The following is a 57,671-nucleotide window of genomic DNA, read 5'->3' on the forward strand; positions in this document are numbered from 1 at the left end:
ATCATGAGTATGAAAATATTATACGCAGTTCAGGCCACCGGAAACGGGCATATCAGCCGCGCCATGGAGCTCATGCCTTTTTTAGAGCAATATGGTGAAGTTGATGTATTTCTGAGTGGCAGTAATAGCAACTTACATCCAAAGCTTCCGGTAAAATATCGGAGTAACGGATTGAGTTTATTCTATGGCAATACCGGAGGACTTGATTACTGGCGCATGTGGAAGGAGCTGAATTTGCAAAGAATATGGAAAGAAGCGAAATCGCTCCCTGTTGAAAAATATGATATTGTACTTAATGATTTCGATAGCATAACTGCAATGGCTTGCACGCTGAAGAAAGTGCCGTCTATTGGCTTTGGGCATCAGGCAAGTTTTCAAAGCAACCTTACACCCAGAGCCGGTAAAAAGGATTTTACAGGTGAAATGGTATTACAACGATACGCCAGAGCATCTGCCTATATTGGTTTACATTTTCAGCAGTATGATCATTTTATTTATTCACCAGTGATTAAGGAAGACATACTGAAAGCCTATCCAAAAAATAATGGACATATTACTGTCTATCTTTCACATTACAGTGATGAGGTTGTACTCAATGTTTTACACAAAGTAAAAGATATTCGTTTTGAAGTGTTTTCAAAAAAAGCAAAGCAGCTGGAAAAAAAAGAAAACGTTACACTGATTCCAATCAGCAACGAAGCTTTTACCCATAGCATGATACATGCAAATGGCATTATTACCGGCGCTGGTTTTGAAACACCCGCAGAAGCCTTGTATATGGGCAAACAATTACTTTGTTTACCTATCCGTGGGCAATACGAGCAGTTGTGCAATGCTGCGGCCCTGAAACAGTTTAATGTAACCGTGGTCGATAAAATAACAGACTCCTTTTCTTCAGAAGTTCAGAACTGGTTGCATAATAGTGCTGTTAAACCATTAACACTATCGCATAGTACTTACGAAATTGTTCAGAAAGCCGTTGAAGCGGGTCGGAGTTTACAGAAGAAAACAGAACAGGAAGTTTTTACGGATATTTTTACTCGCCAGAAAGAAATCAATCAACCTGCGTAACCTTTGTTTTATCATCGTTTATAAACAAAGTAATACCTGCCACGCTTTTTCTATCTTATTATCATTCAGTAGTTCTGCTGCATATTTATGCAGCTCTGCTTCCATCTCTGTTGGACTTACTGAATAATACTGAAAAATATTTTTTACCCTATCATCTTCAAAAGATGCATCAATATCCGGTATGGCATGTACGTTACCAAGCATCCCTAAATGATTACCGGTAAGTATAGTACTATTTCTTACACTATCAGGCAGTTGGTCTACACCGATACCGAGCTGTGTATTTGGCTTAGGCACTTTAAATAAGTTATCAGGGCTCACTTTACAATACCAGTCGCCACCTAATCTTGCCACCAGATGTAATTTTTGCTGATCGATCTTACCATCTTCACCGAGAATACTTTCATCCACATGCATACATAACACTTCAGCAATAACAAGCTGACCTGCACCACCATTTTCTCCCAGGCTTTTCACTTCATTTACTTTACACTCCAGTTTTATTTTGGCTTCTTTTACCATGGGTGGACGTACAATAGTAGCTACTTCACTTGTAAAACCAGCTTTTATAAACTCGTTTACACCTTTCGGAAATTCACAACTTGATAAGCTTACCTGTTGTACCATATCATAGTCAACAATATTAATAACACATTCCGGCACTTCCAGTACATTATCAAGTGTATGCTTGGTAGTATTATCCCTGCCTCTTCTGGAAGGTGAAAAAATAACGATGGGCGGGTTCGACGAAAACAGATTAAAGAAACTAAAAGGACTCAGATTTACATTACCCGCCTTATCAACAGTACTGGCAAAACATACAGGACGTGGTGCAATGGCATGTTGTAACCATTGCTGTTTTTCCATAACAGGTAAGGAGCTGATATCGATTGTTTTCATTTGAATTTTCGGGAAGGAAATGTTTATAGAATTATTCCCAGCTTGCCAATACGGTAACACCACCTTGCACAACCTGGTTCATACTTACCTCTACTTTAGTGCCTATGGGCAATAAAATATCAACCCGGCTCCCGAATTTGATAAAACCATATTCATCACATTGTTTTACCTCCTGACCAATCTCTGTATAATTGCAGATGCGTTTTGCCAGTGCTCCGGCTATTTGTTTATAAAGAATGGTGCCATAATTATTTTTTACAGCTACGCTCCATCTTTCATTTTCAGTAGAAGATTTAGGGTGCCAGGCTACCAGGTATTTACCTTTATGATACTGGTTATAAACTACCTCACCACTCATGGGATTCCTGTTTACATGTACGTTGGCCGGACTCATAAAAATACTCACCTGTATTCTTTTGTCTTTGAAATACTCCTCATCAACTATCTCTTCGATAACAACCACTTTTCCATCAGCCGGGCAAATCAGTTTCTTATCATCCAGTGTATGTACCCGGTTAGGGATTCGAAAAAAAGAAATCAGAAATAGCAGAACTCCCAATGTAACTATAAAAATGCTGATCGCCAGCCAGGGCATTGATGCGCTAAAGAAAGTAAAAGAAGCAACATTTAGTATACCAAAAATCAGGGCGCTGATGCCAATCGTCTGGTAACCTTCGCGATGAATGGTCATGAATTAGAAATTAGGCAACAAAGGTAAACGAATGGGACAGATTTTCACAGCTTTTTAGCGAATCAGGAACAAAGCCAGCCATACATAAGGTGTTGCCAGTAATAAAGAATCGAAACGATCTAAAAAACCACCATGTCCGGGCATAAAATTCCCACTGTCTTTTACACCTGCCATCCGCTTTAGTTTACTTTCGAAGAGATCGCCCAAGGTTCCCATAACAGTAGCTGTAACAGTAATTACAATCATTTGAACGGTATCAACCTCAAGCCAATAAACTGCGGTCAGTGTAACAGCCAATATAGCCAGTATACCTCCGCCAATGGTTCCTTCCCAGGTTTTTTTGGGGGAGATGGAAGAGAAAGGGGTTTTGCCGATAAAAGACCCCACTATATAGGCCATTGTATCATTAATCCAGATAGTAGCAATGATTAACATAGGTAAGAGCCAGCCTCCGGAAAGAACTAGGGATGAAATTTTACCATACAGATCAAGTAAAAGTCCCCATGATAATGAGATATAAAGTAACCCACCAACTGTATAACCAATAATCTTCCAGTCGGGCATTTTCCATTTAATCAGTTTTATAAGTAATAAGCCGGCTAAAGAAATCAATAATACCCACCCTCCTAATATATTCAGTTGGGTATTGCCTATCACAAAAGTTTCATCTGTCATCCAGCATATAAATCCTGTACCCGCTAAAATGGCACCTCCCAGATGCGCAGATGAAATATCTGTATACCTTGGATCGATTTTAGCGATCAGGGTTTTGTATTCAAGCCAGCAACCCATATGTATTATAGAAAACAATACGAGAAAACTCCATTGATTCCACAATAATCCACCCATCATTACCACCACAAATACAATGGCGGTCAACGCCCGTGTTCTAAATGTTTGATAATTAAATGCCATACTGTGAAGGTAAGGGAGATAGTTTATAGCATATATTCAATAGTTGATGATTAATAGCAGGAGCTTATGTTTACCGAAAGCATAAAATATGGGCTATCAGCCATAAGCTACGCGCTAATTTAAAAGTGCTTTATTGATAAGTTCTTTCGCAGTTACTTCTAAATGAGCGGGAACAAAAATCTGTATATCACCAAACATAGGATAGCTACTATCCTGTTTATTCAGTATTTGTACGGGTATCTGGTTTTCTTCCAGCATACCTTTAATAATGGCGGCTTCCGGATACACGCGGGTAGAAAATATTTTTTGCCAGTTACTCATGCACTGTTATTTCATCTGTTACTGATTCAACCTTACCCGTGGTTTCGCTTTGTTTGTATAGTTGCCTGAACAACAGTACCAACAGCACTATGCCAATAAGCCCCCACCACATGGGCATTGTTTCATCCATCGCTTTTTCTATTGATTTACCCTGCAATTGTACAATATAAAGCTGCACAACAATAAATGCGTTATTTAGAAAATGCTGGAGAATACTAAGCCAGAGGTTATTGGTATAATAAAAAATAAGCCCCAGTATCATACCCAATGCAATACGAGGGAGGAAACCAAAAAAAGAAAAATGGATGGCACTAAACAACACACTGGTAGCAAGAATACCTAACCAGGGGTTTTTAGTCCATTGTATAAATACTCGCTGAAAAGCCCCTCTAAATAATACTTCCTCAAAAATTGCCGGGGCCAATCCCATTACCAGAACAGCCAGTATGAGATCTGAAGTATTTTTCATATAGGCCATGTTAAGCATGGCATTTTTGTAGGTTTCTTCCAGTTCTTTGGCTTTTCTGAGCCATTCCTCAGAAAGCGGAATATGCTGATTGAGCATGCCCAGGGCACCACTGAGGATCATACCCGCAAAAGTGATCAAAACTACCAACCCCAGTTGTTGGCCTTTCATTTTCAGATTAAAGCCCAGATAAGCAAAGGGTTTATGGTTTACAATTTTTGCAAATATGAGAGCAGGTGTAAAAAAGGCGAAGAAAGTAGCCAGGGTATTGAGTAGCCTCGAAACATTGGCATTTTCTACTTTATTCATGGCTTCCGGTACTTTTAAAAGAGGAACATCCAACAGGCTCGATCCCAGTGCTGCCATCAATAGAGACCCAAAAACCATCCCGATACCTACCAATCCGAGCAAGAGTAAAAACTGAACAGGAATGCTAATCTGTGCTTTCTGATTCATGTGGTTGAAGAATAAGCTTGTAAATTTGCCTTTTTATAAGGCTGGCGTCTAAGATACAGTGATCGGACCATATACAAACCCCGGTTACACAGGTAAATAACCATCCTTACAGCCGTACAACTGTCGGTAAAACAATTTATACAGACAAACAGAGAAAAGAACAGAAAGTTGCATCATGGTAAAGATTGATCAGATAAGCTTACCCGATTTCCCCTTATTACTTGCGCCTATGGAAGATGTGAGTGACCCACCTTTTCGTATGGTTTGTAAAGAAAATGGTGCTGATCTCATGTACACGGAATTTATCAGCAGTGAAGGGTTGATCCGTGATGCAATCAAAAGCAGAAGAAAGCTCGACATCTTCGACTATGAGCGCCCCATCGGTATACAGATTTTCGGGGGAGATGAAGAGAGTCTGGCACTGGCAGCCAAAATTGTAGATGTAACCAATCCTGATTTACTGGATATTAATTTCGGCTGTCCCGTAAAAAAAGTAGCCGGTAAGGGTGCAGGTGCAGGTGTTTTGAAAGACCTGGATCTGATGGTAAGACTTACGGATGCTGTGGTAAAATCTACCCGTTTACCCGTAACCGTTAAAACAAGACTTGGCTGGGATGACCAGAGTAAGAATATAGAAGAAGTAGCAGAACGTTTACAGGATGTAGGCATTAAAGCACTAAGCATACATGGTAGAACCCGCGCACAGATGTATAAGGGCGAAGCAGACTGGACACTGATTGCCAAGGTAAAGAACAATCCAAGAATCAAAATTCCCATTTTTGGTAACGGTGATATTGACAGCCCTCAAAAGGCATTGGCTTACAAAAATAAATATGGCGTGGATGGCATTATGATTGGTCGTGCCGCGATTGGTTATCCCTGGATATTTCGTGAAATCAAACATTTTGTGCAAACCGGCGAACTAATGGCTGCACCCACGGTAGAAGAAAGAGTAAATGTATGCCGGCAGCATTTACGTAAATCCATTGAGTGGAAAGGCCCCATCGTGGGCATCAATGAAATGCGCCGGCATTATGCCAATTACTTGAAAGGCTTACCCGGCATTAAAGATTACCGCAACAGGCTTGTTACTTTAAAGACTATGGAAGAAGTGGAAGCGGTGCTGGATGAAGTAGCGGTGAATTATAAAGATTTTGTAATGGAGAGACAGGCAATTGAGCTGGTGAATTACCATGAAAACTGCCCTCTTTAACTCACTCCTGGCCCCTCTTTGCTTCGCAAGAGGGGTTAGTGGTGAGTTGATAGGATTTTAAGGAGGTTATCATCCATCGGCGAAATTCCTTGTGGAAAAAACGCTTCCAGTACACCATCTTCACCCACAATATATTTACAGAAATTCCAGGTAGGTTCCTGATCATTCCACCCATTCAGTTTGGCATTACTTAGCCATTGAAAGACCGGATTTTGCTCAGCGCTTTTAATAACACTGCTCTTTTTAGCGAGCAAAAAAGTAACGCCATAATTCACCTTACAGAATTCAGCTATCGCAGCATCATCTCGCTGTTCCTGCTGTTTAAAATCATTCGCGGGAAATCCAATGATCACGAGACCTTTATCCTTGTATTGTTTATATAAAGCTTCCAGTTCTGCATACTGACCAGTATAACCACAATCACTGGCTGTATTCACAAGCAATACTTTCTTGCCCTTAAAACTGTCCATGGGTACTACTGTACCATTATTCATTGTCACGTGGAGCTGATAGAAGGATGAGATTGGTTGCATATGATTTTTATTTTGCAGTGCCCCGGAGGCTTTGCCAAATAATTTACCCGGCAGCATAATAATAGGGTAAAATGTTTTTAGTAATGAATGTCTCCAGGTCATGTCTTTTCTTTTAAGTAATACAAGCACCAATACTATAACAATAACCGTCACAGAAAGTTTTTGTATCAGCCGGTATTTATGCATACAGTATTTTGTTACAGAAATTTCTTGAATAGTTTGAGTTTTCCTTTAAACGGTGGGTACTTCATAGCAGGATCAAACCAGGTAGGTGATTTCAATACTGCTTTTTCATGACTGAATGTATCAAAAGAGTATTTCCCGTGATAACGGCCTGTTCCACTGAAACCCCTTCCTCCAAACGGCAGGTGATGATTGGTTACATGCCAGCTTGCATTGTTGATGCAGGCTGCACCCGATGGTACATTGTCAATCCAGTTTTTGGCTGATAAATTACTGGAAGAAAAAACATAAAAAGCCAATGGATTAGGATTTCGGCGAATAATAGCCAAAGCTTCTTCTTCGTTGCTATAACTGAGTATCGGTAGTATCGGACCAAAAATTTCTTCCTGCATAATCGTACTGTCAACAGCAACATCCGTAAGTAAAGTGGGGGCAAAATACAAACGGTTGATATCATGTTCACCTCCGTGTATAATCTTACCATTGCTCAGATAAGATAATAATCGCTGGAACTGTTTTTCATTGATAATCTTCCCATACTCATCGCTATCTTGGGGCTGCTCCGAAAAAAACTGAAGTATTTTTTTCTTCATGGCAGCTATCAGTTTCTCCTTTACAGATGCATGAACCAATATATAATCCGGTGCCACACACATCTGACCCGCATTTGAAAACTTGGTTATCACAATCCTGTTGGCTGCCACACCGATATTAGCATCTTCTGTAACTACACAAGGACTTTTTCCTCCCAGCTCAAGTGTAACAGGCACCAGTTGCTCTGCTGCCATTTTATAAATCAGCTTACCAACTGCGGTGCTACCGGTATAAAAAACATGATCGAAAACAAAATGGTTCATCATATCAGGAATTACCTTTGCGCCATCGCCTGGTACATATAGTATATATTCTTTCGGAAAAGCAGCTTCCACTATTTTTTGCATAACAGCGGCTGTTGCCGGTGCAAATTCACTTGGCTTGAGCACCACACAATTACCTGCTGCAATAGCACCCACCAATGGCATTAACAGCAGCTGTAAGGGATAGTTCCATGGACCAATAATCAACACCACTCCCAAAGGCTCTCTGATTACATAACTGCTGCCGGGTAAATTTAGCAGGTTGGTACCTTTTTTTTCCGGCTCCATCCAGGCATTCAGCCATTTGAGGGCATGATTGATTTCATTGAGGAGAAAGCCATTCTCTGTGATCCATGCTTCTTCGGGCCCCTTCTTTAAGTCTTTGTAAAGTGCCTCATAAATTTCCTGCTCATTTGCTATAATGGCTTTTTTTAGTGCCAATAACTGTTCCTTCCGAAAAGCATAACTACGTGTAGCACCAGAAGAAAAAAAATGGCGCATATGATTTAGTGAATCAAGCAGATCATTTGACATGTTTACAAGTTAAGTAAATCAATAAAAGCAGCAAGATTCTTTTTTGGTAAATTGCAGTCCGGTATTGTTGTATCGAATACAGACCGTACACTTCACAAACAAAAAATACAGCATATGGAATATAGAAGAATGGGCCGTACAGGTTTGCAATTGAGTGTTTTGAGCTATGGCAGCTGGGTTACTTTCCACAAACAGATTGATGACAGTATAGCAGATGAACTAATGGGTATAGCATACGACAATGGTATTAATTTCTTTGATAATGCCGAAGCTTATGCCCTGGGTGAAAGTGAAAAAATGATGGGCCGTATCCTGAAAAAGAAAAACTGGGACCGTACCTCCTACACCATTTCATCCAAAGCTTATTTTGGATGGAGGGGAAAAGAAAACAAACCCAACCAAACCGGACTCAGCCGCAAACACCTGATGGAAGCCTGCCATGAAGCCCTTCAGCGTTTACAGCTCGATTATCTGGATCTTTATTTCTGTCACCGGCCCGATATTCATGTTCCGATCGAAGAAGTGGTATGGACCATGCATAACCTTATCCAGCAAGGTAAAATCCTGTACTGGGGTACCAGTCAGTGGAGTGGTGCTGAAATTATGGAAGCACACCGGGTAGCCCATCAATATGGATTGATTGGCCCTACCGTTGAACAACCCCAGTATAATATGTTTGAGCGTTTTAAAATGGAACAGGATTATTTACCTGTTTTTAAAAACGTAGGATTAGGTACTACTATCTGGAGCCCATTGGCAGCCGGTTTTTTAACCGGTAAATACAATAATGGCATTCCGCCCGACTCAAGACTGGCCATTGAAGGTTTCGATTGGCTCAAAGAACGTTGGGTACAGGAAGCCAAGATTGAAAAAACCAAAAAACTGGCCATACTCGCACAGGAGATGAATGTAAGTCTGGCAGAACTGGCCATTGCCTGGACCATTAAAAATCCGAATGTAACCACAGCCATCCTGGGTGCTACCAAAAAGCATCAACTGGAAGAAAACCTGAAAGCTTTACAGGTATTGCCATTGCTCACAAATGAAATCATGGAGAAGATTGAAACCATTCTTCAAAATAAGCCTGTGATGGATCTAGCATAAATCATTGATATTCATAATTTTAAAAGCGGAAAGCTGGTATAGTTTTCCGCTTTTTTTATGGGCATCCGCTTGTCGCAGAAAAAAAATCATACCTTCTTTCCAACCTTTTTTACATAAACCACTCTTATTACCGGAACGATTCATTGGAAAAGGAAATCACCATACAAACGGCTGTTGTGAGAAAAGCCTCCCTGGGAGATCAAGCATCGCAGGAGTGGCTGTACAGGCAATATAGTAAGGCGATGTTCAATATCTGCACCCGGATGACGGGTAACCAGAATGATGCAGAAGACCTCTTACAGGAATCGTTTATGATTGCTTTTCGAAACCTGCATCAACTAAAAGAACCCGCTCAGTTTGGCGGGTGGTTAAAACGGATTGTAGTAAATGAATGTATCCGTTTCTGCAAGAAGAACACCTACTGGACAAGCTGGGATGAACAATGGGATGAAACCCTGAGCAATGAAGAGCCTGAATGGTGGCAAACAGTAGACATCAAAATGGTACACCAGGAAATCAAGGCTTTACCGGACGGTTGCAGACAGGTTTTTAACCTGTATGTACTGGAAGATTATAGTCATAAAGACATTGCCGGTGAGCTGGGTATTTCCGAATCAACAAGCAAGAGTCAGTACCATCGGGCCAGACAATTATTAAAAGAAAGGATCACTAAAAAAATACAGGTACATGGATGAGTTAAAAAAATACCTGCAACAAAATCGCGAAGCACTCGATGCCGACGAGCCCTCACCTATGGTTTGGGAACGCATACAGGTGCAAAAGCCGGTAAAGAAAAAAGCAGTGGTAATAACCATTACCCGTTGGGCAGTAGCGGCATGTGTATTGGTACTGGCGGGTATTGGTACATGGAGCTTATGGAAAGACAGTAATACAAATGAATTACAGGAAAATCCAATAGCTGAGGTAAGAACCAAAGAACCCAAAACAAAGAGCGTTACTGAACCCATCATAACAAATCCTGAGAGCAAAACAGAAAATACGATTGTACCCAACACTACTGCGCGTACTAAAAAAATAATGGCGGTACCCAAACCTGTGACAGAAAGAGCCGATCTGGCGATACTGCGCAATGTAGAAAGTAGTTTTAAACAGGTCATCAACCTGCAGAGAAACAAAGTGAGTACGATACCTATGTATGCAGAATCAGCTGAATATTTTGCTGATTTTAAAACACAGATCAGACAGCTGGAGAAAGATGAAAAAACTGTGAAAAATGAAATTGTAAAAAAAGGACTTACAGATGATCTACTAAACCAGTTGATTAATCTGTACCAGATAAAACTCAGTACACTCAAACAATTACAAACAGAAATGAATAAAATCAACAACCGGGTAAAACAGATTACCCGTCCGGTTGATAGCGTTAAAACTTATTTCATACACATCTAAATACCCTTTATATGCGATTTACAAAGATTAGAATCACCGGTTCAATCATGAGCTTACTGTTGGCTACGACCGCGTCTGCTCAAACAGCAGCTTCAGCACCGGCACTTAATAATTTACGTGTTATCAATACCACTTCTCCCGCTCAGGTGGTGTACGCAGAAAATATGTATGCCTATTCTACCAGCGATACCGTTAAACAACAGGACCTGAAATCTAAAGAAATCAGTCAGGAAATCAATATGCCCAAGGGTGGAGAAATATATATTGAGAATAGTTCTTTGGCTATTCAGGTTAAAACATGGGATCAACCCAAAGTGAAACTGGTAACCACTGCTTATTTTGAAAAGGAAAGTACTCTTACCGATACTGAATGGTTCGAAAAAATGGGCATTAGCCTTAAAGCATTAGGTACTTCTGTGAAAATAAAATCAAATAACAGCGGGTTTGGATCTACCTATCGCTATTCCACATCAAGTACCGGAAATTACTCACTGGAGCCTATGACAGTGGTAGGATACCCAACAAGAATATCTTTAAATTCAACCAATTCAAAAGCACAGAAAAGAATACTTACCATTTATGTACCTGCTGGAAGTAAAATGGATATTGAAACAAAATATTCAGATGTACAATTGCCTGCAGGAATAGGTGATGTGTTGCTGGATATATCTAATGGGAACCTTGAAGCTGAAAACCTCAACAAACTGCGTCTACGCTCAAAATATTCGAATGCGAATGTACGCGATATAAAGGACGCTGAAATTGAATTTTCGAATGGTCGATTCAGTGCGAATAATATTGATGATCTCGACATTGAAAGTAAATATGCTACCATTGAAATGGCATCCGCCAAAAAAATCAAAATGGTCAGCACCAACGATGAATTTGAAGTAGAAGATGTAGCAGATATACTGGGCCGTAAAAATTATGGCAATCTGCGTATCACACGCCTGTCAGGTTCACTGGAACTGGATGGCAGTAATGCTGATATCAAAATCAGAAATGTAGGCAGTAATGTAAAACTTATTAAAGTAGACAACCGTTATGCCGACATCCGTATCCCTTTACGTGACACAAAAAACTATGCGGTAAACTTTTTGGGCAATTATAGTACCGTATATGCCGATTTTGAAAAAACACCCGCTGAAGTAACAGAAGCTGATATGGCTTCACTTTCAAAAATCGTGTCCGTTAGTAATATTTCTGCTACAACTATTCCTGCAAAACCTGTACAGTTAGTGAGTGGCATTCAGGGCGGAACTATTTCCGGAACACTGGCGCCGGCACAAAGCAGTACAATGACTGCAACCGGGAAAGTAGCCTTGGGAACACTGGCAACCCGCAGCGGCTCCAACACCCCTGTTAAATTTTCAGCAACAGTAGGCGATGGCAAAGGCCTTAAGATTGACCTCAAATGCCAGAACTGCACTGTTGATTTTAAATAAACAATCACGCCCTATATACCCTGGGTGAGCGGCCCCTTGCCGGCTGCTCATCCACCTTTTAACGATAGCTTGTTTCTTCATGTGCATTATACATCTCACACAGCCGATTTTCTCATGTTGTTAACGATCGGTTCGTGCCCCGTTTCCACGGGGCACTTTTATTTAGAAACAACTTCTATATGCCATTCCCCATAGGCTATCAACCACACCATATTTAGCCTATCTTAGCAGAAGAATTATTATACCATGACAGAGCTCTATACCATTGTATGGATCATTGTTTCGCTGATACTGATCGGATTTTTTGCCGGTTACGAAATCGCTTTTGTAAGCGCTAACCGTCTTAGTATTGAACTAAAGAAAAAACAGGGCAAACAAAGTGGTATCATCTTATCTGATTTTGTAGAAAACCCTGCTAAATTTATTGGCACTTGTTTAATCGGACTCAATACCGTACTGGTGATTTATGGATTGCTGTTTGATGAATTCCTGCGAGGCGTAGCCTGGAACCCACTCAATGTGCAGAACGAATACCTTAAACTCATTATTGATACCGTTATTTCGGCTGTTGTTGTGCTCATATTTGGCGAGTTCATTCCCAAAGCCATATTCCGTGCACGTAACGATAGTTTACTGAGTTTTTTTGCGCCAATGGCCAAATTCTTTCATACCCTGTTCGAGCCGCTTACCAATCTGTTTGTAAACCTCTCTCAGTGGATATTGAAATATATATTTAATGTAAGGGTTAACGATAAAAACGAAGCGTTCACGAAAGTAGATCTCGAACATTTTTTTCAGCAAACCAAAGAACAGGATGAAGACAGTCAGGAGCTGAATACGGAATTATTTGAAAATGCGCTGAGTCTGCCTACCATCAAAATCAGACAATGCCTGGTACCCCGTACTGAAATTGAGGGTGTAGATAAAGATATATCGATTGAAGACCTTCGCCAACGTTTTGTACAAACAAAACTCAGTAAGCTGCTCATCTTCGATGATAATATCGATAACATCCTTGGTTATGTGCACCAGACCGATCTTTTTAAAAGACCCTCTTCTATTCAACAAATACTTCACCCCATACTGGCGGTTCCTGAAAGTATGAGTGCTGCTGATCTCATCAATAAATTCACCAAAGAGAGAAAAAGCATTGCCTGGGTGGTAGATGAATTTGGTGGAACAGCCGGTATTGTAACCATGGAAGACCTGCTGGAAGAAATATTTGGTGAAATTCATGACGAGTATGACGTGGAAGAGTTTGTAGAAAAACAACTGGCTGAAGATGAATTTATTTTCAGTGGTCGTCTTGAACTGGATTACCTCAAAGAAAAATACAATCTCGAATTCCCCGAAGATGATTCTGAAACACTAAGTGGATACATTATTCAGAAACACGAATCGATCCCCAAACAAAAAGAAACCATCATCATTGATGATTATCGTTTCGATATCCTGAGTGTAAGCGAAACCAGAATCGATACGGTAAAGATGAAAATATTACGCTGATGCAACGTGCCTATCTTGCCATCAGCTTTTCTCACAGACCTGTTCTTGAGCCGGTTGTAAGTGTCATAAGAGAATTAATGAACGGGTTTGGTATTGAATTATTTGTTTTTACAGATCATTATTTTTTTGCCGCTGAGCAGGAAAAAGATATGATGAAACAGGCATTCAAAGAAATAGATGGATGTGAACTACTCATTGCTGAATGTTCGGAGAAAGCCATAGGCGTAGGTATTGAAGCTGGCTATGCCCTGGGTAGGGGAAAACAGGTATGGTATATAAGACAGGAGAACAGCCCACACTCTACCACCGTCTCCGGAGCAGCCCATAAAAGCTTTATTTACTGCGATATAGATGATCTTACCAGCCAAATGAGAAAAGAATTACATATAACTGGCTGAAAAGACTCATTTTTGTGTTGCTCTTACCACTAACTTTGCCCACTCCTAAAGCAGTCGACGGGCATGGCCTTATTTAAAAGAAACCAGGGAACAGAACAGGCAGAGATGAGTTTTATAGACCATCTGGAAGAATTGAGGAAACATATTATTCGCTCTATTCTTGCGATCCTGATTTTTGCCATTGTGATTTTCATTTATATCGACTGGGTTTTCGAAACCATTATTAAAGGCCCTATTAATCCTGATTTTGTTAGTTACAAAGCCTTATGCGATTTTAGTCACTGGGCACATATGGGTGATGCGCTTTGTATGCCCCCTGTAACAGTGAACCTGCAGAGTACCACATTCGGGGGTCAGTTTATGGGTAGCATCAGCATAGCCATTGTAGGTGGTATTATCGCAGCCTTTCCCTATATATTCTGGGAATTCTGGCGTTTTGTAAAGCCGGCTCTAAAAGAGAAAGAATTAAAAAATACCAGGTTTATCATTTTCTGGGTATCGTTTTTTTTCTTCATGGGTGCGGCATTTGGTTATTTTTTACTGGGCCCTTTCACTTTTAATTTTCTGGCTGGTTTTCAGTTGGGTACCAAAGGCACTATTATCACCATCCCAACTTTTTCTGATTATTTAGACAACCTCGTCAATATTATCCTGGGTTGCGGTATTGCTTTTGAATTACCCGTACTTGCTTATTTACTTACCAAGATTGGTTTGATTACACCTTCCTATCTTAGAAGAATCAGGAAGTATGCAGTAGTTATTATTCTCATTGCAGCTGCCATCATTACTCCCAGTCCAGACTGGATGAGTCAGTTACTGGTGTTCCTTCCTTTATTCTTTCTGTATGAATTGAGTATTATTATTTCAGCACGTGTTTCAAAAGAGCAGGAAAGAAGGGATCAGGAAGAGTGGAGTTAAGAGGATTTGCCCGTTTAAATATTTTTTATCCGGCTCTTGTGCTAATCCGTTAATTTCATCCCTCAATTCACACACATGAATTATGTTTTTGATGCGTCTAAACCCATTGCTATTGGCTCAGACCATGCAGGTTTTGAGTACAAGGAAGCCATAAAAAACTGGCTCATTGGTAAAGGGTATAACGTAAAAGATTTCGGTGCCCCTTCTCTTGATTCTGTTGACTATCCTGATTTTGCTCATCCTACTGCCAGCAGTGTGGAGAGTGGTGAAGCCGCTTTTGGTATTCTTTTTTGTGGGAGTGCCAACGGCGTTGCCATAACTGCTAATAAACACCAGCAGGTACGAGCAGGATTGGCATGGCAGAATGATGTGGCTTCCTTAATTCGTTTGCATAATGATGCCAATATCATTTGTATTCCTGCCCGGTTTGTAGCTTTACCACTGGCGCAGCAGATGATTGAAATTTTTATGAGTACCGCTTTTGAAGGCGGCCGTCATGCCACACGTGTAGGAAAAATTGCTTGTTCATAATTTAAACACCACTATAACTATGCGAATTATTGTTCTATCCGCATTCCTGTTGTCTACCACAATGGGCATCGCACAAAAAGGTGATCCTGCTACTTATGCAAAAACCATCACCATGGGCGATCTGAAAAAACACCTTACCATCGTAGCCGGACCCGAAATGGAAGGTCGTGAAACAGCTATGGAAGGCCAGCGTAAAGCAGCTGCTTATCTCGAAGCTGAATACAAAAGAATGGGTTTAAAACCCGGTAACGGTAGCAGCTATCAGGCTAACTTCCCTTTGTATCAGCTGGAACTGTTAAGCAGTAAAATTTCTGTAAACGGACAGCCCTTTACAGCAGATAAAGATTATGCAGCTTCTGTATCCATGATTGCCAATGGCACAAATACTTATAACGAAGTGGTATTTGTAGGTTATGGTATCAGCGATTCCAGCCGTAATGATTATGCCAACCTGGATGTAAAAGGTAAAATCGTATTGGTATTGGAAGGTACTCCCGGCGGAAACAGTGGTCCTGCTAATCCAAGAGGTGCCGGATCTGTATTTGGTAAAATGAATACTGCCAGAACAAAAGGTGCTGCAGGTGTATTAGTGGTATCTAAAAACTTCCCGAAAACAACACCCAGCCAGACCAAAGGCGGCATGTCATTAACAAAACCCACCACAGAACCTGCTGCAGGTATTTCAGTGAATGAAGAAATTGCATCTGCATTATTGGGTCGTACTGCTAAACTCAGCATCGATCAGATGGCTCAGTTGAACAAAGGTATTTACCGTTCAGAACTGAAGATCATAGCCGATAAAAAAGTTAATGATCTGGAAAGCAGTAACGTAATTGCCGTATTACCAGGTACAGATAAAGCAGACGAGTATGTATTCGTTACCAGTCACTACGACCATGAAGGTATCATCAATGGTGAAATCTATTATGGTGCCGATGATGATGGTTCAGGAACAGTAAGCGTTCTCGAAATTGCAGAAGCTTTTGTGGCTGCCAAGAAAAAAGGCGACGGTCCACGCAGAACCATGGTTTTCATGAATGTATCTGGTGAAGAAAAAGGATTATTGGGTTCCCGTTACTATTCAGAACATCCTATTTTCCCGTTAGATAAAACCACTGTTGACCTCAATATTGACATGGTGGGAAGAATTGACCCTACATATAAAGGTGATTCTATGAACTATGTATATGTAATTGGTGATGACAAACTGAGCAGCGATCTGGCTCCCATTACCAATGAGGTAAACAAGAAATACAGCAATATGGAGTTGGACAGAAGGTTCAATGATCCTAAAGATCCTAACCGTTTCTATTACAGAAGCGACCATTACAATTTTGCTGCTAAAGGTGTTCCGGTTATTTTCTATTTCAATGGAACGCATCGTGATTACCATCGCCCAACCGATACCGTTGAAAAAATCAACTTCGATGTAATGGAAAAAAGAGCACGGCTTATTTACCATACAGCCTGGGTAATTGCCAATAAGGATACCATGTTAAAGCGTGATATTCCTTTGAATATGCCTCCGAGATAAGATTAGAATATAAAAAGACAACAATAAAAAAATGCGGGATGATCCCGCATTTTTTTATTGTTCTTCATTCGAATCCGTCTGCTCCTCATTATTATCATTTGACTGGTCATTTGTTTCCTCCGCTGCAATCGTATCGTTTTCCAGCGGATCATATAAATAAGGAAATAAGAATGTTTGCTTTACATTTTCTGAACGATAAATAAATGATATCCATACAGCTCCATATACTACACTACGAATAAGACCTTTTGTATAAACATCAATTATACTTGAAAAAGAAGTTCCTAAATCAACCATACCAAAGCTGAATAAAATCAAGGCCTGTCCAGCTATTAAAAAGAGTACGTATGCTATAAACATACGGGGGAATATATCTCTTCGTTTCAGGTACCAGTAAATAATAGCACTACTAAAAACAGGTATCCCAAATGAAAAAATGAGTTGAAATATCACAATAAACTGCAGCTTGATACCACCGGCTATTTTCAAACTACTCCATTCATATTCTGTTAGAAAAGTATCCGAAAAAACAGATACTGTATTAAGAATCCAACCAAGAAACAATGTTACCCCAAGCACTACCACCCAGCCACTAAGCGATTTGGCTATTCGCGGATGGTACAGTGTAGGTGCCGATTTTCGATTAAATTGTCGAAATAAAAGCAATCCACCGGCTACGCAGCACAAAAGCACCAAGAATGGTACCCAGCTAAGTTGGCTTCCCCCTTCATTCACGCCGCTATTGCCATTTTTTACACCCTGATAGAATTGATATTCCATAACTTCTATCATTTTCTTGTAGTCTTCTTTATACTTTTCCATTTCTTCCACGGGTATATGGTCCTTAAAAGAAATGAAACGATAGTCAAGAAAAACGGTATCGGCCTCATTGTAAATCTCAAAATCAAACTGAAAGGAATTATTTTTTATATGTATTGGACTATTGTCAACTGGCCATTCCGATGGCATGCCCAGTTTCACTTTATAAAAAATCTGCTCAGGATACTTAATTGCCAAAGGGCCTTTTTTATAACTTTCTTCCGGATTGGGTAACAGGTCATAAATAGGTTTCGCAAAAACCGAAAATACATCTCGGCCATCACTCCCTTTCTTCCATAATGAAGGAATATTATATTGCTCACGAACGGTTATTGTATTATTTATTGAATCATCCTGAATTTCAATCTCCTTTTCCATTACCACACTATCATAGTACTTTGAATAGTATTTAGTGTAATTCTCTCCTAATTCTCTATTACTATAACTATCCAGATCGTATCGCAGATTATCCGCACTTCCGCCTTCGTAAGAAGATTGAACAAGCAATTTTGAGGTTTCACCTTTCGGTGAAACATTGATCTGCTCTTCAATTGAAATAAATTTTCTTGGTCCAGCTTCTATCGTAGTAAGTTTATCAACGCCTTCTTTTACAAGCAATGCAAAACCATAGTCTGGTGTAAAAATTTCATAAGCCCTCCCTCTTTGGTAACTGGTCGTTGCATCTATAAATTTATATACGCCGGGTGAAATTTCTATCGCAACAATGGCATGATTAAATTCAAGCTGTGAAGGTATTCGTTGATCAAGCACTTTTCCAGATACAGTATTCACCAAACCTACATATGCTTTGATATCATGTAAACGAAGTAAAATAGCTAGTAATAAAGCCTTGTCTTTACAATCGCCATAGCGCTGGTTAAACACTTTTGAAGGGCTATAGGGAATATGTGTATTTGAGCCAATTTCAAATCCCAGGTACCTGATTTCATCCTGTACGAAACGAACAGCCTTGGCAACATAAACCTGTTTATCAGTATTGGCTTCCCTTTTCCAGGCATTTACCATCTCTTTTATTTCTGCCGATACGTCTTTTTCAGCTTCTTGAAATAAACCCACAGCCCACTTACCAACTTCGGCCCAGCTATTAAATGCAGTCAGCGTTGCATATGGGGTTATCGTAAACCAGGATGGGGTACCGGAGGTTGATTCATACTTCTTAAGCAGCGGATTGCTCCAATGGTAAGTCTGTGATCCATTGTATGATAATATTCGAGGCGATTCAGCATCATTGTATGTTTTTACCTTTAATTTCTGACCGGGAGAAGCAATAATCGTTGCAAAAAAATTAACGATCTCAATCCCTTTACTAAAATACACTTCATCACTAAAAGTGTTATAGTAGGCAGGATTAAAGCCAGTGAGAGAATAGGCAAAATCAATTCGATCACCTTTTCGTACATCTCTCAATACAATATAGGCCCGCTTGGTTCCATTGTAAAGAAAATTTTCTGCTTCCGTTTCCTCCTCAACTACTCTTATCTGGTTAAACTGTAAGGAGCTTACAATTTTACCCTTTCGAACAATATTTACATGGTGAAATACCACTTGCTGATACTGAGGCGCAAAGGATACCGAAACCTCAGAAGCATTCTGTACACCATTATCATTTTCAATAATCCTGATGATATGGGTATAGCTGGTTTGCGCAGCTACAGAAGTCTGTTTATCATACAACTGCAGATAATAGCCATCACTAACCTCTTTTTGATCCGGCTTTCGCGAAGGGTCCTCACTAACTTTAAATAACCAGGATGGAACCGGCTTGATGGAAACTTCTTGCCCGACAAGTACGCCGAAACAAAAAAATGTATACAGAAGGAAAAGGGCCTTTTTAATCATTGGCTGGGCTTGTCATTCAAACATATAAAAAAACATTATAAATTCAAACGCCAATGATTTATTTGTTTGAATAGAAGGGCATACCTGCGAATGCCCTTCTACAAACAGGTATTACCAACCCAACAAGTAAGCAAAGATCAACGGCACTACAATCGTGGCATCGCTCTCTACTATATATTTCGGTGTATTGATATCTAATTTACCCCAGGTAATTTTTTCATTTGGTACAGCTCCTGAATAAGACCCGTAAGAAGTGGTAGAATCACTGATCTGGCAGAAATAACTCCAGAACGGCACATCATGCCATTCCAGATCCTGATACATCATCGGCACTACGCAGATCGGAAAATCACCGGCAATACCGCCACCAATCTGGAAGAAACCAACGCCTTTACCTGCACTGTTCTGGCGGTACCAGTCTGCCAGCCAAACCATATACTCAATACCATTTTTTACAGTGCTTGCCTTCAATTCATTTTTAATAACATAACTGGCAAAAATATTACCGGTAGTACTGTCTTCCCATCCCGGAACTACAATGGGCAGGTTTTTTTCTGCAGCAGCTACGATCCAACTGTTTTTCGGATCGATCTCATAATACTGTTCCAGTTCCCCGCTTAAAACAGTTTTGTACAGGAATTCATGCGGAAAATATCTTTCGCCTTTCGCTTCAGCTTCTTTCCACTGCTTTACCAGGTGTTTCTGTAAACGACGGAAGGCTTCTTCCTCAGGAATACAGGTATCTGTAACACGGTTATAATGGTTCTCTAACAGATCCCACTCATCTTGTGGCGTAAGATCCCGATAATTGGGTACCCTTTTATAATGGCTATGTGCCACAAGATTCATCACATCTTCCTCAAGGTTAGCACCTGTACAGCTAATGATAGCAACTTTATCCTGACGAATCATTTCAGCCAGACTAATGCCCAATTCAGCTGTACTCATGGCACCGGCCAGACTCACCAGCATTTTACCTCCTTCCAGTAAATGGGTTTCATATCCTTTTGCAGCATCTATTAAAGCAGCCGCATTAAAATGACGGTAATGGTGTTGAATAAATTGTGAAACAGGACCTTTGTTCATAATAGTTCTTTAAAGGCTGCAAAGGTAATTTTTTTATGTCATTTTAACCTATTCAGAATAACTATCATATTCTTTCAGCAAAGCATATTACAACTCACACATAGTGTTTTTTCATATACTTATATGTTGATTTAAGTGCTTTCTAATTTTCCAATTACCAGATTTACCCTAAAATTGTGATCCCTGCATGAAAATTCTCTACTCCGAAAAAACCATCGGTAGGCACGCGATTGGCCTACCTGTTGCCATATGGTTTGGCGCAACATTGCTTGCTACCCTGCTGGAAATTAGCAGAGGGGCCGGAGAAATTAATAATTTCCTCATCTATCGCGGGGTATACGAGCATACCATTCAACAGGTTAACCTATATCTTACCTATCCATCTGAATATTCAGACAGTAATCATTATGGCCCCTTATTCAGTATCCTGATAGCACCTTTCACCTGGTTACCGCTCTTTTTAGGATGCACCCTTTGGTGTATGGCAAACGGCTGGGTTTTATATTATGCTATAAAAAAACTAAACCTCAGCAAAACACAGTTCTATACGGTATTGCTGATCAGCTGTATTGAACAGATGACAGCTACCCATAGCGTTCAGTTCAATGCTATGCTTACCGGATTTATGTTACTGTCGTACGCCTATATAAAAGAAAATAAGATTTCAGCTGCTACTCTTTTAATTGCAGCAGGTTTTCTCATTAAACTCTATAGTATTGTAGGGTTGGTTCTTTTTCTTTTTACTGATAAGAAAATTTCATTTGTAGTTTCTTTTATGCTTTGGGTAATTGTTCTGTTCGCATTACCTATGCTCATCTCTTCACCTGAATTTATTATTCAGTCTTATGTAGACTGGTTTCACTCTTTGGTAGAAAAGAACGGCACCAATATCGACATTTCGATTGCTTCGGGTATGCAGGATATTTCAGTGGGAGGTATGATAAGAAGAGTATTTAATCTTCACAACCTACCCAATTATTATATCACAATCCCCGCCGGCTTACTGGTGTTGTTACCATTACTCAGGTTCAAACAATTCAGATCAGAAAAATTTACACTCACCTATTATTGTATGCTATTGATCAGTGTTGTGATTTTCAGTTCATCAGCCGAGTCGCCCACTTATATCATTGCAGTAACAGGTATTGCACTATGGTTTGCCATACAGGAGGAATTAAACAAAAAACAGATTATCTTACTAATCTTTCTTTTTTTGTTTACCATATTATCACCAACCGATCTTTTTCCCAAAGTAATAAGAGATGGCTTTTTTGTAAAATATTCGATGAAAGCTCTTCCATGTTTTATTATTTGGCTTACCATTATAGCAACCCTGATAACAAAATCTTATTCTTTAAATCAACCTGTCCATGTACATGAAAAAAAGAATTAGTATTCTGATTCCGGTTTGTAATGAGGAAAAAAATATCCCGATAGTCATAGATGCTTTAAAAAGTGTTTTTGAAGAATCGCCCTATGAGCATACGGTTACGTTTATAGATGATGGCAGTAACGACCACACACTCGAAATTTTAAAAAAAATATCGGCAGTTGATCCACAGATTTTTTTCATTCGCCTCTCCAGAAATTTTGGTCATCAAAATGCTTTAAAGGCAGGTATCGACTCGATAACTGAAAAATCAGATGCCGTGATTATGATGGATGGTGACCTTCAGCATCCACCCGAACTCATTCCTGTGATGTTACAAAAATGGGAGGAAGGATTTGATGTAGTATACACCATACGGAAAGACGACACAAAAGTGCCCCTGTTAAAAAAGAAAACATCTTCGCTGTTTTACGATCTGTTAAATAAAGTATCAGATATTGAACTCGATACAGGTGCTGCCGATTTTCGGATACTGGATAAGAAAGTGATTCCTGTTTTTAAAAATTTTAATGAAAGTGATCTTTTTTTACGCGGACTTTCCAAGTGGGTTGGGTTTAGGCAGGTAGCCATTGAATACACCCCGGGCGTAAGGTTTAATGGTCAGTCGAAGTACACCATCAAAAAAATGATCCGCTTTGCTTTACAGGGCATTACATCTTTTAGTACCAAACCATTATACATTGCAGCTTATCTGGGATTTGCTTTTTCTATGTTATCGCTTTTATATATCCCCTATATCATCTACAGCTATTTTTTTGAAAAAACCATTTCGGGCTGGACCTCTTTGATTGCTACCATTGCTTTCTTTGGTGGACTGCAGTTAATGATTCTTGGTATTATCGGGTTATACCTTGGAAAATTATTTATGCAGAGCAAAAACAGACCACACTATATAATACGGGAGTCTAATTTATGAGCAATAAAGACCGGTTTATATTATTGAGTTTTGATGTAGAGGAGTTCGATATGCCTTTGGAATACAATTACCAGATTTCAAAGCAGGAGCAACTGACCGTAGGTAAAAAAGGTATGGATCGCATAATGCCGGTATTAAACCATACAAATATTCAGGCTACTTTATTTACCACTGCAAATTTTGCTGATCACTTTCCGGAACTGATTCGTGGCTTGTCTGAACAACATGAAATTGCTTCACATACGTATTATCATTCCCATTTTGAAAATGAACACCTGCTCTCATCCAAACAAAAACTGGAAACCATTACCGGTAAGCCTGTTTACGGTTTAAGAATGCCCAGAATGCGTAGTGTGGACATGGATGAAGTAAAAAAAGCCGGATACCAATACGACTCTTCGATTAACCCCACCTGGTTACCCGGCAGATACAATAATCTGCACTTACCCAGAACATTATATAGAGATACCGGTATGCTTAGGCTACCTGCTTCTGTTTCTCCTAATCTCAGGATACCACTCTTCTGGCTTAGTTTTAAAAATATGCCCTTACAGCTATTTAAATTCCTGGCCCTGCAAACCCTTAAAAAAGATGGTTACCTCTGCCTTTATTTTCATCCCTGGGAATTTGTAGATATTCATGAATATCAGCTTCCTTTATTTACCAGACGCTGGTGCAAAGACCAGTTACTGGAGCGGCTGGAAAATATCATACAGTATTTACAAAAAGAAGGTGAATTTATTTCCACCAGGTCCTTTATCAACAAAAAGCCCCGGTAGTTGCGTACCAGGGGCCTTTCGGATTAACCAAACACCAACTTATTTGTTCTTATCGAATACGCTTACATCTCCATATAAAGAAACTTCCAGAATTTTTCTGTCAGATTCATTTTCTACAGATACATAATATTTTCTTTCGCCGCTTAATTCAAACTCAATTGTTTCAGTTACCTGATACTTTGCATACGATTTTTTAATTTTCTGGATAGCAGACAATGGCAAACGCTTAAATTCTGTTTTTCTGGATGTACCGATTACATCTCCGTTACTGTTGAAGAAAGCTTCAATCTTTTCTCCTTCCATTGTAAACCTTACTTTGGTGTAATCTGCTGTTACAGTCCATTCTGCATCTGTAGCATCAGCAAATTTTGCCTGAAAAGCATTCAGGACACGGAAACTTACTTTGCTGATATCAGCAGCTAAAACACTGCTACCAATGGTAACAGTGATAAGGGTAGCGAGGATAAACTTTTTCATAATTTTTGTTTTTTGAATGATAGTATGTTGCATTTTTTATTTCTTAATGACAGACCAAAGCTATACACAATAAAATCGGCCATGAGCCAATTGTGATTAATTGAAAGCTACTGACCCCACAACTGTATGAGTGGTGCCAATTGCCATGTTAAGCATTGTTAATATTGAGCTGAAACACAATACAGTATTGCATTAGAAAGGAATTCATAAAAAAAACATAAAAGCAGTTATGGTGCGGTTAATTTTTAGCAGTGGTAAGCATCATCTACCAGATAAAAACAGATTCGTATCTTTAAGATAGTATCGAATATGAGACGAATTTTTACATCCCCTGTTTTAGCGCTTTTACTGCTGGTAGCTCCGGCAATACTGGCAGCCATATTATACCCGGGATTACCCGAAACCATTCCGATTCATTTTAATGCTAAAGGGCAGGCGGATGGCTTTGGCCCAAAGTCGTCCATATGGATACATATCAGTATCTTATCCGTTGTGGGATTGGGTGTTTATTTACTAATCTCAAACATCCATAAAATAGACCCGAAGAAAACAGCCAATGTTTCTGTTGACACCTACAAAACACTTGCATTGGCGATCACCTTATTCCTTTCTATCATCAATGCAAGTATTGTACTGTATATGTCGGATGCACTGAAAAATTTGGGTATCCAAAACATTGTATTGCCATCAGTGGGCTTGCTATTGGCTGTAATCGGCTACTTTATGCGTAATATAAAACCAAACTATTTTATAGGTCTTCGCTTACCATGGACATTGGAAGATGATGAAAACTGGGCAGCTACTCACCAATTGGCTGCTAAACTCTGGATACCCGGTGGAATCATTATAGCCGTGGTATCTTTTGCACTACCGTTCATGACAGCTTTTATAATTACCGTATTGTTTACAGCGATTATGATTATTGTGCCGGCTGTTTATTCATACCGTTTTTTTAAGCACAAAAAAGTATGAACTACCTGGCACATGCTTATCTATCTTTTCATGATCCCCAGGTACTGGTAGGGAATATGATAAGCGATTTTGTGAAAGGGAAAAAGCAATATGACTATCCAGAGGGTATTCAGAAAGGCATAAAGTTGCACCGGATGATTGATTTATTTACCGACCAGCATGGTGCTACCAAGAGGGCCAAAGAACTATTAAAACCTGCCGTAGGCCCCTATGCCGGCGCTTTTATTGACGTAGTATATGATCATTTCCTGGCAACAGACCCCGACATACATGACGCAGATACCTGGATGGAATTTTCAGCCACTACCTACCGTCTGCTCGAGCCTCAGATGCATCATTTTCCGGAAAAGTTTGCACGCATGTTTCCTTATATGAAAACACAGAACTGGTTATATAATTACCGGTTTAACTGGGGTATCGAACGAAGTTTTGAAGGTGTGGCCAGAAGAGCCAGCTATCTTTCACCTGAAAATGATGCTTTTCAGCTGTTTGAGTTACATTACGATCAATTAAAAGCATCTTATAGTCAGTTTTTTCCGGAAGTAAAAAAACTGGCCCTTGATTTGCTGCATGACCAATGAAAACCAAGTGCCTTTATCTTTGTAAAAATTATTACTACATGAAGTGTTTAGTGTTGAGCCTATCCTTACTCTTTTCTACCTGCCTGCTGGCACAGCAAAAACCAACAGATCTTGATAAATCACCCATGGACATGAGCTACTGGCCAGCCAATTATCCGATTCTGAAAATGAGTGGTAAGGCTAAAGATGTACCGGTTGCCCGTGTTATTTATGGCCGACCTTTAAAAAGTGGACGCGATATTTTTGGGGGGATCATTAAATATAATGAACTGTGGCGCCTGGGAGCTAATGAAGCTTCTGAAATTGAATTTTTCAAAAATGTAAAAATCGATGGTAAGGCCGTTCCAAAGGGACGATACACGCTTTATTGCATACCAACAGAAAAAAAATGGACGCTGATTCTCAATAAGGATAATTTCTGCTGGGGCAATTTTAGTTATGATGCCAAAAAAGATTTGCTGAGAACAGATGTAGATATCAATAGAAATACTGAAACAACGGAAGCTTTTACCATTTACTTCGATGAAATAAAAACAGGCGCACAGATGGTTATTCTCTGGGACGATATGAAAGTAGGCCTGCCCATCACCGTTATTGAAGATGCACCTGCACCTGTAAAAACCAAAAAGAACTAATCAACTTATCTTCTTCTGTTTGCACTAACGGGAATGATCTTTTAAAATGATACGCTGCTTTTAATAAGCCGGCTTTTCAAAGGGAGAATAAGAAAAAGGAAGTTTGATTTGCTTAAATTCCATATTATGAAACTTGCCACGAAATACATCCACGCAGGCACTGAGCCTGATCCATCTACAGGTGCTATTATGACACCTATTTACCAGACTTCTACCTATGTACAGGAAGCACCTGGTGTAAATAAAGGTTATGAATACGCACGTAGTCAGAACCCTACCCGTAAAGCACTGGAAGAAGCATATGCACAGATTGAAAATGGCAAGTTTGGTCTTGCCTTCAGTAGTGGTGTAGCAGCAACAGATGCGGTGATTAAATTACTGGAACCTGGCGATGAAGTAATTGCAGCCAATGATATGTATGGTGGCACTTACCGTCTTTTTACCAAAATATTTGAAAAGTTTGGCATCAGTTTCAGGTATGTAGATACTACCAATACGGATAATATTGCTACAGTCATTTCTGCAAAAACAAAACTGGTATGGATTGAAACCCCTACCAACCCATTGATGAATATTACAGATATCAAAGCGGTAGCAGCAATTACCAAACAAGCCGGCGCCTTGCTTTGTGTTGACAATACTTTCGCCTCTCCTTATTTACAAAACCCGCTTGATCTTGGTGCAGACATCGTAATGCATTCTGCTACCAAATATTTAGGGGGCCATAGCGATGTAATTCAGGGCTGCCTCGTTATGAATGATGCAACACTGAGAGAGAAATTATATTTTATCCAAAAAAGCTGTGGCGCTGTTCCCGGACCAATGGATTGCTTTTTGGTATTAAGAGGTATTAAAACCCTGCATATTCGAATGCAGCGCCATTGTGAGAACGGTGAAAAGATGGCGAACTTCTTACGTAATCACCCTAAGGTAGAAAAAGTATACTGGTGCGGTTTTACAGATCACCCAGGCTATGCAGTAGCCAGCCAGCAAATGCGTGGATTTGGTGGCATGATGAGCTTTACGCTGAAAGATGATAGTGTAGAAAATGCAAGAAGGGTATTATCCTCCACACATGTATTCGCTCTGGCAGAAAGTCTGGGCGGTGTAGAATCACTCATCAACCATCCTGCGTCTATGACACATGCTTCTATACCACGTGAAGAGCGCATTAAAAACGGTTTGAGCGATAGCCTGATCCGTTTGAGTGTCGGTATTGAAGATATTGATGACCTCATTGCAGATATCAACGCAGCCATCGGATAACCAACTCCCCTGCGAAACCTATGCATCCTTCGCTGGGTGAACTTCCTTCATTAGGGTCACATTTGGAACCAGATGCGGGAAGTTCACCTCAGAGAAAATGATTTTTTAACGGAGGTTTCGCAGGTTATTACAATAGCTTTAATTTTTCAATGGCCATATCAAGTGTTGTTTCTTTTTTGGCAAAACAGAAACGTACCACTTTATCATCTTTTCGATCCTGATAAAAAGCCGATACAGGAATTGTTGCCACACCATAATCTATGGTAAGTCTTTGTGCAAATACGGTATCAGGCTCATCACTGATATCTGCATAACTATAACATTCGAAATAACTCCCGTGTGAAGGAATACATTTGAAAGGTGTGTCTGCCATTTTACTTCTGAAATAATCTCTTTTGGCTTGTATGTTGGCACCTAGAGTAGTATAGGCTGCTACATCTTTCAGGTATTCAGCCAATGCTACCTGTTTGGGTGTATCGCAGCTGAAACAATTGAACTGGTGTACTTTTCTGAACTCGTGCATCAATTCAGCGGAACTGATACAGTAACCTAGTTTCCAGCCGGTACAATGATAGGTTTTACCAAAAGAGAAACACACAAAGCTCCGCTTAAGTAATTCGGGATAGCGGAGAATACTTTCATGCTGAAGACCATCGAAAATCAGGTGCTCATATACTTCATCACTCAGGATGATAATATTGGTTCCTTCTACAATGGCAGATAATTCCTGCATATCAGCAGCCGAAAGAACGGCACCGGTGGGGTTATGCGGCGAATTGATCATGATCATCCGCGTATGCATATTTATTTTTTTACGTACTTCATCCCATGGAATGCTATAAGAAGGATAGGTTAACTGGATACGGATGGCTTTAGCCCCATTGATTTCAATATTGGGAATATAACTATCGTAGGCAGGTTCAAACACAATCACTTCATCACCAGGTTGTAATACCGTAGTGAGCGATGTGTAAATGGCATAGGTACCGCCAGGTGTAATAGTAATATCAGTATCAGGATTAATGGAAGTTCCGTATAAACGAGCTGTTTTCAAAGCAAGCTGCTCCCTTAAAAGCGGGTAACCATTCATGTGCGTGTACTGGTTATATCCATCCTGCATGGCCTTATTTACCAGACCCGTTAAAGTTTCATGCATCGGAAAATCAGGAAAGCCCTGACCAAGATTTACAGCATTATGCTGAGCAGCTAGCTGACTCATTACCGTAAAAATAGTAGTACCTACTGTTGGTAGTTTCGAAATAATGGTTGTTTGCACACTGTGGTTTTATTCCAGCAATTTACGAACAGAAATGAATTGACCATAGTTGTTTACACCCTCAAGTATAACCCTGATTTTTTTACTGATATCATTGTTATAAAACGAGATCCTTATTTTCTGCATAGTTCCATCTGTAATAATGTTGGGCCTCCAGTATAAGGTTCTTCTTGTATCTGTTTTATTATGTGCTGTTTGTGGCACAGCATAATCCGGTTCGTAGAACTCTTTTACAGCTGTATAGCCGGTTATCTGTAAATGATCAATACCCTTCACGTTGGCTGTAGCGTCTAACCCTTTCTTAGTATACACAGAAATAGCACCACCACCACCATTTACAGCCGACCCGATAAAAGGCGGTCTGAATACTTTTATATAAGCAATGTCACTCATGGGTATCGTAGACAAAAACTGTGCATCGATGGGCATTTCATTCAGAAAAAAACCCACAGATGAACCTCTCCAAACTGCAGAAGGTGATTGAGTAAGCCCGCCTGTAATCTGTAACCCTGCAACACGGCTCTGCAAATAATTAAACACATTAAAACTGGATAATGCCTGCGGATCATTGATCATGTCAAAAGAAATGGCATCACTTCCACGAAAAAGACCATTTGTATAATTTTCATCCATCTCTTCTATCCGTGTTTTAATCCTTGTTTTTACCACTACCTCCTCTAAGGTTGTTTGGGTCTGTAATACACGCAAACGTTCCTGTGCGAAAGCGGCTTCCCGTAATATCCTGGCCTTAGCAGTATCCGTATAAAATATAGGGGGAGGAAAAATAAATTTCTCAAATGCGGTATCTGCCAGGCTCGATCTGAAACTCACTTTACCTCTTCCCGGTAACACAGATAATTTATTCAGTTGATAAAAAAGGGTAGCCGTATCATAAAAAACAACATTGGGTTCATGAAAAGAACCGTTGGCAGCAACAGGAGTGAAGAGCAGCTGTGTAGAAGAATCTTTACCTTTTAATATCAGATTTATGGTTCCCGATTTAGCCAGGCGATTAGGATTTACACCATCAATCTTACCCGAAATACTCAGGTAAGCAGTATCAGGTGGGTATAGCATTTTCCAGCTGTCTGCATCAGCCACTTTTTTCCAGCTTATTCTACGCCACCCATTAGTGAGCATGACCAGATCGAGGTAATATTTTGCCGAATCGTTTGCTGTATAAAAATAGTAACTGGGGTTATGTACATAGCCTTTGATGTCGGACGATAACAATAACACACTCATAATATTTTCTGCTGAATCATCTGCCACATCATCATTGGTAATTGCTAAAGACATATTTGCAGGTACTGAGTCGGGCAATTGAATCTCATAGCTGTTTTTTGCTCTTTTATCCAAGCCGATAGTATCGAAACGTATATCAACAGCAGATCGATATTCTTCATTATCAATAAAAAATAAACGTTCACTCACAGGTATATTGTCTGGTGCAAGAATGGTAAGCGTAGCTGTACCGCTTGGCAGATTATATACCGGAATACGGGTGGTTAGCTTATCCTGTTTCTCCAGATTAATAATACCCTTCATAACCGTTTGCTGGTTTATGGTAAGCAGCATGGTTAGTTTACGATATGAAACAGGAAAATTGGGTGAACGTTCCACTTCAAGAGAACGGTTCATGCCTGTGCCCGTAAGTTGCAAGGAAATACCCTCTAACTGTGTCTGGGGTAATATTGTTTTTTGCGAGCTGCCATCAGGTGCTGTCCAGGATGCAGTTAAGGTTTCACCGAACTTCGGCGTGATAGAAAATTTCCCCATCCCATCATGTAGTGTCTGGAATGTGGTAATTTTTTCTCCTTTATCATTGGTAATAAGGCCACTTACAGTAAAGGGCATTCCATTTTTATCGGTTGCTTTAAAGGCAACGGCTCCTTGCAGGTTGGCAACGAGATTGCCCCCTTCCGGTAAAAACTGAATTGAAAAAGTATTCACTGCTTTAGTGGCACCGGCCAACTGCAGATCAGATTGTAGAACTGTAATTTTTTTCCGGAAAAGAAAACTGCTGTCGAAGTTTAACATCCACTGTGTATAACCCGTAACATATAAAAACTGACCTTTATAATTTTTAGGTATCTCAAAACTTCCAAAAGCCGATGATAAAGCAATGGGTGAAACCTGATGCGATAACAGTTTCCCATTTTCATCATACCAGTCTGTATAAAAATTACGGTTGAGTTTTGAAGGCTCCGGCCCATTCATTAAATATGCTTTATACCCAATAAGTGAACCGGGCTGATAGGCATTGTTATCAAAATGTATGTATACTTTTTCCTGTGGAAAGACTGTGTTGTATTTTTCCAGTTGCTGGTCTATAGACTGTGCCTCTACAGAGATAACAGTTACAAAAAAAAACAGGAAAAGAAGGGGTATAGTTTTTTTCATGGTATGCCGATTACTGCTGTAATACTTATAGACAATAATCGAACATAAATTATGCCGAAAAAACTCAATATGAGCAACCTGTTACAGAATTTATCAGGGTACTAACATATTGGCCAGACGCTTCAACTCTATTTCGGCGAGTTTGGCGGTATAATTCAGGTTTACCATCCTGAAGCTGGTGGCTTCAAAACTCTGTTGTGCCTGGCGAACATCGATGATCGTTGCCTGATTCAGTTCAAAGCGTTTCAGTACCAGATCAACCAGTTGAGTTGAGAGTTTATAATTTTCTACTTCTGTTTCGAGCTGTTGCAAAGCATTTTTATAAGCCTGGAAGGTTCTTACGGCACCAGCTTCCAGGGTTTGTTGCAGATTATCTTTCTGCAGTACTGCATTGCGTGAATTGATCTCCGCTACCTGTAACTGCCGCTTAAAAACAGTACCATTATAAATAGGAATACTTAGGTTCACACTCAAAAACGGACCATAGCTCTGGTTCAACAGTGCAAAACCGGCACCGCTCTTTGTATTGCTGAAATTATAACCCGTATTGGCTCGTAGTGTGGGCTTACCCAGTGCTGCAGTTTCTTTTTCAATCAGTTCATTGATTTTTATCTGCTGCTCGGCACTCAGCATTTGCGGATTATTTTTCAGTGCAGATTGAACGGTTGACAACAATAGATTCTTCTCTACCAGAATGGTGTCAACAATAGAAATGGTGGAATCCGGATTTAAAAAAAGCAGGTTTAATAAATCTGTCTTTCCTTGCTGAATCACCAACTCCTGTTGCAGTTTTTGCTGCACCTGCGCATTTAAATCGAGACGGGCCTGAAAAATATCCGCATTGTTGGAAAGACCGGCTTCTTTTCTGGCAAGTAAAATGTCTAATCGCTTCTGGAACACATCAATCGACTGATCAATGGTTTTAATAAAACCCTGGTTCCTCACAATATCGTAGTAGCGGGTGGCTACAGCGGCCATGGTATTCTGTACCTGTACATTGAGTAACTGCTCATTTTGCTGTATCAATTCTGCCAGTCTTTTTTTTGTAGCCACTACCCGGTAACCATTCGATAATAAAATAGAGCCGGTAACACCTACAGACAGGTTATTGGAACCCACATTGTTACGGGTGGTATTTCTGGAAGCATCAGAAAATTTCTGGTTAATAGAAATAATCTGTTCGTTATCGTTGGCGGTTGCGGTTACAGACGGTAAAGCACCGGCTATACCCGGGTGGTTATTGATATTGCTGATTTCCAGGTTATTCTTTGCCACCTGAATATCGAGGCTGTTTTTCAAAGCTATCTGAATAGCATCAGTGAGACTAAGACGCGACTGGGCAAAACCCAGACTGGTATTTACTAAGCAAAAAAGAAAAAGGATTTTTTTCATTGCAATGAAGTTAACAATGACCCGGGTGCAGGTTGTATATTTTACACCAATGGGCCATTAGCTCACAAAAGTCCCTACATTCATCCCTTCCACCACTTTCAGGAGGTTACCTGGTTTGTTCATATCGAAAACAATAATGGGGAGTTTGTTTTCCATACAAAGGGTAAAAGCGGTCATATCCATTACTTTCAGGTTATTGGTAATGCACTCCTGAAAGCTTATTTTATCGTATTTGGTAGCTGTGGGGTCCTTTTCAGGATCTGCCGTATAAACGCCATCCACACGTGTACCCTTTAAAATTACGTCGGCCTTCATTTCAATGGCCCTGAGCGAACCTGCAGTATCTGTGGTAAAATAAGGGTTACCGGTACCTGCACCAAAAATTACCACCCTACCTTTTTCGAGGTGACGCAACGCTTTACGGCGTATATAGGGCTCTGCTACCTGTTCCATATTAATGGCACTCTGCAATCGGGTGTATACACCTATTTTTTCCAACATAGCCTGCATAGCCATGGCATTAATTACCGTAGCCAGCATTCCCATATAATCACCATGTGCCCGTTCAATACCGCTATCGGCCTCATTCATACCCCGGTAAATATTACCACCACCAATTACAATGGCTACCTGAACCCCCAGATTCGTTACCAATTTAATATCATGGGCATACTGCTCAATGATTTTAGGGTTGAATGGATCGCCATTTCTTTGATCGCCTAAAAGGGCCTCACCGGATAATTTGAGAAGGATTCGCTTAAACTTAGGAAGCATGTGGTTGATTTGTTTGCAAATAACCGGATTTTTTACAGATACACCAAATGAGGGGAAATGTATGATGGCGAATGTCTGATCGCAGATTTGAGGTTTTAAAGGCTAGAACATAGCTACCCCATTTTACGAAAGGAAGAAATTCAGCACCCTGATTAGAAGTTCGATGCTCATGATTCATCTTAAGCCTGTTATAAATGTTTATGTTCTTATGTATAGCATATCTGTATACTAAAAAATGTATTTCGTGTGCGGTTAGATGAAAAATAACCATGGTTAAGAAAATCAACCTGTTGGTTTATTAATTTTGAACATGCAACTTAAAAATCTTCATTACCTGTCTGGGTTGCTGCTTAGTGTCTTTATCGGATTTCACCTTTTTAATCATCTTATGGCTTTAGGGGGTGCCGAAATGCACATCAGTACCATGCAAAGCTTTCGCAGTTTTTACCGACACCCTTTTTTAGAAACCGTTTTACTCATTACGGCACTGGTTCAGATTTTTTCCGGTATGAGGCTGGTGAAAGCAGGTGCCAAAACTGCAGGGGGGTTTTATGAGAAAATGCATATCTGGACAGGTATTTACCTGGCTTTTTTTCTCATCATTCATATCGCTGCAGTACTGGCGGGGCGCTATATATTTAAGCTGGATACTAATTTTTATTTTGGTGTGGCAGGATTGAATCGTTTTCCCTTCAACCTGTTTTTCATTCCTTACTATACCCTGGCCATCCTATCTTTTTTTGGTCATATAGCTGCTATTCACCGGAAAAAAATGAAAAGGCCGTTATTGGGTTTATCAGTAATAAAACAAGCAAACATCATTCTCATAACCGGCGCAGGTATTGCAATATGCATTTTGTATGGCCTTACCAATCATTTCAAAGGAGTATCTATACCCCCAGCTTATGAAATAATACCCGGTAAATAAAAATAAGATGAACATTACAACTATTTCCCCCAAACTAATTTTTTTCTTAGATGCATCAGGAGCCCTCTTATCTGCCGTAATGCTTTGGATCATCAGCCTGCTGCAATCATTTTTTACAGTTCCCGAAACTATGTTTCAGCAGCTTATTTATATTCCGCTGGTCTTTGCTTCTTACTCATTTGTCTGTGCATTCATCAACCCTCTTCAGTGGAAACGATGGTTATCTATTATCGCTGTTGGGAATATTTTATATGCTTTGTATTCTTTGACATTGGCATATAAACATTCAAATGAGCTCACTGCTTTGGGTATCATCTATTTTATAGCAGAGGCCCTGATCATCTTCTCACTGGTATACCTGGAAATTACCCTCATTCGCCAAAAAAAGGCCTAAGTCTCCGCAACTTTTATAGTTCACTGCAAAAAAAGCAGCTTTAGAAAAAGAAAAATTTGAGAAACCAAACAGTTGCATATATTTGCAACCGAATAGTTTCATAATAACCGCAAATACGATGAGAAGAGATGTTTTTCAGGCTATTGCCGACCCTACCCGCAGGGCCATTATTGCTTTAATTGCCTTTCAGGCCATGACACCCAATGCCATTGCCGAACACTTCGATTCAAGCCGGCAGGCTGTATCCAAGCACCTACGTATTTTAAGTGAATGCAAACTGGTGGAACAGGAGCAGCAAGGCAGAGAAATTTTCTATACCCTCAATGCAAAAAAGATGAAAGAAATAGATAAATGGCTCGAACAGTTCCGTCAGTTATGGGAAAACCGCTTTAACCAGTTAGATACTGTTTTGAATACCCTTAAAACACAAAAGAAATGAACCGCGCATTATTATTCGATTTCACAGTGAACAAAGAAAACAGCACCATTCACATACAGCGTGAGTTTGCTGCTAATCTCAATTTTGTATGGGATGCCTGGACCCTACCCGAACTGCTCGACCAGTGGTGGGCGCCCAAACCTTACCAAACCATCACCAAATCGATGGACTTTCGCGAAGGTGGTTTCTGGCATTACCGGATGATTGGCCCGCAGAGCGATTGCCATTGGTGCCGAGCCGATTATGAGCATATTGAAACACAGGTGGTTTTTTCAGGGCTCGATGCTTTTTGTGATGAAGAAGGAACCATCAACACCGATTTACCCCGCGCCCACTGGGCCAACCGGTTTACCGAACAGGAAGATGTTACCAGGGTAAACATTGTCATCACTTATCAATCGCTGGCCGATCTGGAGAAGGTCGTGGAAATGGGCTTCCGCGAAGGCTTTGCGATGGCTATGGAAAACCTTGATCAGTATATACAGGCCCAGTTTCAGCTGCGTTCCGAAATGAAGCCGGCTGTAAAGGCCAGGGTTTGTACCTATCTTAATTTTGATGGCAAAACAGAAGAAGCTTTCCGTTTTTATCAGTCGGTGTTTAAAACTGCATTTGTAACAGGCGGCATCAAACGTTTTGGTGATTTACCGGCTGATAGTAATCACCCGCCTGTAGCCGAGGAAATCAAAAAAATGGTGCTGCATGTAGAATTACCCATCACCGGCAATCATATACTCATGGGTACCGATGCACCCAAAGAAATGGGCTTTACCATTACACAAGGCAACAATATGCATATCAGCATAGAACCCGAAACAAGGGCAGAAGCAGAAAGACTGTTCAATGAATTATCTGCCGGCGGAAAAATAGAAATGCCTCTACAGGATATGTTTTTCGGTGCTTATTATGCCGGCTTCACTGATAAATATGGTATTAACTGGATGATTAATTGCTGGGCTAAGTAGACCGAAAGTCCGTGAGTCAGAAAGACCGAAAGATTTTGTGTAAATTGATAATCCATCTTTTCTCTTGGACTCTTGGACTCTTGGACTCTTGGACTCTTGGACTCTTGGACTCTTGGACTCTTGGACTCTTGGACTCTTGGACTCTTGGACTCTTGGACTCTCGGACTCTCGGACTTCCGGACTTAAAAAAAACAACCATGAAAAAAACAAAACTGATCTACTGGATCACCACCATTCTGTTTTCAGGTTTTATGATTTTTTCTGCTATTCCGAATATTATGCTGAATGCAGAATCGAAACAGTTTCTAACGGGGTACCTGGGTTATCCCGAATATTTTATTCCTTTTATTGGTGTAGCCAAACTATTGGGTTCATTGGCCATTCTGGTTCCATCTTTTAAGAAAATAAAAGAATGGGCCTACGCAGGATTGGCTTTTGATTTAATCGGAGCCATGTATTCAGTTATTAAAGTGGGCGGCATTGACCCGGGAATGAGTATCATGCTGCTCGTTTTTGCTGCAGGTATTACATCTTACCTGCTCAACGAAAAAGTAAATAACCTGAAATAAGCATACATCATTCACTCCCTCTCCCTTTCTCCCTGCAAGAACTCTTCTGAAATTCGGGTGTACCAGTTTATAAAATTTTTTTCAGCAGGGAGAAGGGGATTCATTTACTTAATACGTGCATCTATTTCCTGCTGCACCCTTTGTGTGAATACCGTAGACCAGATACTCCAGTGGTCGGCACCAGGTATGAGTTCGGCAATGGCTGAAGTACCTTTTGCTTTTCCACCGAATGCACGCACTGCATTTTGTAAAAAGAAATTATCATCGGCACCGGCATATACATGTACTTTCCCTGTTAGTCTTGGCTCCAGCTTTTTACCATTTTTCTGTATGAATAACCCCAGATCGTAAGGCTCCCAGGATTTAACCACGGCCGGATTAACTTTTCCGCTCACACGATCAAATAACAACTGGGGTCGGCCGTTTTTATCAGGCACACCAAATTCGGCTTCAAAAGCCTGTTGCTGTTCACCATCACCCAAAAAAACATCGAGGGCGTTAAAGCTGCGGGTGGTAGCAAGGGCCTTGCCATTCATGATAAAAAAGTCTCTTTCCTTCCCATCCTTATCTGTATAGAAATTGGCATTGGGTTCATAAATATTTACACAGGTAAAAGCGGTAAAATCAACCGGATCGGGTGAAACCGACCAGCAGCCACCAAAAGCATCAGGATAATTGAGTTGCAACCACAAAGAACCATAACCACCGGTACTCTGCCCCATTACAAAACGCTGACTGGCATCTTTCACAATCCGGTAGTTTTGTTCCAGGTAGGGCACCAGTTCTTCTACCAGAGCCTTGCCCCATGGACCATTTACACGCGAGTCTACAAAAGCATGCAGACCAAAGGGCGATTGTGTTTCGGGGTTGAGGTACACATATATTTTTTCCTTACCCAGCTCCATACCATAACGCTGTACGGGCATATTACCCATCATATCATAATGGGTACCACCCCAGCCGGGTATTACAAATACTACAGGGTAAGTACGGGTAGGGTTGGTAAGGTAAGAAGCCGGCAGGCGAATGGCTGCTTTCATAAAAATATCTTTCTTCCTGAAGCCGGAGAGTAGCTGGCTCTTCAGTGTAATTTCTTTGAGCCGTTCTGTTTCCCTGAATTTGCGTTGAGGTATTACAGATTGAAACTGAACGGTAACTTCACCCGATCCTTTTTCATCTACATACAGCAATGCCTCTTTACGGGCATACACATTACCGGGATTAGCCCGCCCTCTTTCCTCAAAATCGATATCAATAATACCGGCCATTTTGTAATAGCCGGGTTTGAGGCGGGTTTGGTTATCGGGTAATAAACGGCTATCCGCTTTATCAAAGCTAAGGGTGATGTTTTTTTCAAGGTTTTGCACGTTCCACGCAAACATGGGTTGTGCCGGGTCTGGTTCATTGGGTACTCTTTTACTGGTATCGCTTTGCAGAAAAAGATAGAGTTTGCCGGTAAGGCTTTTTTTGATGGATGTATCGATCTGAACATGAATGGTTTGAGAAAAACCAACTTTGCTCAGGAAAAAAACCAGAATCAGTAAAAGGTATTTCATGTATTTACTTTTTTATTGAACGTAGCATTAGCGTTGTTGTTACGGATGTGATGATCACATAAATATGTGATCGAATTGAGTTTGCATAACAAGTAAATGCCTATTAGGCTCCACAAGAATCAATCATATCTGTTTATATTAATCGAACCTATATGCATAAAAAAGGGAGATGATCTCTCATCTCCCTCCTATAAAAAATCCACTCAAATACAATTATCCTAAAGCCACACGCTTAAAACCGGTAACTTTTACATCACCTGCTGTTTTCAGGTAAGCTTCTACAGTAATACCACCATCTTTTACAAAAGCCTGTGCCAGTAAGGTATTTTCTTTGAAGAATGCATTCAGTTTACCTTCTGCAATCTTCGCAATCATATCATCTGGTTTACCGGCCATTTTAGGATCGGCTTTCATGGTATCTACCACAATGGCTCTTTCTCTTTCAATGGTTTCAGCAGGAATGCTATTGGCATCAACCGCAATTGGGTTCATGGCAGCAATTTGCATGGCCACATCTTTACCAGCTTCAGCAGCTTCTGCGCTTAACCCTACCAGTACACCCATACGGTAAGCACCGTGAATGTATGATGCTACATATGGTGCTTCAATTCTTTCGAATTTAGCCACACCGATTTTTTCACCGATGGCTGCCAGTTTATCGTTAATGAGGTCAGATACTTTGGCTCCGTTAATCACTACTTCATTCAACTCTTCAGCGCTTTTTACATCGTTAGCTACTGCCGCATCAGCAATAGACTGAGCGAAAGCTACGAAGTCGGCATTTTTTGATACGAAATCTGTTTCGCAACTAATGCATACCACAAAACCGGTTTTGTTGTCGGCAGAAGTTTTCGCGATGATAACACCTTCTTTTGCTTCACGGTCACTACGTTTAGCAGCCACTTTCTGGCCCTGTTTACGTAACCAGTCAATAGCAGCTTCAAAATCGCCATTGGTTTCAGTTAAAGCTTTTCTGCAATCCATCATGCCGGCACCTGTTGCCTGGCGTAATTTGTTGATATCAGCGGCTGTAATTGTTACAGTACTCATAGTAGGTGAAATTTATAATGTTTTGAATACAGGTTTACTGAATAAGCTGCAAAACTATTGGCTTCTTACAGATTTCCTGTTTTACTAAATGATGAACAGGTATTGTCAAATACAATGCCTGAAGGGTAAAAGCCTGAAGTGCATATATAAATTGGGTCATTATGTCATCATCGGTACAGATAATGACGTAATGACCCAATATGTGGTTACTTCATTATCTGCTTCCGCCACCGGCAGGACGACGGTTACCCGGAACGCGGCGCTTAGGTGCACCTGCTTCTGCAGGGGCTCCGCTGCCACCACGGCGGCCACCACGGCCAGCTTCGGCTTGTGCTTCAGCTTCTAAGCGACGTGCTTTGGCTTCGTTTTCGTTGTTGCTGTCTTCAGTTTCTTCTTCATCTTTAGAAGCCTGGCGCTCAGCCAAACCTTCTGCAATAGCAGCAACGATATAATTGGTAATGATAGCGATTGATTTGGTAGCATCGTCATTCGCAGGAATAGCGAAGTCTACTTTATTAGGATCGCAATTGGTATCTACCATACCGAAGGTAGTGATACCTAAACGCTTGGCTTCTGCCAGCGCAATATGCTCATGTCCGATATCAACCAGGAATAAAGCAGCCGGTAAACGACCCAGTTGTGCAATACCACCGAGTACTTTTTCCATTTTGTCTTTATCGCGGCTCAGGGTGAGACGTTCTTTTTTAGTAAGGCTCTCTGCACTGCCATCTGCCAGCATTTTTTCGATGCTCTGCATTTTCTTCACGCTCTTACGAACGGTGTTGAAGTTGGTAAGCATACCACCTAACCAACGCTCAGTAGCATAAGGCATGTTTACACGCTTGGCACATTCGCTAACGATTTCTTTCGCCTGCTTTTTAGTAGCCACAAACATGATCTTTTTACCGCTTTTCGCGATCTGCTTAACAGCTGCAGAAGCTTCCTGCAGGTGATCAACAGTTTTATTCAGATCAATGATGTGAATACCTTTCTTCTCAGCAAAGATGTAGGGCAACATCTTAGGGTTCCACTTCTTTTTCAGGTGACCAAAGTGTACACCGGCCTCCAGAAGTTGTTGCTGTAATGAAGTGTTATTTTCCATCTTGTATGATTGTTGTAATTTTTTGAATTTAGTTTCGAAAGCTGTGAGCTTTGAGCCGCGAGCTGTGAGCAATATAAAATGATGCTCATAGCTCGTAGCTCACAGCCCTTAGCCTCACTATTAACGTTTACTGAACTGGTAGCTTCTACGTGCTTTCTTATGACCGAATTTCTTACGTTCAACACCACGTGGATCACGCTTCAGCTGACCGGCAGCTTTTAATGAAGGACGGAACTCAGCACTTACTTCCAGCAACGCACGGGCAATACCCAGTTTTGCTGCTTCGGCCTGGCCCTTTAAGCCACCACCCTGTGCATTGATTACCACATCGTACTTACCCAGCACATCTGCAGTTTTCAAAGGTGCTTCTACCTGGTTCTGCAGGTATACCAGCGGAAAATATTCTTTATAATCTTTATCGTTTACAGTGATCTTACCATCACCCTTGCTAATGAATACACGGGTAACAGCTTCTTTACGGCGACCAACTGCGTTTTTTTGTTTTTCCATTTATCAGGAATTTGTAATTAGCTAATTTGTTGTTGATTAGAACTTCAGTTCTTTAGGTTGCTGTGCAGTATGCGGATGTGCAGTACCGGCATATACAAACAATTTCTTGATCATTTTACGACCGAGACGGTTTTTAGGTAACATACCTTTTACCGCTCTTTCCATGATCACTTCAGGACGACGCTTGATCAGATCCTGTGCAGCTTCTTCTTTCTTACCACCTGGGTAACCAGAGAAGTTGATGTACTGCTTGTCTTCGAACTTGTTACCTGTGAAAACAACTTTCTCAGCATTGATAACAATTACGTAGTCACCACAATCAACGTGCGGTGTGTAATAAGCCTTGTTCTTACCACGAAGAACAGCGGCAATCTTGGAAGCAATACGACCTACGGTTTGATTAGTACCGTCAACCACATACCAGTTGTGCTGTACGGTAGCCGCATTTGCATGCTTGGTGGTGAAATGGAGTTTACTCATAATATTTCTTTTTTAGTGAACCCGGCGCTATCCCGCCGGCTATAATGTTCCGAATTTTCGGACGGCAAAGGTAGGCATGCGATACACCATTTACAAAGATTTTGGCATCTATTTTTAATCGAACCTTTGCAACTGATTGATTTTCAATAAAGAATTTGAGTGAAAATTTAGATTGAAGGAAAAAATAAGCCACAGATACACAGATTACCCTTACATAATCTGTGCATCTGTGGCTTAATACATTATATAAGAGCCCACCATCCCAATTTATCGCCTCTGTTTCCCGGTAAAACTGCTACGAGCTGTGAGCCTCGGGCTGCGGGCGTTTTGATATGTAAGTATTGCTATTAAAACAATACCACATAAAACGCATTCCCAAGTCTTGTCATTTTTATTACAAGCAGAAAACTTACCATAAACACCAATCAAGGCTCGTAGCTCATCGCTAAAAGCTCACAGCCAATTTTACTAACCGGTAATGCTTTATTATTTAAGAAAACCCTGAAATCCCAGCCATGCCGCAAACTCATCGGCCCAGGCATCGGAGGGTTGCCCCTGCTTTCTGATACCAAACCCATGGCCTCCTTTATAATAAACATGCAGCTCTGCTGAACGTTTGGCAGTATTCCATTTCGTGTACAATGCCACACTATGCGGCTGCAAACCAATCTGATCGTCTGACGCAACGGCCACAAACAATGGTGGCGCATCTGCTGCTACAGTACCCTGCATTTCCGGAGGTAAAAAAGGATAAATGGGGGCCACAAAATCGGGTCTGTTATCCATTGTATAACCAAAACCAGCAGAACCAGCTACGGTACCACCGGCTGAAAAACCCATGATGCCGATTTTCTTCGGATCAATACCAAATGTGGCTGCATTCTTTCTTACATAAGCAATAGCCTGCTTACCATCTGCTATACTCATGGGTACTGCAGCCAGCTGTTTGGCCTGTAAATCTTTGTCACCAAATGAAGCATTGAAATCTTTTATGGGATCATCGCCCGAAGCTTTGGCCAATCTATACTTTAATACAAAACAGGTTACACCTTTTGTTGCCAGCCATCTTGCCACACCCAATCCTTCGTTTTCAATTGACAGAGCAAAAAAACCACCACCCGGACAAATAATCACAGCCGTACCATTGGCTTTGCCGGCCTCGGGTTTAATAACGGTTAATGTGGGGTCTGCTACATTGTAAACCACTGGTGTGTTCCAGCTGGTTTTTTCAATGGTAGCTTCCGACCAGTTCCAGTTTTCAGAACCGGGGGCCTTGCCTTCATAGATTTTTACTATCTGTTGAGCATACAAGATGCCTGCCATTTGCAGCAAGAGAAATAAAGAGAGTAACCATAGCTTACGCATAAATATAAGTTTGTGTTAAGTTACACTTTTTACAAATAAAGAGGGTGTACCAATACTGATACACCCTCTACATAACTATACAGAAGCCATCGCTATTTTTTTGCCGGATACAATACAGCCCTGATTTCATTTTTACCATCAAACAGTAGTCCTGCTGTTGCTTTAATATCTGCTGCAGTAATGGCATTTAGTGCTTGTTCATAAGCTAGAATAGAATTAGTGCTGGCTCCATCAACGTATATACTTTGTAACGATTGTGCCCAGAATCGATTTTCCTGGTTATTTACTTTAAACTTTTCCAACATCGTTTTCTTCACCTTATCCAGATCTTTTTGTTCTGCCCCATTGTTTTTTATCTTACTGATTTCCTCATTAGCAGCTGCAATGAGTTTATCGACATTTTCGGGACCGCAGGGCAGCTGTAATACAAGTGTATACTGACTATATGGATACTGTGTAATTCCGCCAAAAAAACCACCGCCATAAATGCCACCGATTTTCTCACGCAGCTCTTCTGTAATTTTAATATTCAACACTTCTGTTAATACCTCTGTTTTGAGCTTCAGGTCTTCACTGTACGTAATATCACCAGCGTAATAGTTAAAAATAAAACTCTTAGGCTCAGCACCTTTATAGTATTTTAATTCATGAACGCCTTTCTTGGTTCTTACACCATTATCAAAATAGCTACCGGCTTTTCCTTTCGAGGGTAAGCTTCCGATATAAGTACCCAGTAAGGGTTTAATAGCTTCTACATCAATATTACCGGTAAGAATAAAGGTAAAATCAGTAGCATCCTTAGTGAGGTCGTTATAGATTGTTAATACCCTTGTTATATCTATTTTATCAAAATCTTCCGCCTTTGGAAAATTTACAGGTGCAAGTGGTTGACCCTGATACAGTGAATTAAAAACCGTATCAATAAAAGAAGTTGTTGGATCAGCCATCATAAACTCAACAGATGCTTTTTGTTTTTCCTTCCAGCCATTAAATAATCCTTCGTCTTTTCTCGCAGCTGTTAAGTTCAGATAAACCAACTGTAGCATCGTTTCCAGATCTTTAATACTGCTGCTACCATTGATACTGGTTGACAGGCCAGACAGATTGGTGGTTACTGAAGCCTGCTTACCGGCAAGGAATTTTCTAAGATCAACAGGAGAGAAGTCGCCAAAACCCATTTGCTGTACAACGCGGGATGCAAAACTTGCGTTCAGCTTGTCAGCAACACCATAAGTACTATAACCGCCCTTTTTTGCACCTGTTAAAACAATTTCATCTGCCTTGAAATTGGTTGGCTTTAGAATTACTTTCGCTCCGTTTGAAAAATAAAGTTCCGTAGTACCTAATGCATCGTTTTTAGCTTCTTTATTAATGGTTCCTGCAGTTGGCTTTTTGGCTAGTAAAGAAGCAGCCAGTGCCTTTTCTTCATAAGCTTTTACACCGGTGTTCAAGGTTTTTTCAGTTAAAGCAAGTAAGCCTTCTTTAGTAGGAAGTTGATCCTGATTTTTTGAAGGAGCCTGAACGGTTACAAAAAGACGTTCATTATTTTTGAGATCATTGGCAAGTACGTTTACTTCTTGAGCAGTAATTTCAGGCACCAACTTTTTTTGATAGGTAAACTCATTTTCGATACCAGGAATGGGTTCAGCTTCCAGGAAATGACGGATGTATTCATCAGCAAACCTTGCAGATTCAGTTTTATCCCTGTTATTATACAAACGTTCTGCAGATGCCAGTAACTGTTTCTTACCTCTTTCAATTTCATTCGCTGTAAAACCAAACTGGTTTACCCTTTTTATTTCAGTTAAGATGGCCGATAAAGCTGAATCTGTTCCCTTTTTTCCAGCTACCACATACCCGCTAAATGCTTCGTAGCCTCTTGCGAAGGAACCAAACCCTGTGCCTGCATATACGTATGAGGGATTGGAATTCTGAGCCAGTTCATTCAAACGTTGATTCAGCAGGGTACTAAAGAGGCGTTTTGCCAACCCATTCTTATAATCGCCCAAGGTAAGCTCAGGCTGATCTTTCTGTGGATTATACGTAAATTCTACTGCTATATTGGTTGCTTCAGGATCGGTTAAAACCAGTCCTTCATTTTTTGCTCTGGCCATGAGAGGAAATGAGGGTCTTATTCTTGGTTTTACAGGATTTTTGAGGGAACCAAAATATTGACGAATCATTTTTTCGGTTTCAACCAGATCAATATCACCAACGGCCACCACCGCCATCAGGTCTGGGCGATACCAGTCTCTATAAAAACGCTTTATCGCATCGTATTTAAAGGTTTTTAGTATACTGTCTTTCCCAATGGGTAATCGGTTTGCATATTTTGATCCTGCATATTGAAGTGGATATGATTTTCTAAACATCCGATCTTCGGCTCCTTTACCCAGGCGGCTTTCTTCTAATACCACTTTTCGTTCATCATCGATAGCCGAGTTTTCGAATGTAATACCCGAAGCCCAGTCTTGCAGTACCTGCATTCCTTTGGTAAAATTGGCAGGGTCACTTAAAGGAACAGGAAGAATATAAACCGTTTCATTAAAGCTGGTATAGGCATTCAGGTCCGAACCAAACTCAATACCTATACTTTGCAGAAAACTCACCAGTTCATTTTTCTTAAAATTTTTGGTGCCATTAAATGCCATGTGTTCTGTAAAATGTGCCAACCCTTGCTGGTCATCATCTTCTAAAATAGAACCAGCATTTACTACTAAACGGAGCTCTACTTTTTTCTCAGGTTTACCGTTCTTTTTAATATAGTAAGTAAGACCATTCGATAGTTTACCTACTTTGATGCCGGGATCGATAGGCAACTTATCTGTTAACGAGGTTTGAGACGATGCGCACAGTACAATACTGAGAAAAAACAAAAGAAGAATTTTTCGGGGTAGCATATAATTCTTAACCAATATTGATTTAACTATTAAAAAAAAATATGTATTCACTCTTTACACTTTTTGATATTTGAAAATTATATACCTATTTATTCTTAAACTATGACACATCACTAAAAGATTAATACTGGTATTGACTAAATCTATTTTTTACTTAAAGATTGGATAATTGAGATTTTTTCTCATAAAATACTACCCTTTCATAAATAATTCTTATCAAAGATTTACTCTGTCTGTTTAATTAAAAAATTAACAACCAATTTAGTGATATACAAGAAACTCAAAAACGTTTCATTATCATGCCTTTTCAATTATGTAGTACACAACTACAGAGTAAAATTGAAAAGGCATGATTAGTTTTAGACATTTAAAATTATTTACCTAAAAAAAGAATAATACATAGTTATACCAAAAGCTATAGATATGTATAGGTATATGTATAAATTATTTCTTTTTTTATTTGAAGCTTCGCGATTTTTAAAGAAAAGAAAAGCAATCACTGCCAATATTACAAAGTATAAAGACCATAACCTCCCTGAGTTCTGAACATATATATTGTTACGAAAAAAATATCCTATAATAATTATGTACAATAGTAATATGGCTGCAAGAATTTTTGTTTTCATAACCTCAATATTGATATTATTAATTTTTTGTTTTGGGGCAGTACTTATTAGCACACTCCTCTATCCCTTCCGCAGCCCAATTACTGGCACCAATTAAACATAAAACCGAAGCTGTACCTGCACTTAAAGCTTCGCAACCAGCTAATATTAAAGCTCCCTCGACCGCTACACCTACCGAACATCTATAATATCTCCATCCACAACCTCCTTCTTCATTTGATCTAACAACTTGTGAGTTTCTAACTGTGGTACTATTTGAAGTATTCTCATTCATTAAAGTAGCGGCCTCAATGAAAATATCTCGAGTTAAATTTGTACCGTATCGTTTCTGTAAATTACTATTATTTTCATAAATAATTTTACTAATATTTTCCAGTGTCGCTTTATCAAGAGGTGTTAAATCATTTACAATTGTAGAGTATTGCTGTTCAGCACTAAGCTTTTGTCCCTTTGCCAAATCTATTTTTGAACGAATACTATTTCGTTTGTCTTTGCTAAAATTATGGATTGAGTAGTCTACCATAATATTAAAATTTCTAATTAAAGTAATAAAAGACTCATCTTTTGCTAATGATTTAGCATCAGTTTTCTGAAATTTATCTGGATTATTTTTGACCTCCTTTTGACATCCCATAATAGATAGTGCAAAAAGAAAAATAAGGGCTGCTGCAGAGAGTACCCCTTTGCTAAAAGATGTTACTTGTTTCATGATTGTTTAGTTTTAGAAATGATAATAATGAAACAATACTATCATAAAATCTGATAAAAGATAACTGCGTTTTTTCGCAGTCGAAAAAATTCTACAAGCCTTTCAAATATTATCTATTATCAAGTAGTTAAATGGCTATTTTATGTATAGGTAAATTATAGAAACTGATAGCTGAATTTATCATTAACCACTCAAATTTTCAATAAAAAAAACAATCATCATTGTAAAATATTTTCTGATGATTCAGTTCAGGAAACAACTGAAGGCACTTAGAGGCTCATTAAAGACTCAACATGTAAGGTTTTTAAAGCACTTGCACAGATAAATAAAAAACGGCCGGGCTCCCGCCCGACCGCCCTCTTTGTCAATCGAAACCCAAATTGTGATTCTTACGCCTGTCTATCGGTTCTTCAACTTTTTAGTTCCAGCCCCCGCCAAGGGCCTTATAAATATTTACTTTGGCACTCAACTGTTTCATTCTGATCTCAATCAACTGCATTTTAGATTCCAGTGCCTCTCTTTGTGTTAACAGCACTTCCATATAATCTGCCCGTGCAGAGTTGAAGAGATTATTAGATATGCCCACAGATTGCAACAATATATCTACCTCTTTTGCCTTGAGTGCATAACTGGTTTTGAAGTTGGCTGCTTTTGCTATCTGGTTCAGCACTTCGGTATATGCATTCAAAATGGTTTGCTGGTATTTATATATAGCCTGCGTTTGCTGAGCATTGGCATTATAATAAGTAGCTGTGATGGCATTTTTATTTACCAATGGCGCCACCATATCGCCCGCCAGGTTATAAATAATAGAAGCGGGTCTGATAAGGTATAAGGGATTGAATGCCTGAAAACCCAGTCCGGCCTGCAAACTGAAGGATGGATAGAAGTTGGCCCTAGCCACCTGCACATCAAGCTTTGCAGCAGCTATATCCAGTTCTGCCTGTCTGATGTCGGGTCGGTTTACCAGCAATTGTGCGGGTACCCCTGTTTGCATATCATCAACCGGCATGGTATTAAACTGCATTGAGTTTCGCTCAATTACAGGTGTGTATTTACCGGTGAGGTAACGGATTCTGTTTTCAGTTTCCGTAATCTGCTGTTTAATTTCGTACTGAAGGTTTTGTGTATTCAGTAACTGTGCCTCAAACCGGTTCACAGCCAGCTGGGTAACTTTTGCCGCTTCTTTCTGCTGGCGTATAATCTTCAACACATTGCTCTGTAGTGTGATATTCTGCTCAATAATCTGCAACTGATTATCCAATGCCATTAACTCGTAATAAGAGCTGGCTATTTCGGCAATGATCTGTGTGATCATAAAGTTCCGGCCCTCTACATTGGATGCCATTCTCAACACCGCAGATTTTTGTGCATTGCGCAGCTTCTTCCACACATCGAGTTCCCAGGAGAAAAAAGCACCGCCGATAAAATCACCAACATACTTAGGTCCTTTATCAGGATTGGCTTTCAGGTCTTCTTCTGAAAAACCATCCCAGGTATATTTACCTGCCCTGTCTACAGCAGCACCGGCTCTGATGTTTACAAAAGGCAGGTATTCACCTCGCCTTTGCATGATTTCATTCTTACTCATTTCAATTTCCTGCAGCGTAATATTCAGCTCCTGGTTATTCTGCAGAGCGGTATCAATCAAGGCAATTAAATGGGGATCGGTAAAATATTGCCGCCAGGGTACCCGGGCAATATTGGTAGTATCCTGTGAGCTGGTATAGCTCACAGGTACTGTTTTATCTTCCTCTTTACTGGTGATGGCTGGCACTTTACAGGCACCCAACCCCACAATAGTACTTACAAGAAAAAGGTATTTAACTGGTAGTTTCATTATCTTTTTTATTTCTGATTCTTGCAATAATTTTTTTGATTTTTTTCGTCAGCGATGATTCGTTGTTTTCAACAAAGTCTTCGCTCAACGGGTTTTTATCTTCATCTCGTATGAGGTACCTGCCCTCCTGCATTTTTCCGAAGATGAAATACAGACCGGGTACAATGATTACCCCGAACACCGTTCCGAACAACATGCCTCCTAATGCAGATGCACCAATGGTATGGTTACCCACTGCTCCGGGACCGGTTGCAATAACCAGTGGAATTAAGCCTGCAATAAAAGCAAAGGACGTCATGAGGATGGGTCTGAAACGGGCTTTGGCACCTTCAATAGCTGCCGCCAGTACGGTAGCACCTTTGTTGTGTTTCTGTACCGCAAACTCTACAATCAGTACCGCATTTTTACCTAATAAGCCCACGAGCATGATCATACCCACCTGTGCATAGATATCATTTGCCAGCCCCAAGGCCTTCAATAAGAAGAAGGATCCGAAAATACCTGGTGGCAGTGATAACAAAACCGCAAACGGAAGCAGGAAACTTTCGTATTGCGCCGCAAGAATTAAATACACAAAGAAGATAACAATGATGAACAAATAGAGGGCCTCATTACCTCTTCTCGCTTCATCATAAGAAAGACCTTCCCATGCAATATCATAACCTCTTGGCAATGTTGCCGCTGCTACTTCTTTAATGGCTTTGATAGCATCTCCCGATGAATAACCCTTGGCAGGTGTACCATTGATGAGTGATGAGATGTAGAGATTATAACGCGATATTTCATTGGGGCCCTGTGTTTTGGTGATCTTCATAAAAGCAGAATAAGGTACCATTTCACCATGATCGTTCTTTACAAACATGTTCAACAGATCGGATGGTTGCTTTCTGAATTCAGGGCCTGCCTGTGTGTACACTTTATAGTAATTATTGAATCGGATAAAGCCCTGCTCGTATGTACTTCCAATCATGATATTCAGGTTTTCCATGGCATTACCCAATGAAACACCTTTCTGCATAGCCAGCTCATTGTCTACCGTAATTTCATATTGCGGATACTTTGCAGAGTAAAAGGCAAATAAACCAGACAGTTCTTTTCTTTTCCTTAATGCTGCAAGAAAATCAGCATTAACCCTGTCGAATTCCTGGTAGTCCACATCACTGCTTTTATCTAATAAACGCAAAGAAAAACCGTCTGATGTACCATAACCCGGAACCGCCGGTGGTTCAAAATATTCAATATTTGCCGGCAGATCCTTTGATGCTTTCTCCAGTTCTTCGATTACTTCTTTAACCGACTGTTTTCTTTCCGACCAGTCTTTCAGGTTTATCAAACAGGTACCCGCATTGGAACCACGGCCTTCTGTAAGAATTTCATATCCTGCCAGAGAAGTAACAGACGAAACCGCTTCAATTTTCTTGGCTACTGCCTGTAATTTTCTGGATATTTCATTGGTACGTTCCAGTGTGGTACCTGGCGGTGTTTGAATGATGGCATAAATCTGCCCCTGGTCCTCACTGGGAATAAAACCTGCAGGGAGGATTTTATTTACACTCATGACCCCAAAAGAAAAAGCGATCAGTAGTCCGTAAGTAATCAACCTTCTGTTAACGATGAGCGACAGGAATTTAGTGTACCTGCCTGTAACACGTTCAAAGGTTCTGTTGAACCAGTTGATAAACAGACTAACCGGCGTTTTTCTTTTGGGTTTACCATGTGTGTTTTTTAATAGCATGGCACATAACACTGGGGTAAGTGTTAGTGCCACGAAACCAGAGATCACAATCGCGCTCGCCATGGTAAGCGAGAACTGCCGGTAGAGTACCCCTACAGGCCCCGTCATAAAGGCTACGGGTACAAATACAGAAGTCATTACGAGTGTAATGGCGATGATGGCTCCGCTGATTTCACGAATTACTTTTTTAACGGCTGCAAAAGGCGATAGATTTTCTTCTTCCATCTTTACGTGTACCGCTTCCACCACTACAATGGCATCATCAACCACGACCCCGATGGCTAGTACCAATGCGAATAAAGTAATCAGGTTAATACTCAACCCGAAAAACTTCATCAGTGCAAATGCACCGATCAGTGATACCGGTACTGCCAGAATGGGGATAAAGGTAGAGCGCCAATCGCCGAGGAAAACGAATACTACAATCGCTACCAGTACAAATGCCTCCAATAAGGTATGTAATACTTTTTCAATAGAAGCATCCACAAACTTCGATACATCGTAGTTGATTTCGTAATTGATACCCGGAGGGAAATCTTTTTTCAGTTCTTCCAGCTTGGCTTTTACATCCGCAATAACCGTATTGGCATTACTGCCGGGGTTTTGTTTTAGTACGAGTGATGCAGATGGATGACCATCTTTATTTGAATAGATATCAACAAACTCACTACCTACTTCTACTTCAGCAATATCTTTTAATTTCAATATCTCACCATCAGCATTGGCTTTAATAATAATATCCTGGTATTGCTCCGGTTTATTGTACCAGCCTTTATAGGTGAACACATATTCCTGCGACTGCGCTTTTTTACCGGAGCTGAGACCCACACGTCCGGGTCTTGCCAATACGCTTTGCTCATCAATAGATTTCAATACTTCTTCAGCAGAAATATTATAAGCACGCATTCTTTCCGGATCGAGCCATACACGAATGGCAAAAGCACGGCTACCGATGGCCTGTGCAAAACCCATTCCTTTAATACGCTGTAATTCTGGCAGGATGTAGGTGTTGGCGTAGTTGAATAAAAATTTCTCATCAACACTGTTGTCTTCACTATACAGGTTGAGGTACATCAGCATACTGGGCTGGAGGGGTGAAATAATAACACCCTCTCGCTGTACCAGCGGCGGAAGGTTGGTCATTACCTGATCTACCCTCGATTTTACCCTTACGGCAGCCAGTGTTGGGTCGGTACCTGGTTCAAAGATTACTTCAATACTTGCTTCACTTGCACTGGTGGCATCAGACAATATGTATTGCATACCCTGTACACCATTGATGGCGCGTTCGAGAATGGTAAGGGTTGATTTTACCAATACATCTGCATTGGAGCCCGGGAACTCAATAAAAATATTTACACGGGGTGGTGCTATTTCAGGAAACTGTGCAACCGGTGATGTATTAATTGCCAGCAACCCCATGAAAACAATTACCACAGACAATGCAATAGCAAGAACCGGTCTTTTAATAAACTTATTAAACATCGTTTTATATTTTAGGGTTCTCCGCTATTCTGCGTGTAAATTGTTTAACTCATATAGTTCTTTTTCGAAGGGTACAAAGCTGTATTTGATACGTTCATTATTCTTTACTTTACCCAACCCTTCAGCCAGAATTTTATCCTGCGGACTCAATCCTGAAGCCACTACATACACATGTGGCATCTCCTGCGCAATGGTGATCTGTCTGGCTTTTAATACATTATTGGCATCTACTACATACACAAACTTTTTATCGAGTACATCGAAAGTTGCCTTTTGTGGAATGAGTATGGCTTTTTTGAAAGCTACAGGCATTAGAATATTACCTGTTTCGCCATGACGGAGAATACGTTTGGGGTTGGGAAATGTGGCCCGGAATGCAATATTACCGGTTTCGTTATTGAAATCGGCTTCAATGGTTTCAACGATGCCCTTCTGATCGAATACCTGGTGATTGGCCATTTCGAGTAATACACTTGTATTACTGCCTTTTTTGTCGCGCGACATATAATCCAGGTATTCAGCTTCGGGCACATTAAAATATACCCACATTTTACTGTTGTCTGCCAGCGTGGTTAACAACTCACCTTCATCGAGTAAGCTTCCTAAACGAACATGAAACTTATCGAGTATACCATCGAATGGAGCGCGGATTTGTGTAAAAGAAAGGTGCGCCTTAGCAAGCGATAATTCGGCCTGCGCTTTGTCCAGCTTAGCTTTTGCCAATGCAAGTTCATTTTTAGAAACGATATTGCTATCTGCCAGCTGTTTGGTATTCTGGTATTCAATTTTAGCGAAATTCACTTCCGCTTCCGACTTCTGAGTTTCTGCCTGATAAATAAGGGGCATAATCTGAAAGAGTAGCTGCCCTTTTTTTACAAACTGGCCTTCATTCACAAAAATTTTCTCCAGGTAACCTTTTTCAAGCGCCCTTAATTCTATGTGCTGAATTGAATGTACCTGGCTAACATATTCTTTATTGATAGTGGTATCTCTTTCAATAGGACTGGTAACAATAAACTGAATTTCTTCGTGTTTTTCTTCCTTGTGTTCTTTGCAACCTGCGGCTAATAAAGTGGTTGCAGCAATAATGGAAATAAAAAATTGCTTCATAATTTTTTTGATTGACTAAAGAGGATAAAGAGGGTATGTTATGTGAGGAACCACACGACATTTTAGTACACAATGCTGAGCAGGTGTACAGGTTCAAATCAAAAAAATCAGATCAGGTAACTCTTCCACGAATGGTGGAGCACAAAGAGAGGGATGGCTATTCGCTGCTGGATAGCCTGGTTATAATGAAAAGATTGTACAGCCTGTATTAGGGTGGTTTGCTGCAGCGCAACCAGTTGTAAAAAATAAGTAGTAAACCCGGCTTTTTTATCATCATCTGCCCCATCTTCCAGTTCTGCAATACCGTTTTCAGGATCTTCAGGTAAAGGGAGCGGCTCCGATGGATTGTTGGACTGATCGGGTTGGCTGGTTTTAGTGGCCAATACTGTTTTGACTGATTTAGCCAGTTTAACAGGGGCTACACTTGCCTTAACCGAACCTGCAAAAAACACAAGCATCCAAAGTATCAAAACCATTGACCCTGCAAGTGTTTTGCAGGTATGGCTGATATTTTTGTAGCTATGATTTTTCTTACGGATAGACATATTCAATAAACAAAAATACTTATAAATTTTCAGTAGCCAGTTAAAAATCCAGTTTTCACGTTTTATTGGCACATAATTAATCAATTATTAATCATACCAGATTGAAAACAAATAAACGTTAGTTTGATTAAAGCCAACTATACATAGAAAGTAATCAAATCCAATAATACATTCATCAGTAATGCCGTCTATACCTTTCATGGGACGCTTCGAAAAAGAAGGAGTAAAATAATAAAACCTCGTATCATCAGATGGTATATAACGGGTGTTAAATTCAACTTTATCAACAAACAAATCGACATCTGTTATCCAGTTGCCATTTTCCTTGTTAACTAATTTTAAAAAATATCTTACTTCATTTAAAAGTTGCCCACTGGCTATTTCTCTAAAATGTTGTTCCAATATTTTTTCTTTTATATATGGCCCATACCAAGCCTGTTCTTTTGGAGCCCCTACGCTGAATAATGGAGAAGCTTTTAATAAACCTACTACATAAGAAAGATTAACAGACTTGAAGAGTGGTTTCTCGATTGAGGAATGAGTAATGTCTATAGAAATAGGACCAGGGCCTGTATAGAGCTCCCTACTGATTACTTTCATGAAAAATCTCGTTATTATCTACAAAAGTCATATTCTTATTTATAACATTTTTCGGATACTCATCATCATCCCCATATGCAAACCTTCATGGTAATTATTGAATTCCAAAGCATCTTCCAATGACGCGAGATGAAAGCCGGTGGCCGTCATTCTTTCGGTAAAACTGGTAAAAATGCCTTTGCCTAAATCTGCTATGGTACTTTCACAGAGGCTTAGCAATAAAGCCTTCAGTTCATCTGCTTCTGTCTGTGTAATATCTCTCTCAGGTTTGCTACCGGGTTTATAGAGATGAAACATATCATCTGTAACCTTCATCGGCAAACCAGACAGGCGATATACCAAAGATTGTTGTGCTACAATAATATGTCCGGTGTTCCAGATAAGGTTATTACTGAACCCTGCCGGCACTTTATTGAGCTGTTCCAGACTAAAAGCATCTATAAATTTCAGGTAATTTTTACGACTGGTTTCAAAAGTTTTTAATAAAGCATTCATTCTTTTCTATTTTCTGGTCTCCTTAAAATTAAAATCAATAGTAAGATAAATAATGAATACCCTGTACAAAATTGTCTTTACACAAGCATGTATTATTTACTACAAAGTCTGCCAATTATTTAATCAGCAGACTTTGTACAAGGGATTATCAGTTTCACTTTCCAGGATAACGAGAAGTATTTATAGCTCATCGGCCAATGGAAAATCAATTTCAAATGAAGTGAGGTTATGGATATAGTTACTGATGATTTTATCTCCAACCACAATAATGGTATCGATCATATTGATTTCATTATATCCTGCTGCAAAAAAAGCTTCTCTGCTTTCTACAGATGCCCTTCCACGGCTGGTAACTACGGAGGCTGTAAATTTAGCCAAAGCATCTAATTTGGGATCGAACCCCGCTGTACCTTTTCTTATTTCCAGCATCTGCTCATCTGTAAAACCATTCATTTTACCAATGGCTGTATGGGCACTTTGACAGTACCGGCAGCCATTAATCTGACTTGTTACAAGATTAATGACTTCCCGTTCTTTTGCTTTTAATGAGCTTTTACGGTTTTGGAGTGTCAGGTAATCGCTCAGGGCCGTTTCACTTTTGGCGAAATAGGCATACAGATTGGGTACAAACCCCAACCGGCTTTGCAGTGTATCGAAAATTGCCTGATTGTTTGCACTTACTTCTTCTTTTACAGGAACACTAAATGTTCTTGAATTTGCTACTGATGTCATAATTGATGTATTACAATGTTTTGTCGATATTGACACTGTAAAATTGCCATGACCAGCAAAAGGAAAAAATGAAGTACATCAGGAAATTATGTTGATCTGGATCAACTATTTTTTGTTCTTTTTTTATTTCTTATCCGTGAAAGAAACTCTGTTGTCATGCCCAAATAAGACGCCAGGGCGTACTGGGGAAGACGTTGAACAATCTGAGGATATTTTTCCAGAAACCTTTCATACCGTTGTTCAGCTGTTTGTGTGAGGTTAGAAATAATTCTTTGCTGCATAAAAGCAGCTGTTCTTTCTGCCCTGATCCTGAAAAAAGTTTCGAATCTATGGCTACTCTTTTTTAAAGCTTCTTCAGCTTCATAAGAAATTTCAAGAATAATACTGTCTTCCAACGCAACCACAAACATAGTTGCAGGTTTTTGAAGAATATAACTGTTATAATCAGTAATCCACCAGTCTTCTATGGCAAAGGCAATAGTACTGTCATTTCCATAATCGTCTACTACATAAGCCCTGAATGCACCTTCTAAAACGTAATTACGATTTTTTACTATAAAATCGGGCTGCACAATGAACTGTCTTTTCCTTATCTTTTTTTCTTTGAATGAAGCAGCAAAAATCTCCGCTTCCTCTGTTGTGAGAGGAACTGTTCGATTAATATATTCAATGATTTTATCTTTCCCGTTCATCTGATCAGATTCAAACCTATTGTATTTATGCTGATAGCCGTAAGTAAAAACTATACCAGTAAAGATGCCCTGAAGCCCCTTGCCGCATAATAAGAACCCGCCCCGTTATGGTACACAAATACATGATGATAGCGCCAGTCGCCAAAAACGGCACCTCCATGTTTACGAATTGCATCCGGTGTTTTAAGCCAGCTGGAAGTTTTGGTATCAAAATTTCCAAGCGTTTGCAGATACCGGTATTCTTCTTCCGTCAGCAATTCAACCCCCATGGCTTCTGCCATATCAATAGCGGTATCGGCTGGTTTAAATTCTTTACGGCTATCCAGCGCTTCACGATCGTAACAAAGACTTCTCCTGCCTGATGGGCTTTCAGGAGAACAATCCATAAAAATATAGGCGCCCGTTTTTTTATCCTGTCCAACCACATCGGGTTCACCACCTGTTCTTTCCATTTCACTGAGTGACCACAATTTGTCGGCATTAGCTTTTATCCTTGCTTCAATTTTGTCCCACTCAATGCTTTTATGTCGCTTTATATTTTTTTCAAACCGGGCTTTTAAAAGCTCCATCAGTTGGCTTGCTTGTTTTGCTGACAATTTCATACCTGTATCATTTTGACGATCAATTGTATTAATTCGTAACAGATTTTTATTTATTCTTTTTTAATTCCTCACAACCTGTTGTATCAATGGTATAGGAGGCATTTACAATTTTCCATACCCCTGATGCGTGAATCAATGTAAATACATCGACTCCACAATGAGAGAATTTTTCATTCACCAGGAATTCATAGGGTACCCATGCCATAGCAATACCATTGTGTATTTTAATTTCGTAACGATGAGGTATTTCTTTTACTTTATTTTTTGAGATTAATTTATTGATATCAGCCCTGAAATCACGCATATCGAACTTTCTCGAATTTGAAATATTCGACACCCGCCATAATTGCCCATCAATAAATACAACATTTTTTAACAATGTCGTATCCTGCTTTTCTAAAGACAGGAAAAAAGAATCAATAGTTTCTTTAATCGCTTTTTCATCTGGTGTTTGGGAATGTGTTGTTAAACTTATACCCAGTAAAACAATTATAATAATTTTTCTCATGTTACTTTTTTAATGCTGAATAAACCTGCAATTAAGATAGGGAAAGATTAGAAGGAAAGACTGAGTCTGACAAAAAATGTATGCAAATATTTCTACATCATCAGTGTTTTATCCAATAACTTCGC

General features: G+C 40.0%; 56 protein-coding genes (1 of these 56 only partly in view). 24 read left to right on the top strand and 32 right to left on the bottom strand.

Features of this window, described 5'->3' with window-relative positions:
* Both BC659_RS05590 and BC659_RS05595 read left to right on the top strand, forming a co-directional pair.
* Positions 1-7, top strand: the 3' end of a protein-coding gene (locus tag BC659_RS05590; RefSeq protein ID WP_133473681.1) for a UDP-2,3-diacylglucosamine diphosphatase. The gene continues 851 nt to the left of window position 1, outside the view; the window shows 7 of its 858 coding nt (coding positions 852-858); its start codon lies off the left edge, out of view; it ends in the stop codon at positions 5-7.
* A gap of 2 nt (positions 8-9) precedes the next feature.
* Positions 10-1,071, top strand: coding sequence for a glycosyltransferase family protein (locus BC659_RS05595; protein WP_133473682.1), 1,062 nt, complete (start codon positions 10-12; stop codon positions 1,069-1,071).
* 18 nt (positions 1,072-1,089) lie between these two features.
* Here the strand turns inward: BC659_RS05595 and BC659_RS05600 are convergent, their stop codons facing one another.
* The 5 genes from BC659_RS05600 to BC659_RS05620 form a co-directional block, all read right to left on the bottom strand.
* Complete coding sequence (locus tag BC659_RS05600) at positions 1,090-1,971, bottom strand: flavin reductase family protein (RefSeq protein WP_133473683.1); 882 nt, start codon at positions 1,969-1,971, stop codon at positions 1,090-1,092.
* 31 nt (positions 1,972-2,002) lie between these two features.
* Positions 2,003-2,662, bottom strand: coding sequence for a phosphatidylserine decarboxylase family protein (locus BC659_RS05605; RefSeq protein WP_133473684.1), 660 nt, complete (start codon positions 2,660-2,662; stop codon positions 2,003-2,005).
* Positions 2,663-2,716: 54 nt separating this feature from the next.
* Complete coding sequence (locus BC659_RS05610; protein WP_133473685.1) at positions 2,717-3,577, bottom strand: phosphatidate cytidylyltransferase; 861 nt, start codon at positions 3,575-3,577, stop codon at positions 2,717-2,719.
* Between the two features lie 114 nt (positions 3,578-3,691).
* The gene (locus BC659_RS05615) at positions 3,692-3,898 is read right to left on the bottom strand and encodes a putative signal transducing protein (protein WP_133473686.1); all 207 of its coding nucleotides are present in this window, start codon (positions 3,896-3,898) and stop codon (positions 3,692-3,694) included.
* On the bottom strand, positions 3,891-4,820 hold the full coding sequence (locus BC659_RS05620; RefSeq protein WP_133473687.1) for a CPBP family intramembrane glutamic endopeptidase: 930 nt from the start codon (positions 4,818-4,820) through the stop codon (positions 3,891-3,893). The genes BC659_RS05615 and BC659_RS05620 overlap by 8 nt, the downstream gene beginning before the upstream one ends.
* A 175-nt stretch (positions 4,821-4,995) precedes the next feature.
* Here BC659_RS05620 and dusB point away from each other — a divergent pair, with 175 nt between their 5' ends.
* The gene (dusB, locus tag BC659_RS05625) at positions 4,996-6,033 is read left to right on the top strand and encodes a tRNA dihydrouridine synthase DusB (protein WP_133473688.1); all 1,038 of its coding nucleotides are present in this window, start codon (positions 4,996-4,998) and stop codon (positions 6,031-6,033) included.
* A 35-nt stretch (positions 6,034-6,068) separates the two neighbouring features.
* On the opposite strand, the gene BC659_RS05630 is transcribed toward dusB, so the two are convergent.
* A complete protein-coding gene (locus BC659_RS05630; RefSeq protein ID WP_211340704.1) occupies positions 6,069-6,566 on the bottom strand; it encodes a glutathione peroxidase in 498 nt (165 codons plus the stop codon).
* Positions 6,567-6,763: 197 nt separating this feature from the next.
* The gene (locus tag BC659_RS05635; protein WP_133473690.1) at positions 6,764-8,140 is read right to left on the bottom strand and encodes an aldehyde dehydrogenase; all 1,377 of its coding nucleotides are present in this window, start codon (positions 8,138-8,140) and stop codon (positions 6,764-6,766) included.
* A 114-nt stretch (positions 8,141-8,254) separates the two neighbouring features.
* Here BC659_RS05635 and BC659_RS05640 point away from each other — a divergent pair, with 114 nt between their 5' ends.
* The 9 genes from BC659_RS05640 (at position 8,255) to BC659_RS05680 (ending at position 16,986) form a co-directional block, all read left to right on the top strand.
* Positions 8,255-9,244 (top strand): potassium channel beta subunit family protein, encoded by a 990-nt coding sequence (locus tag BC659_RS05640; protein ID WP_133473691.1) that lies wholly within the window; start codon positions 8,255-8,257, stop codon positions 9,242-9,244.
* A 176-nt stretch (positions 9,245-9,420) separates the two neighbouring features.
* Positions 9,421-9,939 (top strand): RNA polymerase sigma factor, encoded by a 519-nt coding sequence (locus tag BC659_RS05645; RefSeq protein WP_133473692.1) that lies wholly within the window; start codon positions 9,421-9,423, stop codon positions 9,937-9,939.
* Positions 9,932-10,654 (top strand): hypothetical protein, encoded by a 723-nt coding sequence (locus BC659_RS05650; RefSeq protein ID WP_133473693.1) that lies wholly within the window; start codon positions 9,932-9,934, stop codon positions 10,652-10,654. Before BC659_RS05645 ends, BC659_RS05650 begins: the two co-directional genes overlap by 8 nt.
* Before the next feature lie 11 nt (positions 10,655-10,665).
* Positions 10,666-12,099, top strand: a complete 1,434-nt coding sequence (locus BC659_RS05655) for a DUF4097 family beta strand repeat-containing protein (protein WP_133473694.1) — start codon at positions 10,666-10,668, stop codon at positions 12,097-12,099.
* Between the two features lie 246 nt (positions 12,100-12,345).
* The gene (locus BC659_RS05660; RefSeq protein ID WP_133473695.1) at positions 12,346-13,605 is read left to right on the top strand and encodes a hemolysin family protein; all 1,260 of its coding nucleotides are present in this window, start codon (positions 12,346-12,348) and stop codon (positions 13,603-13,605) included.
* On the top strand, positions 13,605-14,003 hold the full coding sequence (locus tag BC659_RS05665; protein WP_133473696.1) for a nucleoside 2-deoxyribosyltransferase: 399 nt from the start codon (positions 13,605-13,607) through the stop codon (positions 14,001-14,003). The genes BC659_RS05660 and BC659_RS05665 overlap by 1 nt, the downstream gene beginning before the upstream one ends.
* 63 nt (positions 14,004-14,066) lie before the next feature.
* Positions 14,067-14,921, top strand: a complete 855-nt coding sequence (tatC, locus tag BC659_RS05670) for a twin-arginine translocase subunit TatC (RefSeq protein ID WP_133473697.1) — start codon at positions 14,067-14,069, stop codon at positions 14,919-14,921.
* 75 nt (positions 14,922-14,996) lie between these two features.
* The gene (gene rpiB / locus BC659_RS05675) at positions 14,997-15,452 is read left to right on the top strand and encodes a ribose 5-phosphate isomerase B (RefSeq protein ID WP_133473698.1); all 456 of its coding nucleotides are present in this window, start codon (positions 14,997-14,999) and stop codon (positions 15,450-15,452) included.
* 19 nt (positions 15,453-15,471) lie between these two features.
* Positions 15,472-16,986, top strand: coding sequence for a M28 family peptidase (locus BC659_RS05680; protein WP_133473699.1), 1,515 nt, complete (start codon positions 15,472-15,474; stop codon positions 16,984-16,986).
* Between the two features lie 54 nt (positions 16,987-17,040).
* Here the strand turns inward: BC659_RS05680 and BC659_RS05685 are convergent, their stop codons facing one another.
* Positions 17,041-19,665, bottom strand: coding sequence for a DUF3857 domain-containing protein (locus BC659_RS05685; RefSeq protein WP_133473700.1), 2,625 nt, complete (start codon positions 19,663-19,665; stop codon positions 17,041-17,043).
* 111 nt (positions 19,666-19,776) lie between these two features.
* On the bottom strand, positions 19,777-20,751 hold the full coding sequence (locus tag BC659_RS05690; RefSeq protein WP_133473701.1) for a deoxyhypusine synthase family protein: 975 nt from the start codon (positions 20,749-20,751) through the stop codon (positions 19,777-19,779).
* Positions 20,752-20,938: 187 nt separating this feature from the next.
* Between BC659_RS05690 and BC659_RS05695 the strand changes: the two genes are divergently transcribed.
* From BC659_RS05695 to BC659_RS05705, 3 genes are read left to right on the top strand one after another with little or no spacing between them, the layout of a single operon-like run.
* A complete protein-coding gene (locus tag BC659_RS05695) occupies positions 20,939-22,144 on the top strand; it encodes a glycosyltransferase family 87 protein (RefSeq protein WP_133473702.1) in 1,206 nt (401 codons plus the stop codon).
* The gene (locus BC659_RS05700) at positions 22,128-23,057 is read left to right on the top strand and encodes a glycosyltransferase family 2 protein (RefSeq protein WP_133473703.1); all 930 of its coding nucleotides are present in this window, start codon (positions 22,128-22,130) and stop codon (positions 23,055-23,057) included. Before BC659_RS05695 ends, BC659_RS05700 begins: the two co-directional genes overlap by 17 nt.
* Positions 23,054-23,836 (top strand): polysaccharide deacetylase family protein, encoded by a 783-nt coding sequence (locus tag BC659_RS05705; RefSeq protein ID WP_133473704.1) that lies wholly within the window; start codon positions 23,054-23,056, stop codon positions 23,834-23,836. The genes BC659_RS05700 and BC659_RS05705 overlap by 4 nt, the downstream gene beginning before the upstream one ends.
* A 39-nt stretch (positions 23,837-23,875) precedes the next feature.
* Here BC659_RS05705 and BC659_RS05710 read toward each other — a convergent pair whose 3' ends face one another.
* Positions 23,876-24,313, bottom strand: coding sequence for a hypothetical protein (locus BC659_RS05710; RefSeq protein WP_133473705.1), 438 nt, complete (start codon positions 24,311-24,313; stop codon positions 23,876-23,878).
* Positions 24,314-24,622: 309 nt separating this feature from the next.
* Between BC659_RS05710 and BC659_RS05715 the strand changes: the two genes are divergently transcribed.
* The 4 genes from BC659_RS05715 to BC659_RS05730 all read left to right on the top strand — a co-directional run bounded on the left by BC659_RS05715 (position 24,623) and on the right by BC659_RS05730 (position 27,767).
* Complete coding sequence (locus tag BC659_RS05715; RefSeq protein ID WP_133473706.1) at positions 24,623-25,285, top strand: SdpI family protein; 663 nt, start codon at positions 24,623-24,625, stop codon at positions 25,283-25,285.
* Positions 25,282-25,866 (top strand): acyl carrier protein phosphodiesterase, encoded by a 585-nt coding sequence (locus tag BC659_RS05720; RefSeq protein WP_133473707.1) that lies wholly within the window; start codon positions 25,282-25,284, stop codon positions 25,864-25,866. The genes BC659_RS05715 and BC659_RS05720 overlap by 4 nt, the downstream gene beginning before the upstream one ends.
* Before the next feature lie 38 nt (positions 25,867-25,904).
* Positions 25,905-26,501, top strand: coding sequence for a DUF2911 domain-containing protein (locus BC659_RS05725; protein ID WP_133473708.1), 597 nt, complete (start codon positions 25,905-25,907; stop codon positions 26,499-26,501).
* A 126-nt stretch (positions 26,502-26,627) separates the two neighbouring features.
* Positions 26,628-27,767: a cystathionine gamma-synthase gene (locus tag BC659_RS05730; RefSeq protein WP_133473709.1), complete on the top strand. Its 1,140-nt coding sequence runs from the start codon at positions 26,628-26,630 to the stop codon at positions 27,765-27,767.
* A 127-nt stretch (positions 27,768-27,894) separates the two neighbouring features.
* On the opposite strand, the gene BC659_RS05735 is transcribed toward BC659_RS05730, so the two are convergent.
* The 4 genes from BC659_RS05735 to pyrH form a co-directional block, all read right to left on the bottom strand.
* The gene (locus BC659_RS05735) at positions 27,895-29,043 is read right to left on the bottom strand and encodes a methionine aminotransferase (RefSeq protein ID WP_211340705.1); all 1,149 of its coding nucleotides are present in this window, start codon (positions 29,041-29,043) and stop codon (positions 27,895-27,897) included.
* Between the two features lie 9 nt (positions 29,044-29,052).
* A complete protein-coding gene (locus BC659_RS05740; RefSeq protein WP_133473710.1) occupies positions 29,053-31,446 on the bottom strand; it encodes a Plug domain-containing protein in 2,394 nt (797 codons plus the stop codon).
* 93 nt (positions 31,447-31,539) lie between these two features.
* On the bottom strand, positions 31,540-32,838 hold the full coding sequence (locus BC659_RS05745) for a TolC family protein (protein WP_133473711.1): 1,299 nt from the start codon (positions 32,836-32,838) through the stop codon (positions 31,540-31,542).
* A gap of 57 nt (positions 32,839-32,895) precedes the next feature.
* Positions 32,896-33,612 carry a UMP kinase gene (gene pyrH / locus BC659_RS05750; protein WP_133473712.1) on the bottom strand — a complete coding sequence of 239 codons (717 nt, stop codon included), beginning with the start codon at positions 33,610-33,612 and terminating at the stop codon, positions 32,896-32,898.
* Between the two features lie 310 nt (positions 33,613-33,922).
* On the opposite strand from pyrH, the gene BC659_RS05755 reads away from it, so the two are divergent.
* From BC659_RS05755 to BC659_RS05775, 5 genes are all read left to right on the top strand, one after another.
* Entirely contained in the window at positions 33,923-34,540 is a 618-nt protein-coding gene (locus BC659_RS05755; RefSeq protein WP_133473713.1) for a succinate dehydrogenase/fumarate reductase transmembrane subunit, read from the top strand.
* Positions 34,541-34,547: 7 nt separating this feature from the next.
* Positions 34,548-34,934, top strand: a complete 387-nt coding sequence (locus BC659_RS05760; RefSeq protein ID WP_133473714.1) for a hypothetical protein — start codon at positions 34,548-34,550, stop codon at positions 34,932-34,934.
* 118 nt (positions 34,935-35,052) lie between these two features.
* Complete coding sequence (locus BC659_RS05765; RefSeq protein ID WP_133473715.1) at positions 35,053-35,373, top strand: ArsR/SmtB family transcription factor; 321 nt, start codon at positions 35,053-35,055, stop codon at positions 35,371-35,373.
* The gene (locus BC659_RS05770; protein ID WP_133473716.1) at positions 35,370-36,335 is read left to right on the top strand and encodes an SRPBCC domain-containing protein; all 966 of its coding nucleotides are present in this window, start codon (positions 35,370-35,372) and stop codon (positions 36,333-36,335) included. Before BC659_RS05765 ends, BC659_RS05770 begins: the two co-directional genes overlap by 4 nt.
* A 197-nt stretch (positions 36,336-36,532) precedes the next feature.
* Entirely contained in the window at positions 36,533-36,904 is a 372-nt protein-coding gene (locus BC659_RS05775) for a DoxX family protein (protein WP_133473717.1), read from the top strand.
* A gap of 104 nt (positions 36,905-37,008) precedes the next feature.
* Here BC659_RS05775 and BC659_RS05780 read toward each other — a convergent pair whose 3' ends face one another.
* The 18 genes from BC659_RS05780 to BC659_RS05865 all read right to left on the bottom strand — a co-directional run bounded on the left by BC659_RS05780 (position 37,009) and on the right by BC659_RS05865 (position 57,546).
* Complete coding sequence (locus tag BC659_RS05780) at positions 37,009-38,460, bottom strand: alpha/beta hydrolase (protein WP_133473718.1); 1,452 nt, start codon at positions 38,458-38,460, stop codon at positions 37,009-37,011.
* 213 nt (positions 38,461-38,673) lie between these two features.
* Positions 38,674-39,510, bottom strand: coding sequence for a translation elongation factor Ts (gene tsf / locus BC659_RS05785; RefSeq protein WP_133473719.1), 837 nt, complete (start codon positions 39,508-39,510; stop codon positions 38,674-38,676).
* A gap of 214 nt (positions 39,511-39,724) precedes the next feature.
* Entirely contained in the window at positions 39,725-40,612 is an 888-nt protein-coding gene (gene rpsB, locus BC659_RS05790) for a 30S ribosomal protein S2 (protein WP_133473720.1), read from the bottom strand.
* Between the two features lie 120 nt (positions 40,613-40,732).
* Complete coding sequence (rpsI, locus tag BC659_RS05795; protein ID WP_133473721.1) at positions 40,733-41,122, bottom strand: 30S ribosomal protein S9; 390 nt, start codon at positions 41,120-41,122, stop codon at positions 40,733-40,735.
* Between the two features lie 36 nt (positions 41,123-41,158).
* Positions 41,159-41,602, bottom strand: coding sequence for a 50S ribosomal protein L13 (rplM, locus tag BC659_RS05800; RefSeq protein WP_133473722.1), 444 nt, complete (start codon positions 41,600-41,602; stop codon positions 41,159-41,161).
* Positions 41,603-42,088: 486 nt separating this feature from the next.
* Positions 42,089-42,967 carry an alpha/beta hydrolase gene (locus BC659_RS05805; protein WP_133473723.1) on the bottom strand — a complete coding sequence of 293 codons (879 nt, stop codon included), beginning with the start codon at positions 42,965-42,967 and terminating at the stop codon, positions 42,089-42,091.
* Between the two features lie 92 nt (positions 42,968-43,059).
* The gene (locus BC659_RS05810; RefSeq protein ID WP_162847359.1) at positions 43,060-45,843 is read right to left on the bottom strand and encodes a M16 family metallopeptidase; all 2,784 of its coding nucleotides are present in this window, start codon (positions 45,841-45,843) and stop codon (positions 43,060-43,062) included.
* Positions 45,844-46,512: 669 nt separating this feature from the next.
* A complete protein-coding gene (locus BC659_RS05815; RefSeq protein ID WP_133473725.1) occupies positions 46,513-47,202 on the bottom strand; it encodes a hypothetical protein in 690 nt (229 codons plus the stop codon).
* 418 nt (positions 47,203-47,620) lie between these two features.
* Positions 47,621-49,042 (bottom strand): TolC family protein, encoded by a 1,422-nt coding sequence (locus BC659_RS05820; protein WP_133473726.1) that lies wholly within the window; start codon positions 49,040-49,042, stop codon positions 47,621-47,623.
* Positions 49,026-52,262, bottom strand: a complete 3,237-nt coding sequence (locus tag BC659_RS05825; RefSeq protein WP_133473727.1) for an efflux RND transporter permease subunit — start codon at positions 52,260-52,262, stop codon at positions 49,026-49,028. The genes BC659_RS05820 and BC659_RS05825 overlap by 17 nt, the downstream gene beginning before the upstream one ends.
* A gap of 24 nt (positions 52,263-52,286) precedes the next feature.
* Positions 52,287-53,372 (bottom strand): efflux RND transporter periplasmic adaptor subunit, encoded by a 1,086-nt coding sequence (locus tag BC659_RS05830; protein ID WP_133473728.1) that lies wholly within the window; start codon positions 53,370-53,372, stop codon positions 52,287-52,289.
* Positions 53,373-53,479: 107 nt separating this feature from the next.
* Positions 53,480-53,848, bottom strand: a complete 369-nt coding sequence (locus BC659_RS05835; protein ID WP_211340706.1) for a hypothetical protein — start codon at positions 53,846-53,848, stop codon at positions 53,480-53,482.
* A 156-nt stretch (positions 53,849-54,004) separates the two neighbouring features.
* On the bottom strand, positions 54,005-54,517 hold the full coding sequence (locus tag BC659_RS05840; RefSeq protein ID WP_133473730.1) for a hypothetical protein: 513 nt from the start codon (positions 54,515-54,517) through the stop codon (positions 54,005-54,007).
* A 39-nt stretch (positions 54,518-54,556) separates the two neighbouring features.
* Positions 54,557-55,012, bottom strand: a complete 456-nt coding sequence (locus BC659_RS05845; RefSeq protein WP_133473731.1) for a DinB family protein — start codon at positions 55,010-55,012, stop codon at positions 54,557-54,559.
* A 180-nt stretch (positions 55,013-55,192) separates the two neighbouring features.
* Entirely contained in the window at positions 55,193-55,744 is a 552-nt protein-coding gene (locus BC659_RS05850) for a carboxymuconolactone decarboxylase family protein (RefSeq protein ID WP_133473732.1), read from the bottom strand.
* 101 nt (positions 55,745-55,845) lie between these two features.
* Complete coding sequence (locus tag BC659_RS05855; protein WP_133473733.1) at positions 55,846-56,436, bottom strand: Crp/Fnr family transcriptional regulator; 591 nt, start codon at positions 56,434-56,436, stop codon at positions 55,846-55,848.
* 50 nt (positions 56,437-56,486) lie between these two features.
* Entirely contained in the window at positions 56,487-57,038 is a 552-nt protein-coding gene (locus BC659_RS05860) for a DUF4256 domain-containing protein (protein WP_133473734.1), read from the bottom strand.
* A 46-nt stretch (positions 57,039-57,084) separates the two neighbouring features.
* A complete protein-coding gene (locus BC659_RS05865) occupies positions 57,085-57,546 on the bottom strand; it encodes a nuclear transport factor 2 family protein (protein WP_133473735.1) in 462 nt (153 codons plus the stop codon).
* Positions 57,547-57,671 lie beyond the last annotated feature (125 nt).

The sequence above is a fragment of the Sediminibacterium goheungense genome (assembly GCF_004361915.1).
In the GTDB taxonomy this organism is placed as follows: domain Bacteria; phylum Bacteroidota; class Bacteroidia; order Chitinophagales; family Chitinophagaceae; genus Sediminibacterium; species Sediminibacterium goheungense.

Coding starts and splice junctions, on each gene's coding strand:
- BC659_RS05595 (WP_133473682.1), top strand. CDS start 10: ATGAAAATATTATACGCAGTTCAGGCCACCGGAAACGGGCATATCAGC.
- BC659_RS05600 (WP_133473683.1), bottom strand. CDS start 1,971: ATGAAAACAATCGATATCAGCTCCTTACCTGTTATGGAAAAACAGCAA.
- BC659_RS05605 (WP_133473684.1), bottom strand. CDS start 2,662: ATGACCATTCATCGCGAAGGTTACCAGACGATTGGCATCAGCGCCCTG.
- BC659_RS05610 (WP_133473685.1), bottom strand. CDS start 3,577: ATGGCATTTAATTATCAAACATTTAGAACACGGGCGTTGACCGCCATT.
- BC659_RS05615 (WP_133473686.1), bottom strand. CDS start 3,898: ATGAGTAACTGGCAAAAAATATTTTCTACCCGCGTGTATCCGGAAGCC.
- BC659_RS05620 (WP_133473687.1), bottom strand. CDS start 4,820: ATGAATCAGAAAGCACAGATTAGCATTCCTGTTCAGTTTTTACTCTTG.
- dusB (WP_133473688.1), top strand. CDS start 4,996: ATGGTAAAGATTGATCAGATAAGCTTACCCGATTTCCCCTTATTACTT.
- BC659_RS05630 (WP_211340704.1), bottom strand. CDS start 6,566: ATGCAACCAATCTCATCCTTCTATCAGCTCCACGTGACAATGAATAAT.
- BC659_RS05635 (WP_133473690.1), bottom strand. CDS start 8,140: ATGTCAAATGATCTGCTTGATTCACTAAATCATATGCGCCATTTTTTT.
- BC659_RS05640 (WP_133473691.1), top strand. CDS start 8,255: ATGGAATATAGAAGAATGGGCCGTACAGGTTTGCAATTGAGTGTTTTG.
- BC659_RS05650 (WP_133473693.1), top strand. CDS start 9,932: ATGGATGAGTTAAAAAAATACCTGCAACAAAATCGCGAAGCACTCGAT.
- BC659_RS05655 (WP_133473694.1), top strand. CDS start 10,666: ATGCGATTTACAAAGATTAGAATCACCGGTTCAATCATGAGCTTACTG.
- BC659_RS05660 (WP_133473695.1), top strand. CDS start 12,346: ATGACAGAGCTCTATACCATTGTATGGATCATTGTTTCGCTGATACTG.
- BC659_RS05665 (WP_133473696.1), top strand. CDS start 13,605: ATGCAACGTGCCTATCTTGCCATCAGCTTTTCTCACAGACCTGTTCTT.
- tatC (WP_133473697.1), top strand. CDS start 14,067: ATGGCCTTATTTAAAAGAAACCAGGGAACAGAACAGGCAGAGATGAGT.
- rpiB (WP_133473698.1), top strand. CDS start 14,997: ATGAATTATGTTTTTGATGCGTCTAAACCCATTGCTATTGGCTCAGAC.
- BC659_RS05680 (WP_133473699.1), top strand. CDS start 15,472: ATGCGAATTATTGTTCTATCCGCATTCCTGTTGTCTACCACAATGGGC.
- BC659_RS05685 (WP_133473700.1), bottom strand. CDS start 19,665: ATGATTAAAAAGGCCCTTTTCCTTCTGTATACATTTTTTTGTTTCGGC.
- BC659_RS05690 (WP_133473701.1), bottom strand. CDS start 20,751: ATGAACAAAGGTCCTGTTTCACAATTTATTCAACACCATTACCGTCAT.
- BC659_RS05695 (WP_133473702.1), top strand. CDS start 20,939: ATGAAAATTCTCTACTCCGAAAAAACCATCGGTAGGCACGCGATTGGC.
- BC659_RS05700 (WP_133473703.1), top strand. CDS start 22,128: ATGAAAAAAAGAATTAGTATTCTGATTCCGGTTTGTAATGAGGAAAAA.
- BC659_RS05705 (WP_133473704.1), top strand. CDS start 23,054: ATGAGCAATAAAGACCGGTTTATATTATTGAGTTTTGATGTAGAGGAG.
- BC659_RS05710 (WP_133473705.1), bottom strand. CDS start 24,313: ATGAAAAAGTTTATCCTCGCTACCCTTATCACTGTTACCATTGGTAGC.
- BC659_RS05715 (WP_133473706.1), top strand. CDS start 24,623: ATGAGACGAATTTTTACATCCCCTGTTTTAGCGCTTTTACTGCTGGTA.
- BC659_RS05720 (WP_133473707.1), top strand. CDS start 25,282: ATGAACTACCTGGCACATGCTTATCTATCTTTTCATGATCCCCAGGTA.
- BC659_RS05725 (WP_133473708.1), top strand. CDS start 25,905: ATGAAGTGTTTAGTGTTGAGCCTATCCTTACTCTTTTCTACCTGCCTG.
- BC659_RS05730 (WP_133473709.1), top strand. CDS start 26,628: ATGAAACTTGCCACGAAATACATCCACGCAGGCACTGAGCCTGATCCA.
- BC659_RS05740 (WP_133473710.1), bottom strand. CDS start 31,446: ATGAAAAAAACTATACCCCTTCTTTTCCTGTTTTTTTTTGTAACTGTT.
- BC659_RS05745 (WP_133473711.1), bottom strand. CDS start 32,838: ATGAAAAAAATCCTTTTTCTTTTTTGCTTAGTAAATACCAGTCTGGGT.
- pyrH (WP_133473712.1), bottom strand. CDS start 33,612: ATGCTTCCTAAGTTTAAGCGAATCCTTCTCAAATTATCCGGTGAGGCC.
- BC659_RS05755 (WP_133473713.1), top strand. CDS start 33,923: ATGCAACTTAAAAATCTTCATTACCTGTCTGGGTTGCTGCTTAGTGTC.
- BC659_RS05760 (WP_133473714.1), top strand. CDS start 34,548: ATGAACATTACAACTATTTCCCCCAAACTAATTTTTTTCTTAGATGCA.
- BC659_RS05765 (WP_133473715.1), top strand. CDS start 35,053: ATGAGAAGAGATGTTTTTCAGGCTATTGCCGACCCTACCCGCAGGGCC.
- BC659_RS05770 (WP_133473716.1), top strand. CDS start 35,370: ATGAACCGCGCATTATTATTCGATTTCACAGTGAACAAAGAAAACAGC.
- BC659_RS05775 (WP_133473717.1), top strand. CDS start 36,533: ATGAAAAAAACAAAACTGATCTACTGGATCACCACCATTCTGTTTTCA.
- BC659_RS05780 (WP_133473718.1), bottom strand. CDS start 38,460: ATGAAATACCTTTTACTGATTCTGGTTTTTTTCCTGAGCAAAGTTGGT.
- tsf (WP_133473719.1), bottom strand. CDS start 39,510: ATGAGTACTGTAACAATTACAGCCGCTGATATCAACAAATTACGCCAG.
- rpsB (WP_133473720.1), bottom strand. CDS start 40,612: ATGGAAAATAACACTTCATTACAGCAACAACTTCTGGAGGCCGGTGTA.
- rpsI (WP_133473721.1), bottom strand. CDS start 41,122: ATGGAAAAACAAAAAAACGCAGTTGGTCGCCGTAAAGAAGCTGTTACC.
- rplM (WP_133473722.1), bottom strand. CDS start 41,602: ATGAGTAAACTCCATTTCACCACCAAGCATGCAAATGCGGCTACCGTA.
- BC659_RS05805 (WP_133473723.1), bottom strand. CDS start 42,967: ATGCGTAAGCTATGGTTACTCTCTTTATTTCTCTTGCTGCAAATGGCA.
- BC659_RS05815 (WP_133473725.1), bottom strand. CDS start 47,202: ATGAAACAAGTAACATCTTTTAGCAAAGGGGTACTCTCTGCAGCAGCC.
- BC659_RS05820 (WP_133473726.1), bottom strand. CDS start 49,042: ATGAAACTACCAGTTAAATACCTTTTTCTTGTAAGTACTATTGTGGGG.
- BC659_RS05825 (WP_133473727.1), bottom strand. CDS start 52,262: ATGTTTAATAAGTTTATTAAAAGACCGGTTCTTGCTATTGCATTGTCT.
- BC659_RS05830 (WP_133473728.1), bottom strand. CDS start 53,372: ATGAAGCAATTTTTTATTTCCATTATTGCTGCAACCACTTTATTAGCC.
- BC659_RS05835 (WP_211340706.1), bottom strand. CDS start 53,848: ATGGTTTTGATACTTTGGATGCTTGTGTTTTTTGCAGGTTCGGTTAAG.
- BC659_RS05840 (WP_133473730.1), bottom strand. CDS start 54,517: ATGAAAGTAATCAGTAGGGAGCTCTATACAGGCCCTGGTCCTATTTCT.
- BC659_RS05845 (WP_133473731.1), bottom strand. CDS start 55,012: ATGAATGCTTTATTAAAAACTTTTGAAACCAGTCGTAAAAATTACCTG.
- BC659_RS05850 (WP_133473732.1), bottom strand. CDS start 55,744: ATGACATCAGTAGCAAATTCAAGAACATTTAGTGTTCCTGTAAAAGAA.
- BC659_RS05855 (WP_133473733.1), bottom strand. CDS start 56,436: ATGAACGGGAAAGATAAAATCATTGAATATATTAATCGAACAGTTCCT.
- BC659_RS05860 (WP_133473734.1), bottom strand. CDS start 57,038: ATGAAATTGTCAGCAAAACAAGCAAGCCAACTGATGGAGCTTTTAAAA.
- BC659_RS05865 (WP_133473735.1), bottom strand. CDS start 57,546: ATGAGAAAAATTATTATAATTGTTTTACTGGGTATAAGTTTAACAACA.